At 64.7% G+C, this 56,556-nt stretch carries 54 protein-coding genes and 2 pseudogenes (1 of these 56 only partly in view); 19 read left to right on the plus strand and 37 right to left on the minus strand.

What is annotated here, in order from left to right; all coding sequences use genetic code 11:
* From AC1DT6_RS20110 to AC1DT6_RS20145, 8 genes are all read right to left on the minus strand, one after another.
* Nucleotides 1-241 (minus strand): ATP-binding cassette domain-containing protein (locus AC1DT6_RS20110; protein WP_441628975.1); only part of this gene is annotated, 241 nt, incomplete at its 3' end.
* 50 nt (nt 242-291) lie between these two features.
* On the minus strand, nt 292-981 hold the full coding sequence (locus AC1DT6_RS20115; RefSeq protein WP_441628977.1) for a DUF2848 domain-containing protein: 690 nt from the start codon (nt 979-981) through the stop codon (nt 292-294).
* A gap of 27 nt (nt 982-1,008) precedes the next feature.
* Nucleotides 1,009-2,211 carry an ABC transporter substrate-binding protein gene (locus AC1DT6_RS20120; protein ID WP_477114836.1) on the minus strand — a complete coding sequence of 401 codons (1,203 nt, stop codon included), beginning with the start codon at nt 2,209-2,211 and terminating at the stop codon, nt 1,009-1,011.
* Between the two features lie 81 nt (nt 2,212-2,292).
* Nucleotides 2,293-3,639, minus strand: coding sequence for an amidase (locus AC1DT6_RS20125; RefSeq protein ID WP_441628979.1), 1,347 nt, complete (start codon nt 3,637-3,639; stop codon nt 2,293-2,295).
* Nucleotides 3,640-3,641: 2 nt separating this feature from the next.
* Nucleotides 3,642-4,022 (minus strand): cupin domain-containing protein, encoded by a 381-nt coding sequence (locus tag AC1DT6_RS20130; protein WP_441628981.1) that lies wholly within the window; start codon nt 4,020-4,022, stop codon nt 3,642-3,644.
* Between the two features lie 46 nt (nt 4,023-4,068).
* Nucleotides 4,069-5,550 carry a 4-hydroxyphenylacetate 3-hydroxylase family protein gene (locus tag AC1DT6_RS20135; RefSeq protein ID WP_441628983.1) on the minus strand — a complete coding sequence of 494 codons (1,482 nt, stop codon included), beginning with the start codon at nt 5,548-5,550 and terminating at the stop codon, nt 4,069-4,071.
* Nucleotides 5,551-5,583: 33 nt separating this feature from the next.
* A complete protein-coding gene (locus AC1DT6_RS20140) occupies nt 5,584-6,111 on the minus strand; it encodes a flavin reductase family protein (RefSeq protein WP_045241263.1) in 528 nt (175 codons plus the stop codon).
* A gap of 154 nt (nt 6,112-6,265) precedes the next feature.
* Nucleotides 6,266-6,754, minus strand: coding sequence for a lecithin retinol acyltransferase family protein (locus AC1DT6_RS20145; protein WP_441628985.1), 489 nt, complete (start codon nt 6,752-6,754; stop codon nt 6,266-6,268).
* A 380-nt stretch (nt 6,755-7,134) separates the two neighbouring features.
* Here AC1DT6_RS20145 and AC1DT6_RS20150 point away from each other — a divergent pair, with 380 nt between their 5' ends.
* On the plus strand, nt 7,135-8,358 hold the full coding sequence (locus tag AC1DT6_RS20150; protein WP_441628987.1) for an IscS subfamily cysteine desulfurase: 1,224 nt from the start codon (nt 7,135-7,137) through the stop codon (nt 8,356-8,358).
* 32 nt (nt 8,359-8,390) lie between these two features.
* Here AC1DT6_RS20150 and AC1DT6_RS20155 read toward each other — a convergent pair whose 3' ends face one another.
* Nucleotides 8,391-8,933, minus strand: a complete 543-nt coding sequence (locus tag AC1DT6_RS20155) for a MarR family winged helix-turn-helix transcriptional regulator (RefSeq protein WP_035864451.1) — start codon at nt 8,931-8,933, stop codon at nt 8,391-8,393.
* A 529-nt stretch (nt 8,934-9,462) separates the two neighbouring features.
* On the opposite strand from AC1DT6_RS20155, the gene AC1DT6_RS20160 reads away from it, so the two are divergent.
* Nucleotides 9,463-10,356, plus strand: a complete 894-nt coding sequence (locus AC1DT6_RS20160; RefSeq protein WP_477114826.1) for a MipA/OmpV family protein — start codon at nt 9,463-9,465, stop codon at nt 10,354-10,356.
* A 182-nt stretch (nt 10,357-10,538) separates the two neighbouring features.
* On the opposite strand, the gene AC1DT6_RS20165 is transcribed toward AC1DT6_RS20160, so the two are convergent.
* The 6 genes from AC1DT6_RS20165 to AC1DT6_RS20190 all read right to left on the minus strand — a co-directional run bounded on the left by AC1DT6_RS20165 (nt 10,539) and on the right by AC1DT6_RS20190 (nt 15,783).
* Complete coding sequence (locus tag AC1DT6_RS20165) at nt 10,539-11,087, minus strand: lipid-binding SYLF domain-containing protein (RefSeq protein WP_441628991.1); 549 nt, start codon at nt 11,085-11,087, stop codon at nt 10,539-10,541.
* Nucleotides 11,088-11,153: 66 nt separating this feature from the next.
* The gene (locus tag AC1DT6_RS20170) at nt 11,154-11,489 is read right to left on the minus strand and encodes a hypothetical protein (RefSeq protein WP_441628993.1); all 336 of its coding nucleotides are present in this window, start codon (nt 11,487-11,489) and stop codon (nt 11,154-11,156) included.
* A gap of 1,533 nt (nt 11,490-13,022) precedes the next feature.
* Nucleotides 13,023-13,370, minus strand: coding sequence for a YkgJ family cysteine cluster protein (locus tag AC1DT6_RS20175; RefSeq protein WP_477112005.1), 348 nt, complete (start codon nt 13,368-13,370; stop codon nt 13,023-13,025).
* Between the two features lie 100 nt (nt 13,371-13,470).
* Complete coding sequence (locus AC1DT6_RS20180; protein ID WP_441628997.1) at nt 13,471-14,616, minus strand: DUF1275 domain-containing transporter; 1,146 nt, start codon at nt 14,614-14,616, stop codon at nt 13,471-13,473.
* A 65-nt stretch (nt 14,617-14,681) separates the two neighbouring features.
* Entirely contained in the window at nt 14,682-15,497 is an 816-nt protein-coding gene (locus AC1DT6_RS20185; RefSeq protein WP_477103020.1) for a fused MFS/spermidine synthase, read from the minus strand.
* Between the two features lie 34 nt (nt 15,498-15,531).
* Entirely contained in the window at nt 15,532-15,783 is a 252-nt protein-coding gene (locus AC1DT6_RS20190; RefSeq protein WP_441629001.1) for an HPr family phosphocarrier protein, read from the minus strand.
* 156 nt (nt 15,784-15,939) lie between these two features.
* Between AC1DT6_RS20190 and AC1DT6_RS20195 the strand changes: the two genes are divergently transcribed.
* The 9 genes and pseudogenes from AC1DT6_RS20195 to AC1DT6_RS20235 all read left to right on the plus strand — a co-directional run bounded on the left by AC1DT6_RS20195 (nt 15,940) and on the right by AC1DT6_RS20235 (nt 24,491).
* Nucleotides 15,940-16,143 carry a CopG family transcriptional regulator gene (locus tag AC1DT6_RS20195; protein ID WP_035864406.1) on the plus strand — a complete coding sequence of 68 codons (204 nt, stop codon included), beginning with the start codon at nt 15,940-15,942 and terminating at the stop codon, nt 16,141-16,143.
* Between the two features lie 189 nt (nt 16,144-16,332).
* Nucleotides 16,333-16,671 carry a hypothetical protein gene (locus AC1DT6_RS20200; RefSeq protein ID WP_441629003.1) on the plus strand — a complete coding sequence of 113 codons (339 nt, stop codon included), beginning with the start codon at nt 16,333-16,335 and terminating at the stop codon, nt 16,669-16,671.
* A 383-nt stretch (nt 16,672-17,054) separates the two neighbouring features.
* Nucleotides 17,055-17,204, plus strand: a pseudogene (locus tag AC1DT6_RS20205) (ribbon-helix-helix protein, CopG family); the annotation flags it as partial.
* Between the two features lie 123 nt (nt 17,205-17,327).
* Nucleotides 17,328-19,352: a hydrogenase 4 subunit B gene (hyfB, locus tag AC1DT6_RS20210; protein WP_441629005.1), complete on the plus strand. Its 2,025-nt coding sequence runs from the start codon at nt 17,328-17,330 to the stop codon at nt 19,350-19,352.
* Between the two features lie 7 nt (nt 19,353-19,359).
* Nucleotides 19,360-20,307 carry a respiratory chain complex I subunit 1 family protein gene (locus AC1DT6_RS20215; RefSeq protein ID WP_441629007.1) on the plus strand — a complete coding sequence of 316 codons (948 nt, stop codon included), beginning with the start codon at nt 19,360-19,362 and terminating at the stop codon, nt 20,305-20,307.
* A gap of 1 nt (nt 20,308) precedes the next feature.
* Nucleotides 20,309-20,968, plus strand: coding sequence for a formate hydrogenlyase (locus tag AC1DT6_RS20220; protein WP_477103023.1), 660 nt, complete (start codon nt 20,309-20,311; stop codon nt 20,966-20,968).
* A 1-nt stretch (nt 20,969) separates the two neighbouring features.
* The gene (locus AC1DT6_RS20225; protein ID WP_441629011.1) at nt 20,970-22,424 is read left to right on the plus strand and encodes a hydrogenase 4 subunit F; all 1,455 of its coding nucleotides are present in this window, start codon (nt 20,970-20,972) and stop codon (nt 22,422-22,424) included.
* Between the two features lie 4 nt (nt 22,425-22,428).
* Complete coding sequence (locus AC1DT6_RS20230) at nt 22,429-23,976, plus strand: hydrogenase large subunit (protein ID WP_441629013.1); 1,548 nt, start codon at nt 22,429-22,431, stop codon at nt 23,974-23,976.
* Nucleotides 23,976-24,491, plus strand: a complete 516-nt coding sequence (locus AC1DT6_RS20235; RefSeq protein ID WP_441629015.1) for an NADH-quinone oxidoreductase subunit B family protein — start codon at nt 23,976-23,978, stop codon at nt 24,489-24,491. Before AC1DT6_RS20230 ends, AC1DT6_RS20235 begins: the two co-directional genes overlap by 1 nt.
* A 197-nt stretch (nt 24,492-24,688) precedes the next feature.
* Here the strand turns inward: AC1DT6_RS20235 and AC1DT6_RS20240 are convergent, their stop codons facing one another.
* From AC1DT6_RS20240 to AC1DT6_RS20250, 3 genes are all read right to left on the minus strand, one after another.
* A complete protein-coding gene (locus AC1DT6_RS20240) occupies nt 24,689-25,678 on the minus strand; it encodes a tripartite tricarboxylate transporter substrate binding protein (protein ID WP_441629017.1) in 990 nt (329 codons plus the stop codon).
* Between the two features lie 69 nt (nt 25,679-25,747).
* The gene (locus AC1DT6_RS20245) at nt 25,748-26,902 is read right to left on the minus strand and encodes a CaiB/BaiF CoA transferase family protein (protein ID WP_477114827.1); all 1,155 of its coding nucleotides are present in this window, start codon (nt 26,900-26,902) and stop codon (nt 25,748-25,750) included.
* A gap of 11 nt (nt 26,903-26,913) precedes the next feature.
* Nucleotides 26,914-27,879, minus strand: coding sequence for a hydroxymethylglutaryl-CoA lyase (locus tag AC1DT6_RS20250; protein WP_441629021.1), 966 nt, complete (start codon nt 27,877-27,879; stop codon nt 26,914-26,916).
* Nucleotides 27,880-28,118: 239 nt separating this feature from the next.
* Between AC1DT6_RS20250 and AC1DT6_RS20255 the strand changes: the two genes are divergently transcribed.
* From AC1DT6_RS20255 to AC1DT6_RS20265, 3 genes are all read left to right on the plus strand, one after another.
* Entirely contained in the window at nt 28,119-29,021 is a 903-nt protein-coding gene (locus tag AC1DT6_RS20255) for a LysR family transcriptional regulator (RefSeq protein WP_441629023.1), read from the plus strand.
* 152 nt (nt 29,022-29,173) lie between these two features.
* Complete coding sequence (locus AC1DT6_RS20260; protein ID WP_441629025.1) at nt 29,174-29,407, plus strand: DUF2188 domain-containing protein; 234 nt, start codon at nt 29,174-29,176, stop codon at nt 29,405-29,407.
* 137 nt (nt 29,408-29,544) lie between these two features.
* On the plus strand, nt 29,545-30,966 hold the full coding sequence (locus AC1DT6_RS20265) for an MFS transporter (RefSeq protein WP_477111680.1): 1,422 nt from the start codon (nt 29,545-29,547) through the stop codon (nt 30,964-30,966).
* A 218-nt stretch (nt 30,967-31,184) separates the two neighbouring features.
* On the opposite strand, the gene AC1DT6_RS20270 is transcribed toward AC1DT6_RS20265, so the two are convergent.
* The 3 genes from AC1DT6_RS20270 to AC1DT6_RS20280 all read right to left on the minus strand — a co-directional run bounded on the left by AC1DT6_RS20270 (nt 31,185) and on the right by AC1DT6_RS20280 (nt 36,949).
* Nucleotides 31,185-32,351 (minus strand): DSD1 family PLP-dependent enzyme, encoded by a 1,167-nt coding sequence (locus AC1DT6_RS20270; protein WP_441629029.1) that lies wholly within the window; start codon nt 32,349-32,351, stop codon nt 31,185-31,187.
* The gene (locus tag AC1DT6_RS20275) at nt 32,344-35,388 is read right to left on the minus strand and encodes an FAD-binding and (Fe-S)-binding domain-containing protein (protein WP_441629031.1); all 3,045 of its coding nucleotides are present in this window, start codon (nt 35,386-35,388) and stop codon (nt 32,344-32,346) included. The genes AC1DT6_RS20270 and AC1DT6_RS20275 overlap by 8 nt, the downstream gene beginning before the upstream one ends.
* Before the next feature lie 340 nt (nt 35,389-35,728).
* Nucleotides 35,729-36,949: a pyridoxal-phosphate-dependent aminotransferase family protein gene (locus AC1DT6_RS20280; RefSeq protein WP_477114828.1), complete on the minus strand. Its 1,221-nt coding sequence runs from the start codon at nt 36,947-36,949 to the stop codon at nt 35,729-35,731.
* Between the two features lie 171 nt (nt 36,950-37,120).
* On the opposite strand from AC1DT6_RS20280, the gene AC1DT6_RS20285 reads away from it, so the two are divergent.
* From AC1DT6_RS20285 to AC1DT6_RS20295, 3 genes are all read left to right on the plus strand, one after another.
* Nucleotides 37,121-37,846 carry a GntR family transcriptional regulator gene (locus AC1DT6_RS20285; RefSeq protein ID WP_035864360.1) on the plus strand — a complete coding sequence of 242 codons (726 nt, stop codon included), beginning with the start codon at nt 37,121-37,123 and terminating at the stop codon, nt 37,844-37,846.
* A gap of 191 nt (nt 37,847-38,037) precedes the next feature.
* On the plus strand, nt 38,038-38,262 hold the full coding sequence (locus tag AC1DT6_RS20290) for a DUF2188 domain-containing protein (protein WP_035864358.1): 225 nt from the start codon (nt 38,038-38,040) through the stop codon (nt 38,260-38,262).
* 219 nt (nt 38,263-38,481) lie between these two features.
* Nucleotides 38,482-38,670, plus strand: coding sequence for a DUF3008 family protein (locus tag AC1DT6_RS20295; protein ID WP_441629036.1), 189 nt, complete (start codon nt 38,482-38,484; stop codon nt 38,668-38,670).
* A gap of 79 nt (nt 38,671-38,749) precedes the next feature.
* On the opposite strand, the pseudogene AC1DT6_RS20300 reads toward AC1DT6_RS20295, so the two are convergent.
* Both AC1DT6_RS20300 and AC1DT6_RS20305 read right to left on the minus strand, forming a co-directional pair.
* Nucleotides 38,750-39,282 (minus strand): annotated as a pseudogene (locus AC1DT6_RS20300) (MFS transporter); the annotation flags it as partial.
* Between the two features lie 90 nt (nt 39,283-39,372).
* Nucleotides 39,373-40,356, minus strand: a complete 984-nt coding sequence (locus AC1DT6_RS20305; protein WP_441629038.1) for an aldo/keto reductase — start codon at nt 40,354-40,356, stop codon at nt 39,373-39,375.
* A 211-nt stretch (nt 40,357-40,567) separates the two neighbouring features.
* Here AC1DT6_RS20305 and AC1DT6_RS20310 point away from each other — a divergent pair, with 211 nt between their 5' ends.
* A complete protein-coding gene (locus AC1DT6_RS20310) occupies nt 40,568-41,476 on the plus strand; it encodes a LysR family transcriptional regulator (RefSeq protein WP_441629098.1) in 909 nt (302 codons plus the stop codon).
* 112 nt (nt 41,477-41,588) lie between these two features.
* On the opposite strand, the gene AC1DT6_RS20315 is transcribed toward AC1DT6_RS20310, so the two are convergent.
* Nucleotides 41,589-42,323, minus strand: coding sequence for a hypothetical protein (locus AC1DT6_RS20315; protein WP_441629040.1), 735 nt, complete (start codon nt 42,321-42,323; stop codon nt 41,589-41,591).
* 334 nt (nt 42,324-42,657) lie between these two features.
* Here AC1DT6_RS20315 and AC1DT6_RS20320 point away from each other — a divergent pair, with 334 nt between their 5' ends.
* Nucleotides 42,658-42,969, plus strand: a complete 312-nt coding sequence (locus AC1DT6_RS20320) for a high-potential iron-sulfur protein (protein WP_441629042.1) — start codon at nt 42,658-42,660, stop codon at nt 42,967-42,969.
* A gap of 24 nt (nt 42,970-42,993) precedes the next feature.
* On the opposite strand, the gene AC1DT6_RS20325 is transcribed toward AC1DT6_RS20320, so the two are convergent.
* The 13 genes from AC1DT6_RS20325 to gtdA form a co-directional block, all read right to left on the minus strand.
* Nucleotides 42,994-43,398: a Na+/H+ antiporter subunit G gene (locus AC1DT6_RS20325; protein WP_441629100.1), complete on the minus strand. Its 405-nt coding sequence runs from the start codon at nt 43,396-43,398 to the stop codon at nt 42,994-42,996.
* Between the two features lie 52 nt (nt 43,399-43,450).
* A complete protein-coding gene (locus AC1DT6_RS20330; protein WP_276286515.1) occupies nt 43,451-43,726 on the minus strand; it encodes a K+/H+ antiporter subunit F in 276 nt (91 codons plus the stop codon).
* Nucleotides 43,711-44,214: a Na+/H+ antiporter subunit E gene (locus AC1DT6_RS20335; protein WP_441629045.1), complete on the minus strand. Its 504-nt coding sequence runs from the start codon at nt 44,212-44,214 to the stop codon at nt 43,711-43,713. Before AC1DT6_RS20335 ends, AC1DT6_RS20330 begins: the two co-directional genes overlap by 16 nt.
* A gap of 4 nt (nt 44,215-44,218) precedes the next feature.
* A complete protein-coding gene (locus tag AC1DT6_RS20340) occupies nt 44,219-45,751 on the minus strand; it encodes a monovalent cation/H+ antiporter subunit D (RefSeq protein WP_441629047.1) in 1,533 nt (510 codons plus the stop codon).
* Nucleotides 45,748-46,119 carry a Na+/H+ antiporter subunit C gene (locus AC1DT6_RS20345; RefSeq protein ID WP_441629049.1) on the minus strand — a complete coding sequence of 124 codons (372 nt, stop codon included), beginning with the start codon at nt 46,117-46,119 and terminating at the stop codon, nt 45,748-45,750. Before AC1DT6_RS20345 ends, AC1DT6_RS20340 begins: the two co-directional genes overlap by 4 nt.
* Complete coding sequence (locus tag AC1DT6_RS20350) at nt 46,119-48,914, minus strand: monovalent cation/H+ antiporter subunit A (protein WP_441629050.1); 2,796 nt, start codon at nt 48,912-48,914, stop codon at nt 46,119-46,121. Before AC1DT6_RS20350 ends, AC1DT6_RS20345 begins: the two co-directional genes overlap by 1 nt.
* Nucleotides 48,915-49,043: 129 nt before the next feature.
* Entirely contained in the window at nt 49,044-49,250 is a 207-nt protein-coding gene (locus tag AC1DT6_RS20355; protein ID WP_441629052.1) for a universal stress protein, read from the minus strand.
* Between the two features lie 382 nt (nt 49,251-49,632).
* Nucleotides 49,633-51,495 carry an OPT/YSL family transporter gene (locus AC1DT6_RS20360; RefSeq protein ID WP_441629054.1) on the minus strand — a complete coding sequence of 621 codons (1,863 nt, stop codon included), beginning with the start codon at nt 51,493-51,495 and terminating at the stop codon, nt 49,633-49,635.
* Nucleotides 51,496-51,834: 339 nt separating this feature from the next.
* Nucleotides 51,835-53,178, minus strand: a complete 1,344-nt coding sequence (locus AC1DT6_RS20365; protein ID WP_477114829.1) for an MFS transporter — start codon at nt 53,176-53,178, stop codon at nt 51,835-51,837.
* A gap of 103 nt (nt 53,179-53,281) precedes the next feature.
* Entirely contained in the window at nt 53,282-54,490 is a 1,209-nt protein-coding gene (locus tag AC1DT6_RS20370) for a 3-hydroxybenzoate 6-monooxygenase (protein WP_441629058.1), read from the minus strand.
* Nucleotides 54,491-54,547: 57 nt separating this feature from the next.
* Nucleotides 54,548-55,192, minus strand: a complete 645-nt coding sequence (maiA, locus tag AC1DT6_RS20375; protein WP_441629060.1) for a maleylacetoacetate isomerase — start codon at nt 55,190-55,192, stop codon at nt 54,548-54,550.
* A 23-nt stretch (nt 55,193-55,215) separates the two neighbouring features.
* A complete protein-coding gene (locus AC1DT6_RS20380; RefSeq protein ID WP_441629062.1) occupies nt 55,216-55,914 on the minus strand; it encodes a fumarylacetoacetate hydrolase family protein in 699 nt (232 codons plus the stop codon).
* A 79-nt stretch (nt 55,915-55,993) separates the two neighbouring features.
* Nucleotides 55,994-56,556: the 3' portion of a gentisate 1,2-dioxygenase gene (gene gtdA / locus AC1DT6_RS20385; protein WP_441629064.1), read on the minus strand. It continues 484 nt past the right edge of the window; only the last 563 of its 1,047 coding nucleotides appear in the window; the start codon falls outside the window, past its right edge; the stop codon is at nt 55,994-55,996.

Genomic DNA, 56,556 nt, shown 5'->3' on the forward strand with positions numbered 1-56,556 from the left:
GGGCGATCTGCGCCGGTTTCTCGCGCGTGATGTCGATGCCGTTGAACAGGATCGTGCCGGTCGTCGGCTCTAGGAACTTGGTGAGCAGGTTGAAGCACGTGGTCTTGCCGGCGCCGTTGGGGCCGATCAAGGCATGGATGGACCCGCGGTTCACCCGCAGGTTGACGTCGCTCACAGCGGTGAAGCCGCGGAACGACTTGGTCAGGCCGCGCGTTTCTAATATGGAATCTTCGTGGGGCATCGTTTGTTCGCCTCTGGCATGCATCGGGAATGCGGATCTGGCCGGCGGCCTTATCCGTGGACGGGCAGCGCCTCGACGGCGTAGGCATGGTGCAGCGAGCGAGCCAGCACCGGATCCTCCAGTTCGATCTCGAAGCGATCCGCCGGCCGGATGCCACCGATCGCGGCCAGCGTGCCGCACAGCATGGCGGTGCCATCGTCGAAACTGCCGCCCTGCTCCGCAAACCTGTCGAGCAAGTCCTGGGGCGAACGCATCGCCGTGACCGGCCCCTGCTGGTACAGGACCCGCTCGCCGCCGATGGTCGCGTAGGCACGCAGGACAAGCTGGTCCCAGTGCTTGCCGATGTCCGCCAGACGCCAGAGCACCTGCGCGCATGGCTTGTCGCACATCTGCTTGGACACCGTGATGCCGTAGGTCTCCACCTCCCGGTCCGTGTGGTCCGAGGCGATGCCGACGAAAATTTCACCCTGGTGCTTGATCAGCAGGAACTCCACTTCGCCGCTGCTGGCGCCTCCGCTGACCTGGATCGCGGGCTGCGATTGCAGCCGGTCCGCCGCAACCCGGTAGAACACCGGGGTGGCCGATGGCCGCCTTACGCCCAACGCCTCCAGCTCGCGGATGTGCTTCTCCATCGCGTCGGCATCTCTCCCCGTCCAGCCCGCGATGACAAGCTGCCTGATGTCCACAACGCGCTGCCACCTGCCAGTGCGTGTCTCAATATCGAATGTCAGCATGTTCATGTCTCCGTAGTTGCTAGTTGCTAACCGTCACTTCCTGATCAGCGCGCATTTGCTTGCCGAAATCGGCCGGAATGCTTCGCTGGCTGGAATGACCTGCTTGATCTTGTAGTAGTCCCATGGTTTCCTGGACTCCTGCGGCGTCTTGACCTCGGCGAGATACATGTCATGCACCATCAGCCCGTCGGCGCGGATCTTTCCATTGGCCGCAAAGAAGTCGTTGACGGGGCTGGACTTCATCTTCGACACCACCGCGTCGGTCTCGTCGGTGCCCGCGGCCTGGACGGCCTTCAGGTAGTGCATCGTCGACGAGTACACACCGGCTTGCACGAGCGTGGGCATCTTCCTGGTCTTGTCGAAGAACCGCTGCGACCAGGCACGCGTGGCATCGTCTCGGTCCCAATAGAAGGAAGTGGTCAGCATCATCCCTTGTGCCGCTTGCAGGCCGAGACTGTGGATGTCGCTGATAAACATGTGCAGTCCCGCCAGCTTCTGCTTTCCCGCGCCGCCAATGCCGAAGTCCCGGGCGGTCTTCAATGCGTTGACGGTATCGCTGCCGGCGTTGGCCAGGCCGATCACCTTGGCGCCCGATGCCTGGGCTTGCAGCAGATAGGACGAAAGGTCCGGGGAATTGATGGGATGCTTTGCCTTCCCGATCACCTTCCCCCCTACCGAGGTCAATGCATCGACCGCGTCTTTCTCAAGGGACGCTCCCAACGCGTAGTCGACCGTCAGGAAGTACCAGCTGTTGTCGCCGCCCTTTGACAGGGCTTTGACGGTGTTGGCTGCAAAGGCATAGGTGTCATAGGAATACTGGATGGTGTAGGGCGAGCAATCCTCGTTGGWCAGCCTGGTCGTGCCGGCGCCGCTGGCAATCACCAGCTTGTGCTTCTCCCTGCCGAGATTGGACACCGCGAGCGCCACCGAGGACGGCAATACGTCCTGGATGACGTCCACCTTCTGGTTGTCGAACCAGTCGCGCGCGATGGTCCCGGCCACATCGGTCTTGTTCTGATGGTCGGCGCTGACCACCTTGATGTCCGATCCCAGCACCTTCCCGCCGAAATCGTCCACCGCCATCTGGGCGGCCACCAGTGACCCTTTTCCACCAATATCGGAAAATATCGACGACATATCCGTCAAAACACCGATCTTCACCACGCCGTCGCTGATCTTGCCCGGCTGGGCCGCGGCGAGCGCCGAAGCGCCCAGCATCGTGCCGGCCAGGAACATCGGCTTGAACCGAAAATGAAACATGATCTCTCCTCCTCGTTGTCAGAAGCCGACACAAAGCCTTGCCGGCGGATAAGGCGTCTACTCCTCGTGGCTACGCAGGATGCACTCCATGCCCATGCCGATGGCGAGTAGTCGCCGGTCCGCCATCGGCTGGCCGAACAGCATCAGCCCGACCGGTGCCTCGCCCGTTTCATGGCACGGCATGGTCAGTGCGCACAGGTCGAGCACATTGGCGATGGCGGGATTGCGCAGCAATAGCCGGTTGGCACTAAAGAACGCGGCGTCATCGGCCAGGTCGGCAATCCGCGGTGCCGCGATCGGCACGGTCGGCAGCACCACTGCGTCGAACCATTGCAACTCCCCTTGTGCCTCCCGGCATAGCGCTTCGCGCCGGGCGCGCATCCGCAGGTAATCCGCCGCGCTCTGCTGCTCGCCCATCCGGATGCGCGACAGGACTCGCGGGTCGTACCGATCCGCCTGGGCGGCGACCCGCCCGGCATGCCACGCGCTCGCCTCCGCCGCCACCAGGCCCCCGTTGATGTTCAGTTCCGGCAACTGGTTCCAGCTATTGAAGGCAACCTCACGCAGCAAGGCGCCGGCGGCAGCCAGCCGGCCAAGAGCCCGCTCATAGGCACTGGCGACTTCGCCGGAAAGCCCGTCGAGCACCACGTTCCGTGCCACGGCCAGCCGAAGGCCACGTACCGGCCTTGCTGTCAACGGCACCTCCGGTTCCCCCGCCATGACCCCGTCGAGCGCGGCGCAGCAGGCAACCGTCTGCGCCAGGCAACCGATCGAGTCATAGCTGGGCGACAGCGGCACCGTGCCCTGCAGCGGCACCCGGCGCGCGGTGGGCTTGAACCCCGCGATGCCGCAGAGCGCCGCAGGAACCCGGCACGAGCCGCCCGTATCCGAGCCGATCGCGGCCACGGCCATGCCGTCCGTCACCGACACCGCCGCCCCGGACGAGGAACCGCCGGGAATGCGGCCAACCGCGCGCTCGAACGGATTGCGGGGCGTGCCGTAGTGCGGATTGGTGCCAACCCCGGAGTACGCGAACTCGGTCATATTGGTGCGGCCGACGAAGACCGCGCCGGCCGCGCGCAACCGTGCAATCGCGACCGCGTCAACCGTGGCAGCCTGCTCGGGCAGCACGCGGGCGCCGGCCCGCGTGACGTCGCCCTGCACATCGAACAGATCCTTGACCGAAATCGGCAAGCCAGAGAGCCGCCCGACAACGCCTTGTCTGCGCAATATGTCGCTGGCCGTGGCTTGCTTCGACGCGGCCATGCTCACGCCGTGCGGATACACGCGAGCCCCCTCCCCGCCGGGATTGCAGGCGCGCTCCACGCAATCCGCCAGCAGCGACGCCGCATCGGCGGTGCCCGCCGAGAGCTGGCCCATCACGGAATCTATGGTCGCCACCATGATCAGGCCGGGTCGAAGTAATGGATTTCCAGCAGCATGCAACCCGCGTTCGACTTGAAGGGACCGTGATAAGCACCCGGCGGACGGCATGCATAGGTGTTCGGATCGAAAGCCCGCCCGCCCTCGCCGCGCTCGTCGTTACCGACGGTCAGGTCGCCGCTGAGCAGATACACTTCCTCCCAGTAGCGATGGACGAACGGCGCGGTGGTGAAGACGCCGGGCTGGAATCGCAGCAGGCGCGTGCGGCTGCCGCGGCCGCCGCCTTCGTCAAGGGAGCCGGAGAGTATCTTTTGCTGGATGCCCGAAGGATAGCCGGGAGGCACCTCCCAGCCGCTCTCCATATCAATGGTGTGAAACTCATCGTGAAGCTTGTTGATCGCCATGGTTATCTCCGTGGGTGTCAGCGAATCTCAAAAAGCGGCTGCCTGCTCAGGCAGCGCGCGCCACCTGGCCCAGCTCCGCGCCCAGCGAATAGCTGCCCAAGATGTTGTCGACCAGGTCGGTGGCCTTCTTCCAGTCGTAGGATCGATAGGCGTGCCCCTTGGTGACGAAGCCCGCGCCTGCATAGAACATCTCGTATTGGTTATGGCGCGATGCAAACTCGGACCCGACGGCGTCCCAGGCAAGCTTGAAGAACTTGACGCGCTCTTCCGGACTGCAGGCCGGCGACTTCTGCGTCTTGTCGATAATCGAGGCCAGTGCCGGGTTCTCGAAGTCGCGGATGCTCGACGGCAGCATGATCATTCCGCCACCCGCCAGTTCGCGCAGGGCGTTGAGGACCTTGGCGTAGAGCTGCTGGGTGATGACCTGCGATCCGTACAGCAGGTTACGGTCGGGCACGAAGTAGCCCTTCTCCATATGACCCTTGGATTCCATGCCATAGACCCAGGCCTCCACCATGGCCGCCTCGGCGGCGAGCTGGCCCAGCATCTCCCGCACCTGCGGGAAGGCATTGGTGCCGTTGACCTCGGTAATGCGCTGCGCGATGCCCACCAGGAAGCGCAGCTTCACCATCAGCCGGACCTGGCACTGGTAGTTCTGGTAGCTATGCGCCGGCGTGGCATGAAACTGCTTTGCGCACATGCCGACATCGCCCGCGATAAAGACGCGCTCCCATGGCACCTTGACGTCGTCGAAGTAAAGGACCGCGTCGTTCTCGTCGTAGCGGCTCGACAGCGGGTTGTCGAAAACCGAAGTCGCGTTGCCCTCGTACGATTTGCGCGACATGACTTTCAAGCCCTTGATGTTCATGGGCACGGCGAACGAAAGCGCATACATCTCATCGCCCTCGCGCAAGGGCTGGATGCAGCTGCAAAATACCTCGTTGGCCATGATGCCGCTGGTTGCCAGCATCTTTGCGCCGCGCACCGTGATGCCTTCGGCATCCTGGTCGACGATGCCCACCGCCAGGTACTTGTCTTCCTGCTCGTGCGCCGCCTTGGACTGGTTTGCCTGAGGATTGACGATGACGTAGGTGAGGAAGAGATCGTTGTCCCGGGCGTACTTGTAGTACTCGCGCAGGGCGCCGGCCCGGGCCCGGTCGTATTGCTCGAAGACGTCGATCCCCATGTACATGCCGGAAATGCAGGATGCGACATGGTCGGGCGAGCGGCCCATGAAGCCGTAGTGCAGTTCCGTCCAGGCCTCTAAGGCCATCCGGCGCTCGACCAGATCGTCGTAGCTCTCGGGCAGTTGCCAGATCCGGCTTACGCGCTCGCCGGTGTCCGGCGACTCGAAGGTCATCTTCTCGATGTTCTCCGGGCTGGCCTGGAAGTCGTAGAGGTTCGCGTAGCTGCGGATCGAGTTCCGGAATGCGGGGTCGGTCGTTACATCCGCGACCCGCTTGCCATCCAGATAGACCTCGCGGCCGTCGCGCAGCATGTCGATATGCCGGCTACCTGTCTTGACCATGTCTTCTCTCCTAAATACGTATCTGTCGTTGAATCAAGCGGCGGCGGGCGTCTCGTCGAGAACGCGATACCTGCCTCCGAAAAAAACCAGTGGCCTGCCATCCGGCCGGGCCCGGTGGCGAACGACGCGTCCAATAAAGATCACGTGGTCGCCGCCGTCATGGCGCGCATACGGCTCGCATTCGAAGGTGGCGAGCGCGTCGGGCAGGAGCACCGCCTGGCCGCTCCCCTCCGGGGCAATACCGATGCCGTCCCACTTGCCGGAGTTCGCCCTGGCAAAGCGGTTTGAAAGGTCTTGCTGGCTCGCCTCGAGCACGTTGACGGCATAGCGTGGCGTCGCGCAAAGATCGTCCAGGCTCAGGCAACGCCGGTCCACCGAGAACAGGATCAGCGGGGGATCGAGCGAGACTGAGTTGAACGACGCCACCGTGATGCCCACCGGTGCGCCTTGGGCGCGGGGCGCGGTGATCACCGCCACGCCCGTGGCGAACATCGCGAGCGTGCTGCGAAAGCGACGCTGCTCGTCGGCATCGGCGTCGCGCTGTGCATGGGTTTCGGCCATCATCCCTCCTGTATGGAAACCGTGGCGCGGATCGCATTCCGATCCGCTGCTTCACTTGTCGTTTTTTGCTTCGTTTATTAGCTTTATAACTTAGGTAGTATTGAATGCCAATCCATGCCGCCATTCAAGCTGGTGAAAACCCTTGGTTGTGGGGTCAGGCTTCGCGCAACGACGGACCCAGCGCCGCAAAAATGGCCCGGAGCAGGCTTGCGATCAGGGGAATCGATGTCCAGGGATGGTGCAGGCAGGCTTCCACCTGCTCGCTGCGGCTTTCGCCGGACACGCACCACGAACAGAAATGCTCGCAGTTGTTGGTGAGCAGACGGTAGTTTTCCTCGCCAAGCCGAGAGCGGGCACGGCGCATGGCCTCCTCGCCACTGTATTTGGCGTGCACGTGCGCCCGCATGCTGACTTCGCGGCCGCCGGAGAAGCGGTCTAGCGTGGTCTCCTCCACCGGGCCGCGATGCCATGCCGCGCAAAATCCGGCGTAGTGCACCACCCGGTTGCCGCCAACATAGATGCCATGATGGAAGTAGCCGCGGCGCGCCGTGACCAGATGCGCACCAAGCGGGAGCTCGCGCCCCGCCGCATCGCTGCCTGCGGGGGAGCCGAGGAGAACCTGCGTCTCGTCATCGTGGTTCATGGGCACCCCTTAACCGGGTTGGCGCAGTCCGGTCCCGCGGCGCCATTTAGCTTTATAACTTAGCTATTAATAAACGCTACTATTCATCGGTATGCAAATTGGTAAAAACCCTTGATGCAGTACTCATCGTTGGCACGCATGAAATCCGTCACGAACGCTGAAACCCTTTGCCGGCATGACTTTCCGGGCAATTGTCCGCGCGGCTTTCAACCGGATCCGGTTGATTCGGCGTTGCGGACAAGCCGACGAGCAACCCTACCGGCGGCATGGTGCCAACGTGTTTTTTCCCCGGCCGGCGGTAGACTCCCGGCAAGCTCTCGCCGCCGGCCCGCGCATCACGCGGACCAAAGGCGCATCAACCGCATCAGGAGAACCAAGGAATGCAGGACGCAGCCACCGCACGCCCGATCTACATGGACTACAGCGCCACGACGCCGGTCGACCCCAGGGTCGTCGACAAGATGGTGCCGTACCTGTACCAGCACTTTGGCAACCCGGCCTCGCGCAGCCACAGCTATGGCTGGGAAGCCGAGCAAGCCGTGGAGACCGCGCGCGCGCACGTAGCCGCACTGCTGAACGCGGATCCTCGCGAGATCGTCTGGACCTCGGGCGCGACAGAGGGGAACAACCTGGCGCTGAAAGGCGCGGCCCACTTCTACGGCGGCAAGGGAAAACACATCGTCACGGTCAAGACCGAGCACAAGGCCGTGCTTGACACCTGCCGGGAACTGGAGCGGCAGGGCTTTGATGTCACGTATCTCGACGTCGAGGAAGATGGCCTGCTTGACCTTGGCAAGCTGCGCGCCGCGCTTCGCCCGGACACCATCCTGGTGTCGGTCATGATGGTCAACAACGAGATTGGCGTGATCCATCCGGTTGCGGCCATCGGGAACCTGTGCCGGGAACACGGCATCCTGTTCCATTGCGACGCGGTGCAGGCGGCCGGAAAGATCCCGATCGATCTCCAGGCGCTGAAAATCGACCTGCTGACCGTGACCGCGCATAAGGTGTACGGTCCAAAAGGCATTGGCGCGCTCTACGTCCGGCGCAAGCCGCGGGTTCGCATCGAGGCGCGAATGCACGGCGGCGGGCACGAACGGGGCATGCGTTCCGGCACGCTGGCGACGCACCAGATCGTGGGCATGGGCGAGGCATTCCGTCTCGCCAGGCTCGAACTAGCCGAGGAATCGCGCCGCGTTGGCGCATTGCGGGACAAGCTGCTGGCCGGGCTCGAACAACTCGACGAGGTCTACGTCAACGGCAGCACGTCGCACCGGATCCCGCACAACCTCAACGTCAGCTTCAATTTTGTCGAGGGTGAGTCACTGATCATGGGGATCAAGGGCGTTGCCGTTTCATCCGGATCCGCGTGCACATCGGCATCGCTGGAGCCCTCTTTTGTCCTCCGCGCGCTGGGGCGCAGCGATGAACTGGCGCACAGCTCGATTCGCTTTACGCTTGGGAGGTACTCCACGGAGGCGGAAGTGGATCAGGTGATACGGCAGGTACGGGACACGGTAAGCAAGCTGCGCGAGCTCAGCCCGCTATGGGATATGCATCAGGAAGGCATTGACATCAGCACGATCCAGTGGGCGGCGCACTGAAGCCACTGCGTGGACAGCCGCGTGAGCGAACATCACGCTTTTTGCTGCCGCGCAAGAAGGTGCGCCAGGTCGAGCGAGGCGCGATCGCCATTCGCCACAAGGCGATCCACCACCGAGCACAGGACCTTGAACTCGGTGCGGTTGACGCCTTCGAAGAGGACGTCATTGATACGTTGCTGCACCGGCGTCAGCTCGCTCAGCAAGCGGGTGCCCGCCGCTGCCACCGTAAGCAGCATCTTGCGCTTGTCCTCGGGGTGGGCCTTCTTGTCGATCAGGCCGAGCTTCTTGAGTTTCCCGGTTTCGATGGTAACGAACGGACCGCTCAAATGCAGATGCTCGGCCAACTGGTTCACCGTCACTTCGCCTTGCGCGGAGAGATGCGCGATTGAACGGATCAGCGAATACTGGACGCCGGTCAGGCCGATCAGGCTGCCGAAACCATCGCGCACGGACAGCAGGCGGGCGGCGAACGGCAGCAGGCCGTTGACCAGGTGCCGGAACTCGCTATCCGAGCCATCGACCAGGCATGCGGGATTGGTAATCGTCAGCGCCTTGACCTTGGTGTTCGTTGCCATACCTCACGCACTCCTTTAGCTAACTAAATTATCTTTTCCAAAAATAATACCAAAAAATTGGCAATGCACGTGCTACCCCTCTGTTGAGGAGGCGGGTCGGCGGGGATTCGCAGAACATCCGCCACATCCCTGACGACCCGTTGATTTGTCGAGGGAATCCAGCCTTTCCGGCACACGGATGCCCGAATAGCGCCTGGAGCAGCATATCCCCGTAAATGCCGGTCGAAGGGGCGAAGCGGTTTTGGCAGGGAGTAGACCTTGGCGGCCGCTCGCCGGGCCGATCTCCGCGACATCCGCCCACGCCTTTGCGTCGAAGCAGAACTTCGCGATGGCGCACCGACTACGACTCTCCGCAAGCCATATCCCGCGCAGTGCTCCAACGTAAAAATGTGCACGAATTCGTCGGATTTGGCGCGCGCATGGTGAAAACAGCGCGCATGCATGGCTTTCGCGCACTACCCTACTTGTAAGATGGCAGCCAGGGTCTCTACAGAAATCAGGTCGCCCCAACATGTGAAACGGAGGTGGTGTGTCGAACCGTCACACGAAGCGGATAGGTCGGGCGAGCGGCCATGGAAGCAGGCTGGCGCACCATCTTCTCGCCGCGCTGCTGGCCACCTTCGCCGGTTTCATCGCCCMGGCCCGGGCACAAACACCATCACCTGCCGCCGAATGGCAATACTCGGCCGGTGTGCCACTGATAAAGCTGTTCGAGCGGAGTATTCCCGAATGGGAAGTCCGGCTGGGTCTCGGCACCAGCCTGCGGCCGAGGTATGACGGCGCCCAGCAATATCATTGGCTGGTCGGCCCAAGCATCGATATCCGTTACGGCGACCTGTTCTTTGCCTCTACTGGCGAAGGCATTGGCATCAATTTGCTGCGCGCGACGCACTGGCGTGGCGGCGCCGCCATTACCTATAACCTGGGGCGACGGGCAGCCGACGATCCCGGGCATCTGAACGGCATGGGCAATATCAACGTTGCCCCGGAAGCCAAACTGTTTCTGGAATATGCCGTATCGAAAGAATTTCCGCTGGTGGTCCGCGCCGATCTCCGGCGCAGCATGGGTGGTACCGACGGATGGATAGGCGATCTGGGTGTCTATTTGCCGCTGCCGGGCAGTTCGGAGAGGTTCTACTGGTTCGCTGGTCCCACGATAACTTTTGCTGACGCCCGCTATATGAATGCGTGGTTCGGTGTCAGCCAACTCCAGGCGGCGCGTTCTGGCTACCCCCAATACAATCCCGGCCCGGGACTTGTGTCGTACGGTGCCGCCATCACTACGGTCTGGTACTTCCGCAAGCACTGGTTGCTGACCGCCGACACCGCAATAGGGCAACTGGCTAGCAGCGCGGCGCACAGCCCGATCACGCAGCGGGCAACCAACTTTGTCCTCGATCTATCCATCAATTACGAATTCTGAATGCCCCATCGACTCTGGCATCCCGCGATGCGGGCTCTCCAAGGGAGTCAGTAGACAATAGGCTCTGCCCCGCAAACATGGAAGAAAAGCCACTGCGCGTTGGCAATATCCGCTCCGATGTCGTAGCGCGCCTAAATTCCGGGCAATTCTCCATCCCGCTCCTTAAGCCGGAGCGGCCAGGCTCAGTTCAAATCGTCGTCCTTGTAGTACTTGGTCCCTTTAGCGGTGAGTTCGATCGCCAAGCCTTTATCGGTAAGCTGGTAGAGCCAGACGCCAGGCCCCACGGCTATCGCCCCCTGGTACGCGCTGCCCTTGTCGCCGGCTTTCGCCGCGGCGGTTGCTTGCCCACCGAACGTCCACCCGGACGTGATGAAATCGTTCAGCGCGGTCTCGTTCTCGAATACCCAGACCAGCTGGAATTTCTTCACGCCCATGCCGAGGCCGGCCTGGACCTCCGCCATCTTCATATAGGTCATGGCCTTGGTCTTGTTATTGACCGCGACGCCCTCGCCCGACCCTCCGCCAGCGAGGAGGATCTTCATGCCGAAGTTGCTGAACGCCGCATAGCCTGCCTCAGACTCCACAGCCTTGCGCGCCGACGGTTGCACCCTGTAGAGGGCAGCCAAAGAATCCTGTGCCGCTTTGCGTACTTTCCCCTGCTTTTCCTCCTTGCTAGCGCCAAGCGCGATAGCCGGCATGACCGATAAGCAAGCCAGCGCCAGAATTACCATGCGACGATTCATACCCCCCCGATAAGCGTTGCTGCGTTTGCGCGGGAGTAACAGCGGCTCCCAGGCCTACGGGCACTGGCTGATGGCGCTAGCCGCATTGCTGTCGGTGCCGCGGAAACCCACCGATGAACCGGACCCACTCGCGCCTTGGCGTACGATGGCGGCCGAGCCGCTTGGTGGTTGCTGGCCTGGAACGTAGACATCGAATGCCTGGTCGTTAGCGAGCATGTACTGCATGTAGACCACCTGGCCAGAGCTGTTCGCCCATTTAGACCCGATGCATTGAGCGGCCGCTTTGGGGGCAAGCTGACTTTGGCCGACGGGACGAACGTCTGACGGTGGTGGCGGTGGGGTGGCGCACCCGGAGACCGCAATGGCCAACGCGATTAAGGGATATTTCATGTTAGCGACTCCATATCAAATCGCACAAAGCACGGACGTCGGTACGAGAGTCATCCGGTGCAAGGGGTTTCCATGCCGCGCAGCATGCCGACGAAACCCTGGCTCGAATGGCAGTTCCGCTGCCCCCAAGTTAGCGCGTCCGCATCACAGGTTTGCACTACTCCTATTCCTAGACTGCAAGTACATAGTGTCACACCGACACTATGATTCAATTGGACCTTGGTCCTACACAGCGCGTACGGGAACGGTCCTTCCGATCACTCCGGCTCGTCAAGCCCCTTTGCACATGTATACCTAACGCAGCACGGCGGACCGCGCGAGGATAAATAAGCGTAGCGCCTGGCCAGAGGTTAAAGGCGAACTTATCGAGTCGGCGGCGGGCGTCTACGGCCTTTTGATTTACATGCTTCCCACCCATGAACGCTCCGTAGGTTGAAGATGTAGCGGATGTCGATCTGGTCCTTGATGACGTCTTCGCCTATGATCAATTTACGGAAAAATATGAAAAATCTCTGGAAATTTTCCTGAAACCATCCTTTTTGGCTCCCTTCTTTTCACTGTCGACCATAATCCTGTTATAGGATATTCACATCATGAAAAGATATTATCCTCTACTTTTCTTCTGCGCTGCGATATCATTTACCTCGACAGGATGCGTGAATCGCCCATCTTTTTCCGGAGAAAATAGTGTTAGCACAGCAGGAAGAATAGTAGATTATGCCGGAAACAAATATATAGATTCTTGTGGCGGGATGGCACCAAATGTCTCGGCCACAACCCAGACCATTATCATTTGGGCTAGGCCAAGGAATCCCCCAGGCAGTGTTAGTTACGTGACCCAACCGAGTCAGGGTTTGAACGTGCCTCAACAATCTGTCGTGTGCAAGGTTAACTACAAGATTCTTGAGAACAATAGCGCCGCTCAAGCGGGCTTCTGGGTCCAGGATGGGAAAACGAGATATAGCGCAGTTGCCTGCGGCGGATTATGGGAGGTACTCACCGGGATTAAAGTCATGATTTGCCCTTACATAACAAGTAGGGATGCGGCAAATCAGCCAAACTCCGGTTGCACTCCGCTCGACAATCTGTATATTGGCTCCGATGCACCCCATGAGCTTATTTGCAATTAGATATTTCGATAATTATGAATAATGTACGATTCGACTTTGCGCGTTCTTCGGGCCGCCTGCCTCACGTCGATTTTCGAAAAACAGTATTTCAGCAGCCTGCCAACCTTACTGTTTGATCGGCCTGTCGCCTCGCGATGTCACCGGGCGGATCGGAAGCGCCGATGAAGCGCGAGCCGCGTTCGTCCCCGCCGTGCGGCCATTGACGAATTGACACGGCGTGAACACGCACGAACTCGGGTCGCTTTGACGGCTGCCGGCATGACGTCCCACGAGAGTGGGGTACGGCATCGCTCGCCAATGCCGTTTACACCCAAGCTAATATGTCGAAATCGCGCGTGCTCCTCGATGTTTCTGGAAACCGCGAAAGGGATCGAGCAAGGAACGTCGCTCGTCAAGACCTCCCTCAGACTAATACATGACGTGTTTCAACGAAGAAGCGTTGAATCCGGCGATCTATATCAGGATCGACCATCAACTCCGGCCGGTTTCCATTCGGGCAGGCCAGCCGGGGCGTCGTGCCAAACAGACGGCAGATCAACGGGCGCTCGGCATAAACCTGGCAACCCTTGCTGCCAAGATGGGGGCAACTTAGGTTTTCAAGCGCAGCTTCGTGCTCGGCATCGCTTTTTACGGGAAGCCTCGACATCTCCTCCGTCGACGCCATCACTGGCCCACAACAGTCATGGCAGCCAGGTGTGCATTCGAATGAGGGAATCCGTGATCGAAAAAATCTGATTTTTTGACTGGTCATTTCAGTCACTCGAGTCATTTGAGCGTCCCCCATTTGAGCGTCCCGCTTCATTGGCCTGCCCACCTGCCTGCGATTGACCTGGTGGCCGGCGGCGCACGCATCAAATGCGCAGCCGCGCCAGCCAGGCCACTGCCACCGCAGCCGCGGAAAGCCAGAGCGCAACAATCACGGCGACCGCAATGCGGCTGCCGGGACGCTCCGCAGCGAGCGCGGCGGCGGCCCGATGCTCTTCCATCACTTCAAGCGGGATCATCCGGACCACCAGCAACACGCCGAGGGGCACCAGCACCACATCGTCCAGATAGCCAAGAATCGGGATGAAGTCCGGAATCAGGTCGATCGGAGACAACGCATAGGCGGCGACCAGCATGGCCAGCGCTTTCGCATACCAGGGCGTGCGGGGATCGCGCGCAGCGAGCCACACCGCGTGGACGTCGCGCTTCACCTCCCGTGCCCATGCGCGCGCGCGGGCGGCCAGCCGCGGAAGGAAGTCCGAGCGCAACATGTGGCTTCGCACGTCATCCATGACAGGTACGGCACCAAGTGCGAGCAGCAATGTGGCCAATGGCAGGGTGACACTGAACCCAACATGCCTGAACCCTACCGCCCCGACTACACCGCCGGCAAAGAACAGCGCGACCAGCGTAACGAGCACCCGCAGCTTTCTCCGGTCGGCCAGCACCGTTGGCTTGGCGGAATTGGCCCTGGCCAGGTTCCAGTAGAACAGCTTACCCAGTTCAATGCCGATGTCGGTGACCATACCCGTTATGTGCGTGGTGCGGATCTCGGCCTTCGAGAGCTTTGTGATCATGGCATTCTGCAACCCCATGATGAAGCAAAGCACCATGACCGTCGCCGGCACGAACAGCCATTCGTGACGCTCGAGATTGCTGCCCAGCAGACCGAAACACACCAGCAACACGGATTCAAGCATCAACGGCAGCGCGAATTCGCTGTGCAGGCGCTCGCGCCGCCCCCAGTTGATCAAAATCGCAGAGCAGGCCGCACCCGCCAGAAACGATAACAAGGCACCCAGGCCGTCCAGGATGAGCCCGATGCTGCCGAGCGCCAGATTGTCGGCCATGGCGGACACTATGCCCGACATATGGGAGGTGTATTGCTGCACCGCCAGGAATCCGCCTGCGTTGGTGGCGCCTGCCACAAACGCAAGATAGCGTGCCAGTTGCCGGTCGGCCTCCGGACTGCGTTCCCTCCCGGTCAATCTGCGCAAGTATGGAATCGGCATGGTCACATCGGTGAGCGTTACCTTCAGTTCAGACCGCGTCTATTCGGCATCGGCCGGCGAACGCGTCAGCCCGCGAGCTTTTGCCAGAAGTTGTGATCCGCCGCCAGCCGTTTGCCCTGTTTCAAGCGACGCGCGGCCGAGCGCAGATTCAGCGGATGCGTGGTTTCCAGAGCGCGCGCACGCATCAGCAATTCGTCCAGCGAGGGAAGTGCCTGCGCGCCCTTCCAGGCGAACAGCGCGTAGTTGCAACTGTCCTCAGAGGGAGAAATGGAAAAGGAGTCGCCGAACACCGAACGAATTTCTTCCATATAGAACGGAATATCGGCATCGCTGTCGATGAAGTTGGCGACCAATACTCCATCGTCGGCGAGCCTAGCGTGGCACGCCGCGTAGAAGTCCGCGCTGCCCAATTGTGTTGGCATGCCATGGGCGAGAAAGCCATCCACCAGGATGACCTCCGGCCGCGCGCCCTGACTCTTGACATATTCGGCGCCATCCGCGCAAACCACCTCGAGCCGTTCGTCGTCGGGCGGAATGTGAAACGTATCGCGCAGGGCAATCACCGCCGGATCGATTTCGATGGCGACAACCTTGGCATCCGGCAGATGCCGATAGCAGTACTTGAGCAATGATCCCCCGCCGAGGCCGATCATCGAAATCCTGGCGGGCGCCGGCTGCAACAGTAAAAACGCCATCATCGTCCGTGTGTAGCCAAGAACAAGCTTGTCGGGATCACGCCGCGACATGACGCTTTGCGTTGCCAGCGCGTCGAAATGCAGTGAAAGCGCAAGCGAGGTTTCCAACACCGTCGGCGTGCCGTCGTTGGGCGCTTCGGACAGAAACTTCAAGTAGGCTTCAAAGGACGTGCGCGTGGGGTCCATCTGGGGGGCTCGATCGGGCGTGGTATTCAATTCGTCACTCAGTCAGCAGGGCGGCAATGACTTTCACGGCAGCAACTTCATCCGGTCCGGTGGCCCGAATATGCACCTCGGTCCCCGCCCGTGCCGAGAGCCGCATCACCTCCATCACATTCTTGGCATTCGCTGTGCAGTCATTACTGACAAGCAGGATCTCGGATTCGAACTGAGCGGCGGTAAAGGTTAACCGCGCTGAGCCCCTGCCTTGCAAGCCCATGCGGTTCGTCATTTCAATTGTCGCGTTTACCACATCGCCCTCGGATAAGAAGCGGCCCCTAAGCAACTTGCAAACATCACGTCCTCTGGCTTGCCGCCATAGGCCGGACAAGACCGGCTGGCATGCCGGAACATCGTCAAGTTGTATATAATGATAACGCTATTATCATACAACACTATTCGAGAGCGCATGGAATCCAAGACCGCCCGTTTCACCGTGTTGATCGACCCCGTGAAGAAGAAGGCCTTTGAATCGCTGTGCGCGGCGCAGGATCAGACGCCGTCACAGGTGGTGCGCCAGTTGATCCGCGACTATCTTGAGCAGCATGGCGTGGCTTACGCCACGCGGCCCCAAGTCGGTACCACGCTTCCGGCCAGGAAGGACCGCGAGTGACCAATGTCCGCGTCGCGGACTACCAGCATCAATCCRCAGTTCCACTTCGAGGTCGCATCCGGCAAAGGTCCGCGCAAGGGCACCGAGATGCCTGCCCTCCCTGCGAGGTGCCGACCGGAAGGCAACGCTTCCTGCCGTCACGGAATGCCGCGGCCGCCGTCAGGCCCTTGCAACAATCGGGAGAGATCCATGCACAAGCCGGCGGTTAGTTATCGCGTCACTCCGCGCGCAAAGGCGCTCGTCGACGGCAGTTTCCAGCCGAAGGTGCTGGTGGCCATCTACCGGGGTGATGCCCTGCTTAGAGATGTCACGCTCTACGCGCGCGGTGGCTCTTGTCCGTTACGCGCCACCGCGGCAAGGCTTGCCGAAGCGCTGGCCTTGCGGATTCAGGCGGTACTTCAAGCGGTGCTTGAGGACATACAAGAGACGGATGACGTCGCCACGGCCGCCATTCAGACACTATTGCGCCGTATTGGACTCAGGACGAGCCTGCGATCCGTCACCATGGGCGATGCCGGCGCCAGCTAGCCGGGTTCGGGAAGAGGCATTGGTGGCGCAAGGACGCAGCACCGCATGTCCACGCCCCCTGTCAAGCATCCCAATCCTCCACCTGCTCCACAAGCTGCTCCATGGTTGCTTCGCCAGCCCGTTCGCGCAAATGCCTCACGCGCTTTGATGCCTGCGTGGCTTATGTTAATCACATTAACATAGTGATTACACGTATGGCGCATTGAATTATGGTTCCTGGCATATGAAATCTTCATCCCGTATGCTAGGTTGTAACAAGCAAATGGCGACCGCCGCTGCCGATTCACCGGCAGTGCTCGGTGGCAGTGCCGAGCACCGCCTGGCAGCAGACATTCATGCATGATGTGATGCATCTGACCATCGTACTAGCACGTTGAGGCTCCATGGAGATCAAGACTGCTCGGCTGACGCTGCTCATCGATCCAAACAAGAAGGCCGCTTTCGAGCGCCTTTGCGCGCAACAGGATCTGACGGCATCGCAGGTGGTGCGCCAGCTCATCCGCGAGTACCTCGCTCAACATGGGGTCCAGTACGTGCCCAGCGGATTGAACTCGGACAATGTCGAGCCTGCCGGCGATGAGACAGTGCCACAAGCGCAGGCGCAGTCTGAAGCCCCGCCCGCCAAACGGCGCACCGCACGCCGCAAGGGCTAGGCCATGAGCAGCCTGCCCCCGGCCGCACAATGGCTCCATATCGACTGGGTGCTTATTGTCGTGGGGGCCTGGTTGCTGGTCGGGGCCGCGGGCGTTCTCGCGCTGCAGCGGCTGACCCTGGTGTCTCGCGTTCTCTTCCCTCTCGGTGGATTGCTTGGACTGGCGCTTTCCGGCTTCGCGCTCGCCTCGGTACACGGCACGCCGGAGGTCGCAGTACTGGCCATCGGGCTGCCGTCGCTGCCCTTCCACGTCCGGCTCGACAGCCTCTCCGCTTACTTCTTGATGGTCATCGGCGGCGCGACCGCGGGCATCTCCATGTTCGCGGCCGGGTATTTCCGCAAGGGCGAGGGCACGCCGCCAGGCTTGCTTTGCCTGGAATATCACCTGTTCCTGGCCAGCATGGCCGGTGTCATTCTGGCTGACGATGCCTATTCGTTCATGGTGATGTGGGAGACCATGGCGCTGTCGTCATTCTTCCTGGTGACCGCGAATCACCGCATTCCGGAGGTGCGCAGCGCCGGCTACATCTACATCACGATGGCGCGGATCGGCGCGATCGCAATTCTGCTCTGCTTCGGTGTGCTGCAGGCCAACACCGGTGACTACACCTTCGCCAACATGCGCGGCCAGGCTCTGACGCCCTTCTGGGCATCGATTGCCTTCCTGCTTGCCGTGTTCGGCTTCGGCGCCAAGGCCGGCATACTGCCCTTGCATGTCTGGCTGCCGGAGGCACATCCGGCAGCGCCCTCGCCGGTCTCCGCGATGATGAGCGGCGTCATGCTCAATACAGCCATCTACGGGCTGTTGCGCGTGTCCTTCAATCTGCTGTCCATGCGCCTGTGGTGGTGGGGTGCGCTGCTTCTGGCCATCGGCCTGGCCACCGCCCTGTTCGGCGTGGTCTTCGCCGCGGTGCAGACCGACATGAAGCGCTTGCTGGCCTACTCGTCGATCGAGAACATGGGCCTGCTGTTTGTCGCCATGGGCCTGACCCTGATCTTTTCGGCTTATGACATGAGGCCGATGGCGGCACTAGCCCTGACCGCGACGCTCTATCACGTCGCAAGCCATGCCTTCTTCAAGAGCCTGCTTTTTCTCGGCACGGGCAGCGTGCTGCATGCGACCGCCGAGCGAAGCCTGGGCAAACTGGGCGGATTGATACGGTACATGCCCCGGGTGGGCTGGCTCACATTGCTGGGGGTGCTGGCCAGCGCAGGCCTGCCTCCGCTCGGCGGTTTCGTGTCGGAGTGGCTGCTGCTGCAGAGCTTCCTGTTCACGCCCGGCTTGCCGATGCCACTGCTGACCATGCTGATTCCGGTGGTCGCCGCGCTGATCGCGCTGGTGGCGGCGCTGGCCGGTTATACGATGGTCAAGTTCTTCGGCGTGATCTTTCTCGGCCAGCCGCGCGAGCACAAGCTCACCCACCCGCATGACGCCGGCCCCTGGGAATGCGCGGGCATGGCGTGGCTGGCCCTTGGCTGCGTGGCGCTTGGCCTGTTGCCRACGCAGTTCATTCAGCTGATCGACCCGGTGACGCGACAACTGGTCACCGCCGGCCTGGGTGCCCAGGTAGCGGCAAGCGGATGGCTGCTGGCGCCGACCAACCGGGACCAGGCCAGCTATGGGCCGGTCATCTTCCTGCTCGGCATCCTGGCCAGCTTTGCCCTGGCCTACGTGCTCGTGCGCTGGCTGTACCACGGCCGGTTGCGCCGCGGCCCGCCGTGGGCCTGCGGGTTTCCCTGGGGCACCGCGCGCATGCAGGACACCGCCGAGGGATTCGGCCAGCCTATCCGGCAGATCTTCGAACCCTTTTTCCTGATGGAGCGCGAGCTGCCGACGCCCTTCGACGAACGGCCGCGCTACCGCGTGACCATTGAGGACCGCTTCTGGCGCTGGCTATACCTGCCCGCTGTCGATCTGGCCTCGTATCTGGCGCGGCTGGCCGGCTTGATGCAGCAGGGGCGCATCTCCGTGTATCTGCTGTATAGCTTCCTGACTCTGATTGCCACGCTACTGGCGGTGATGCGATGAGGTCTCCATGACAGTCACCGGCTTGCTGTCACAGTCGATCGAGATCGTGATATCGATCGCCCTGGCGCCGCTTCTGACGGGCTGGGTCAATCAATGCCGTGCCTGGTTGCAGAACAAATCCGCGCCTAGCCTCTGGCAGCCATATCGCACGCTGCACAAACTGTTCAACAAGGAATCGGTGGTGGCACACAACGCATCGCCGCTGTTCCGCGTCACGCCCTATGTGGTGTTCGGCTGCATGGCGCTGGCATGCGCGATCATCCCAACCCTCTCGACGGACCTCCCGCTGGCGCCCGCGGCCGATGCGATCGCGCTGGTCGGCCTGTTTGCGCTGGCACGGGTTTTCATTTCGCTGGCGGCGATGGACATCGGCACCGCCTTCGGCACCCTGGGGGCGCGGCGCGAGATGCTGATCGGGTTTCTTGCCGAGCCGGCATTGCTGATGGTGCTGTTCTCGGCCTCGCTGGTTTCCAAATCGACATCGCTCACTACCATCGTCGAGACACTCGCCCATCGCCAACTGGCGATCTACCCCGGGCTGGCCTTTTCCGGCGTTGCGTTCACCATGGTGTCGCTGGCGGAGAACGCACGCGTGCCGGTCGACAACCCCGCCACGCATCTGGAGCTGACGATGATCCATGAGGCGCTCATCCTGGAATACTCAGGCCGCCACCTCGCACTCATCGAGTGGGCCGCGAGCCTGAAGCTGTTCGCCTACTCGTGTATCGGACTCGCGCTGTTCTTCCCCTGGGGCATCGCCGAGGCCCAGGCGCCATCGTCCATGCTGCTGGCGCTGCCGGCGCTGCTGGCCAAACTCATGGTGGGCGGCATCCTGCTTGCCGCGCTGGAGACGGTGAGCGCCAAGATGCGCATCTTCCGCGTCCCGGAATTCCTGGCTACCGCCTTCTTGCTGGCGGTGATCGGCATGCTGGTGCATTTGCTGCTTGCCCGCTGACATGAGCACCCTGCTGACCCAGTTTGTCAACCTGCTCGGCGCGGTGCTGCTGATCCTGGCCTTCGGGATGATCTCGCAGCGCCGCATCCTGACGCTGATCCACCTGTTCACGCTGCAGGGCGCCACCCTGGCGCTGGCGACGGCCGTGGTCGGCTACGTGACCCGGCAGCCAGACCTGTACCTGTCGGCCGGCGTGACTTTCGCGCTTAAGGTGCTGCTGATCCCCTATCTCCTGCACCGGGTCATCACCCGGCTTGATATCCGCTGGGACGTAGAGACGCTGATCAACATTCCGACCATCATGGTGATCGGCATTCTGGTGGTGATCTTCGCGTTCAACCTGGCCATGCCGATCTCGCGGCTGTCGGTGAAGTTGGCCAGCGGCACGCTCGGCATCGCGCTGGCCTGCATACTGCTTTCGTTCCTGATGATGATCACCCGGTCGAAGGCGATACCGCAGGTCATCGGCTTCCTGGCCATGGAGAATGGATTGTTCTTTGCCGCGACCTCGGCGACCTACGGCATGCCGATGGTGGTCGAGCTAGGCATCGCGCTGGACGTGCTGATCGGCGTGCTGATCCTGGGCGTGTTCATGTTCCAGATCCGCGAGCAGTTCGACAGCCTGGACATCCGCCACCTAGAGAAGCTGAAGGAGGACTGAGTTGATCGCGCTAGCCTTCCTGCTTGCAACCCCGCTCGCCGGCGGGCTGGTGCTGGCGCTGGTCGGTCATCGCGATCATGCGCGCGACGTCAACGTCGTGTTCAGCCTGGGCACCTTCATCGCGGCCTGCCTGCTCACCGGGCGAATTATCGACGACGGTCCCACGCTCGCGTGGGACCGTGCGTTCTACATAGACGCCCTGAACGTGTTTCTCGTTACGCTGACCGCGTTCGTGGGCCTGACCACGTCCATCTTCTCGCGGCCCTACATGCGCGTGGAGCGCGACCACGGCAAGATGACGCCGCCGCGGCTGCGCCTGTACCACAGCATGTACCAGCTATTCACCTTTACGATGCTGCTGGCGCTGACCACCAACAATATGGGCATCGTATGGGTGGCGATGGAAGCCGCCACGCTGACCACGGTGCTGTTGGTCAGCGTGTACCGGACGGCGGCCAGCCTCGAGGCGGCCTGGAAGTACTTCATCCTGTGTGGCGTGGGTATCGCCCAGGCGCTCTTTGGCACGGTGCTGCTCTACATGGCGGCCGAGCAGGTCATTGGCCCCGAGGGCGGCGCGCTGCTGTGGACCAACCTCGATGCGGTCAAGGGCCGGCTGGACCCGAATATCATCACCCTGGCGTTTGCCTTCCTGTTCATCGGCTATGGCACCAAGGTCGGCCTGGTTCCCGTGCACAACTGGCTGCCGGACGCGCATGCCGAGGGGCCAACCCCGGTGTCCGCCGTGCTGTCCGGCCTGCTGCTCAATGTGGCGCTCTACGCCATCCTGCGCTGCAAGGTGTTGACGGACGGCGCGCTGAACAACCATCTCACCGGCCGCCTGATGATGGGCTTCGGCCTGGTTTCCGTAGTGGCGGCGGTCTTGCTCCTCATCCGTCAGCGGGACGTCAAGCGCATGTTCGCCTACTCCTCCATCGAGCATATGGGCATGATGACCTTCGCTTTTGGCATGGGCGGCCCGATCGCCAGCTTCGCCGGACTGCTGCACATGACGGTGCATTCGCTGGTCAAGTCCGCGATCTTCTTCGCCGTCGGCCATGCGGCCCAGCAAGCGGGAACCCAGGCCATGGACGAGATCCGCGGGCTGGTCCGGGTCAGCCCCACGGTCGGTTGGGGCCTGATGCTGGGCGTACTGGCCATTCTGGGCATGCCACCGTTCGGCGTGTTCGCCAGCGAGTTCCTGATCGTGACGACCGCGATGCGGGAACAACCCTGGGCCACGCCCTTCCTGCTGGTCGCGCTCGGCCTGGCCTTTGCGTCAGTGTTCAGCCGCGTGCAACCGATGGTCTTCGGCGAGACCACCCTGAAACCCCTGCCGCACCCGCCGGCGCTGGTCCCGGTATTCTTGCACCTCATACTCGGCTTGATGCTGGGTCTCTATATCCCGCCGTACCTGGATGCGTGGTACCGCCAGGCGGCCGCCATGCTGGGGGGTTGAGCACATGGCCCTGCCTGAACTCGGACTCGACCTGCATCGCCTCCCGGCACCGCTGCCGGTATGGCACGGGCTCGCCGGTCCCGATGCATGGAGCGCGGCAGCGCGCACGGTCGCGGACACGGGCGGACGACTGATTTCCGTGTGGGGCGCCGATCGCAGCGCTGCGGGCGGGACGTTGGCGGCATGCGCCGCGTATGCCGTACCGGATGGACTGGTCTGGCTCGAACTGCGGCTCGGCGGCCCGGCTCAGGGGGTTCCGGATCTGGCCGGCATCTTCCCGTGTGCCGGGCGGATGCAGCGCGCCATGGCGGACCTCTCGGGCATCCGGGTGCAAGGCAGCCACGACCAGCGCCCGTGGCTCGACCATGGCCTGTGGCCACCCGGGTCATTCCCCCTGCAACATGGGACGCAACCGCTGGCCGCCGCGGGCAGGCTGCCCGCGGACTACGCCTTCGTACGTGTCGATGGCGATGGGGTGCATGAGATAGCCGTCGGCCCGGTGCATGCCGGCATCATCGAACCCGGCCACTTCCGCTTCTCCGTCGTCGGCGAAAAGGTGCTGCGCCTTGAAGCCCTCCTCGGCTACACGCACAAGGGCATCGAACGCCGCTTCACCGAACTGGCGCCGAGTGAGGCTTACCGGCTCGCAGGCCGCATCTCAGGCGACTCGACCGTGGCCTATGCCTGGGCCTACTGTATGGCGCTGGAATCCGCCTCGGGGAGCGAAATACCGGCAAGGGCGGCCTCGCTGCGCGCCCTGATGCTGGAGCGCGAGCGCGTGGCCAACCACCTGGGCGACCTCGGTGCGTTGGGCAACGATGCCGGACTGGCCTTTGGACTGGCTCAGTTCTCGCGGCTGCGCGAGGATTGGCACCGGCTGTCCGGGGAAGCCTTCGGACATCGCTTCATGATGGATGCGGTGGTGCCCGGGGGTGTCGCGATCGATCCGGCGCCGCGCATGATGGACCGGCTGCGCAAGCAGTGCGACGGCATCGAGCGCGAAGTTCGCGCGTTGCGGCGCGTCTATGACCAGCATGCCGGACTGCAGGACCGGTTTCGCGCCACGGGCCGGGTAACGCCACAACTTGCCGCCCAGCTTGGCCTCGCGGGGCTCGCCGGACGCGCCAGCGCGCAAGCGGCGGACCTGCGCTGCGACCACGCATGGCCGCCCTATGACCGGTTAGACGTCACGATGGCCACGCACCGCGATGGCGATGTCGCCGCACGCGTGGCGATGCGCTTTGACGAGACCATTGAATCCCTGCGGCTTGTTCGCGCCATCTGCTCGGAACAGCCCGGCGGCACGATCCATGCCGGCATCCGGGCGCAGGACGCGATCTCCATCGGAGCAGGCTGGGTGGAGGGCTGGCGCGGCGAAATCCTTGTGGCGCTCGAAATCGGCGCTGACGGCAGAATCCTGCGTTGCCACTGCCATGATCCCTCCTGGCAGAACTGGCCGGTGCTTGAGCACGCGGTCATTGGCAACATCGTTCCGGACTTTCCGCTGATCAACAAGTCATTCAACCTCAGCTATTCGGGACACGACCTCTGATGTGGCGCATCCTCAAACAAATCGTCCGCACTGGCATCGTCACGGAGCCGCCCCCGGCCGTCGATGGCGATGGTGGCGCCGCGATGCAACGTATCCACCAGGACATCCTCGACATCCTCGGTCAGGCGCTCACGATCAGGGAGGTCGATGCAGGCTCGTGCAACGGCTGCGAGCTGGAAATCCACGCGCTCAACAACCCCTACTACAACATTGAGGGGCTTGGCATCAAATTCGTTGCCAGCCCGCGCCACGCTGACATGCTGCTGGTGACAGGACCGGTTTCGCGCCACATGGAAGACGCTTTGCGGCGTACCTATGACGCGACGCCAGAGCCGAAACTCGTGGTCGCGGTGGGTGACTGCGGCTGTACAGGAGGCATCTTCGGCGAGAGCTATGCGAGTTGCGGTCGCGTCGCCAACGTCATCCCCGTCGACGTCGCCGTGCCTGGCTGCCCGCCTCCCCCCATCGAGATCCTGCGGGGGATACTGACCGCCGTGCAGCGGCGCAAAAGCTAGATCCTCCACGTGATCCTCATGGAGGATGGCGACGGCATCTTTTAAAGGAAGCGCGGTCAACGCGGCCACGACGGCTCCGGGGGTCGTGCAGACCGGCGTAGTGACCGGCATCAAGCACATTTTCCGACAGGGAGCGAGACAACGGGAAGCGGGGAAAGCCGGCAGGGGTTGCCCCGCCGCGACAGCACACCCCGACCTCACTCCAGGGTCACATTGGCCTTCTTGACCAGTGCCGCATAGCGCGCCGCTTCGCTCTGGAAGAACTTCGCGGCGGCCTCCGGCGTGCCGGGATTGATCGTATTGCCCTGCCTCTTCATCGCTTCCAGGACATCCGGGCTGGTGAATGCCTTGACGAACACGGTGTTGAGGCGCTTGACCTCGGCCGGCGGAAGCCCTGCCGGACCCACCACGGCAAACCAGCCCTCGACCGCGAAGTCTGGCAAACCTTGTTCGGCGATGGTTGGAATCTCCGGCGCGGCGGGCGAGCGCGTGGCGCCGCACAGGCCGATCGCACGCAGGGTGCCGTTCTTCAGGTGCGGCGCCACGGCGTTAAGCGCCACGACCCCCATCTCCACCTGGCCCGCGATCAGGTCGGTCATCATCGGGCCGGTGCCTTTGTAGGGCACGTGCCGGGCTTTGACGTGCGCTTCATCGAGGAACATCTCCGCGGCGAGCTGGATGATGGTACCGTTGCCCGATGACGCATAGTTGAGCGAATCGGGCTTGGCCTTGAGCAAGGCAACGAGTTCCTGCACGTTCTTCGCGGGAACCTTGGGGTTGACCACAAGGACCAGCGGCGTCGAGCCGATCACGCTGATGGGCGTGAAGTCCTTGATCGCGTCGAACGGCATCTTCTTGTACACGCTCGGATTGATGACATGGTTGTTGGAGAACAGGCCCAGCGTCGTGCCATCGGGCGGCGCCTTGGCCACCGCCGCTGCGCCGGTAATGCCGCCGGCGCCGGGGAGATTCTCGATCACCACCGGCTGGCCCAGGCTCTTGCCGAGCGACGGTCCGGCGGCGCGCGCGATAGCATCCACGCCCGAGCCCGCGCTGATAGGCAGGATCAGGCGTACCGGCCGGCCCGAGCCTTGGGCCATGACGGTGCCGGCCGGCAAGGCGACCGCGAGTGCGATGGCCGAAGCGGCCATGCCGAGTACCGCCCGGCGCGAAAGGGGGAATGCCATGTCTGTCTCCGTATGCTTATCGTTCTGATCCGCGTGGCCATCCGATGCCACGCGGCAATGCGGGTAGATTCAATCCGGCGTGCGCGTGCGCAGGCCGGACAGGATTTCGTCGTTGTGCTCGCCGATGCCCGGCAGCGGCATGCGCACGCCGGGCCTGCGTCCGCCCATCAGCAGCGGCAGCAGCACGACGTCCGTGGTGCCGCCATCCTCGGTCTGCATCGGCACGAGGCCACCGCTTGCCTTCAGGTGAGGGTCATCCAGCAGTTGCTCCGGACGCATGATGGGCGCGTAGGGAATGCCCGCGGCTTCGAGCTTCGGCGAGAGTTCTTCCACGCGATGGTCCTTGAGAATCGCACCCAGCCGTTCCAGCAATGCCGGACGTACCGCGACGCGCATGGCGTTGGTCGCGAGCTCCGGATCGGCAGCCAGGTCGGGACGTTGCAGCACGCCGCACAAGATGTTGAACTGCTTGTCGCTGACGGCGCCGATAAACAATTGCTCGCCTCCGGCCAGCGTGAACACGTCGTAGACGCTCCAGGCGGACACGCGCGACGGCATCGGCGGCGGCGGCTCGCCTGTCATCGAGAACTGCTGCATATGCTGGGACGACAGGAACACGCAATTCTCGAACAGCGCGCTCTGCACTTCCTGCCCCCTGCCGGTACGGTCGCGCTCCCGCAGGGCGGCCATCACGCCGATGGCGCCGAACATGCCGCCCATGATGTCGTTCACCGAGGTACCCGCGCGCAGCGGGCGGCCCTTGGGCCCGGTCATGTAGGACAGGCCTCCCATCATCTGCACGACTTCGTCGAGCGCCAGGCGGTTTTCATAAGGGCCGGGCAGGAAGCCCTTGTGCGACACGTAGATCAGCCCGGGGAATCTGGCGGACAACGTGGCGTAGTCCAGCCCGCATTTCTCCATCAGGCCCGGGCGGAAGTTCTCCAGCAACACATCGCACTGGCCAACCAGTTCCGCTGCCGYGGCCTGTCCTTCCGGGGTGGTGATGTCGATGACGACGCTCTTCTTGTTGCGGTTGAACGAGCGGAAGAAGCCGATGCCAAGGCCGGGCAGGTTGCGCGTCTTGTCGCCGCCGGGGGGTTCGACCTTGATGACTTCCGCGCCCAGGTCCGCGAGGATCATGCCGCAGGTCGGGCCCATCACCATATGGGTGAACTCAACCACGCGGACGCCGGCGAGCGGCAAGGAGGCATGTTCAGTGCTCATGATTTTCTCTCTCAGGCGCAGGCGGCGGCAGCATCGGCCACCGATGCGGGAAATGTCTTGGGCAGGCCGGCGCGCCACAGCGTGCCGTGCAGGGTCTCATTGGTCAGCCAGCCGGCCACGCGCTCGCGCAGCGCCAGCAACCGGTCGATATCGATGCCGGTATCGAAGCCCATGCTGCCCAGCAGGTAGGCCAGGTCTTCGGTGGCGACATTGCCGCTGGCGCCGGGCGCGTGCGGGCAACCGCCAATCCCGGCGAGACAGGCATCAAAGCGGGTCACGCCGGCTTGCAGGGCGGCATACACGTTGGCCAGGCCAAGCCCGCGCGTGTCGTGGAAATGGCCGCACCAGAAGCGGTCGCCGGCGATTGCCGTGGCGCGTTCAAACAGGCTGCGCACCATTGCGGGATCGGCATAGCCCACCGTGTCCGCCAGGCTGACGCGATCGGCGCCCGCATCCAGCAGGGCCTGCATCAGGCGGAGCACCTCGTCCGGATCCACATGTCCCTGCAGCGTGCAGCCGAAGGCCGTGCCCACGCCGCCTTCGATCAGCGTCCTGGAGCCGGCCGCGTCGCGGGCGGCGCGGATCCTTGCCACCTCGGCCACCACCTCGTCGGGCGTCTTGCGCAGGTTGGCCAGACTATGGGCATGGCTGGCGGACAGCGGCACCAGCATCAGGTCGGCGCCGCTGGCGATGGCGTTTTCCGCGCCCCGCAGGTTTGGTACCAGGACCGAGACGAACAGCCCCGGCAGCGACCTGGCAAAGTCCACGAGTTCCGCGGTATCGGCGAGTTGCGGCAGCAGCTTCGCCGGGACGAAGGAGCCGACCTCTATTTCCCGCTGGCCTGCCGCATAGGCCGCCTGGATCCACTCGCGCTTGGCGGAGGTCGGCAGGATGGTGGCGATGCTCTGCAGGCCGTCGCGCAGCCCGACCTCCCGAATCACGGCCCGGCGTGGAGCGAATTCAGCGTGTGTTGTCATTCTGTCTGGGTCCCCTCGGATGTTCGTGTTTCGGTCTGGCATGAGCACTCTATGCCATTCCAATCGAAGGCAGAAGCGCTAATCCAGAAGCACTAACATTCCGAATCGGAATGGCTGGCTAGCATCACACCATCCCATGCGCCCCCGGTTTAGAAATTCCTGAGCAACGCAACACCCGCTAAAATTACTACGCTAAATTTCCATATCGGAAATCCTGAACTCAACACCGGAAGCTTCCGATGCGTGACCTGGACCTCACCTCCCTGCGCCTGTTCGTGGCGGTTTGCGAGACGCGCAACATGGCGCGCGCCGGCGAACAGCAACACATCGTGGCTTCGGCCATCAGCAAGCGCCTGGCTCAACTGGAAGACACCGTGGGCGTCACGCTGTTCGAGCGGCGCCGGCGTGGGGTGATACCGACCGCGGCTGGCGAGATCCTCCTAGAGCACGCACGCGCCATGCTGGCCGCGGCTGATCGCGTGGAGCGCGATATGACCGACTACGGCACTGGCATCAAGGGACAAGTCCGCCTGCTGTCCACTGTCTCGTGCATGGCCGAGTCGCTCCCCGACGATATCGCCAGCTTTCTGCAAGTGCCTGACCATCGGGATATCCGCGTCACCGTCGAGGAGAGCATCAGCCGCGAGCTTGTCCGCTCACTGCGGGAAGGCTCCGCGCCGCTGGGCATCTGCTGGGATGCCGCGGATCTCGAAGGACTCCAGACCCGGCCCTATCGCAGCGATACCTTGGCAGCCATCGTGCATTCCTCGCATCCGCTCGCGAGCCAGGCGGAGTGTTCCTTCGAGCAGACGCTTGAATTCGACCATATCGGCCTGCCCGGGCAGACCGCGGTACACACCATGCTGGCGCGCGCGGCGGCCATCATCGGCAAGCCGATGGCGTACCGGGTGGTGGTTTCCTCCTTCGATGCGTCCCTGCGCTGCGTCCGCGCAAACCTCGGTCTTGCCATCGTGCCCCGCGAGGTAGTTGAGCCCCTTTCCGCCAGCTTTGGCGTGCAGATGGTCCCGCTCACGGATAGCTGGGCGCAGCGCCGCTTCGCGATTTGCTTCCGCGACGAGGCGAGCCTCTCGCCGGCGGCGAAGCTGTTGGTGGATTACCTGGTACGCCAGGCGGCATCCTGACAGCCCGCCGGGCACCGTCGGGCCAGAACACCTATGCTTGATTCCTGCGAGGCGCGTGAACCTGCGGGACTGCGCCCCCTGGCGCTACTGTTCCAGCGCGTCACAATACAGAGCAGAGCGTGGCCTCGGGCCACGGATACCGGGAGACCTCCATGGATTCGAAAGCGCAGCGCAACGTACATGTCGTGCCTCACGGCGACGGCTGGGATGTCGTCCATGAAGGCGCCAGGGGCGAGCGAGCCCATTTCCTCAATCAGGAGGAAGCCGTCGAGGCCGCCACGGTGATCGCCAGGCGCGAGAAGGTAGAGTTGCTGGTTCACGGCCAGGATGGCCAGATCCGCATGCGCAACAGCTATGGTCACGACCCTCGCGACGTGCGGGGCTAGACAGTAAGCCGGCGCCATCGGGAGCGACCCGGGATCCGGAAATACCAAGCCATTGCTTGTGTAATTCACGGCACCACCTTATTATCCAAGCATCATTTTGGATAATAAGGTGGCAGCCATCCTGCCGCACGCTCTCAATGCCCCCTGAACAAGCCTTCACCGGCGCCTGGCGCGAACTGCTCCTTGGCAAGAACGGGTTACTTGCCCTCGCCCTTACCGGCGGCGTGGCGCTTCACGCCATCAACGTCCACATTGTCACCACCGTGCTGCCGTCCGTGGTACGGGACATTGGCGGCCTGGACTGGTACGCCTGGAACACCACGCTTTTCGTCGTCGCCTCCATCGTCGGCGCCGCGCTGTCCGTCCGGCTTCTGGCCGCCCTGGGACCGCGCGGTGCCTTCATTGCCGCGCTGGCCGTGTTCGCACTGGGATCGGCGGGCTGCGCGCTGGCGCCGTCCATGCCCTGGATGCTGGCCAGCCGTGGCGTGCAGGGGCTGGGCGGCGGCACGCTGGCAGCGCTTAGCTATGCACTGATCCGGGTTGTGTTCGCGCCGCCGCTATGGCCCCGCGCGGTGGCGCTGGTCTCGGGCATGTGGGGCATCGCCACGCTCTGCGGGCCGGCCGTGGGCGGATTGTTCGCCCAGGTGGGGCATTGGCGCTGGGCGTTCTGGACGCTGCTGCCGGTGTCCATCATGCAGGGCTTGCTGGTGGCGGTGCAATTGCGCCCGGCCGGCGAGCGCGCATCGTCCGCCGCCGCGCCGAGCATTCCCGCCGCGCAGATCGCACTGCTGGCTGCGTCGATCCTGGCTGTCGCCGCCGGCAGCCTGTCGGCGGCGATGGGCTGGCAGGCCGCCGGCGTGGCCGCGGGCCTGGCATTCGGCGCCGCCGCCATTGTGTGGGACCGGCGCGCGCTGGTGCGGTTGCTGCCTAGCGGCGGCACCGAGCCCGGCACGCCGCTGGGCGCGGTCTATGCCAGCGTGGCCCTGCTCCTGATCGGCACCACCACCGAAGTCTTCGTGCCTTATTTCCTGCAGACCTTGCATGGCCACACACCGCTGGCCGCGGGCTATCTCACAGCCGCGATGGCGGGTGGCTGGAGCCTGGGCGCGCTGCTTTCCTCCGGCCACGGCGGTACGGGCGCGGCACGGCTGCTGCGCGCGGGGCCGGTACTGTGCGCCGCCAGCCTGATCGCGCTGGCGATAGTGGTACCGGCGGGGGCAAGCCTGGCGCCGACGGCTCGCACGCTGCTCAGTGGCCTGGCGCTGGCCGGCGCGGGCGCTGGCGTGGGCATCGGCTGGCCGCATTTGCTGACGCGCGTGCTGACGCTGGCGCCGCACGGCGAGGAAGGCACGGCTTCGGCCGCGATCACAACCGTCCAGCTCTACGGCATGGCGATCGGCGCAGCGATCGCGGGGCTGGTGGCGAATGCCGCTGGCCTGATCGTCCCCGGCGGCACCGCGGGCGCGCAGTCGGCTGCCGCCTGGCTGTTCGCCAGCTTTGCCGTGGCGCCCGTGCTGGCAGCGCTGGCCGCGCGCCGGATTACAAGCCTGGCGCATTAGGATTCCGTGGCGTTGCGCCAACTCCGCCGCCACTACCCGCGCCCGGACGCGCTCAGGCATGCGCCGCGCCTTGGCGCGCAAGTCCGCTAGCATCGCCACCGGCGTCAGGTCGCGCCAGCTGAACGGCAGGTTGCTGACCATCGGCACGGTATGGAGCGCGGACGAGGTGACCAGCAACTTGTGGGCCCCCACGGTCGCAAGCGCCACCGGCCGATGCATCAGCGGCTCAGGCCTCGCGCATCGATATCCCACAGGCCGGCTACCCGCCCCTGCCGGAAGCAGACGTAGTGCCGGTGCAGGTTGGCGGTAGGGTCGCAGTGCCCCGGGATCAGCAGCAGCTTGCCGCCCAGCAACTCGTGGCTGTCGCCGTTGAGCACTTCGAGCACGCCGTGCTCGTCGTTGGCGGCGACGTAGCGCAGCGACCCGTTGCCGTCGCGCGACCACAGCCGCGGCAGGCCGGAATCGACCGCCACCGTCTTCAGGCCGACATCGCAAACCACCACGCCGGGGCGAGCCGTGCTCATCACCGTGGCCGCGATGAACAGGCTGTGCGCCGGCCGGAATTGCCCCATCCATTCATTGGCGCCGTAATGTCCGTCCAGGAACAGATAGGACCCCGGCTGGATCTCGGTGTAGACGCCGCTGCCGACGTCGAACTCCGCGGTGCCGGTCCCCCCGCCCGTGACCACCGGGCAGGCGATGCCGCGCGCATCCAGGTGCCGGACATAGGCATGCGCCGCTTCGGCAGCCCGTTGCGCGGCCTGGCGGCGCTGCGCCCAGGCGGCGATATGCTGGGCCGGGCCGTGATACGCCTGGAGGCCGCCGAACCGCAATGCCGGAAACGCTGCGATGGCGTCAGCCAGCGCGCTCAAGGCATCGCGGCTGGCAACGCCACAGCGTCCGTGTCCCACGTCGACCTCCGGCAACACCGTGATCTTCACGCCCGCGGCGGTGGCGGCGGCCCCCACCGCCCTCACCTGCCGCACGTCATCGGCGCAGATGCTCAGCGCCACATGCCCGGCCAGTTCTATCGCCATGGCCACCTTGTCGGCGCCGGCGAACTCGTTGCTGATATGGATGCTGGCGATGCCGGCCGCCGCGAACGGATAGGCTTCGCTCAGCTTCTGGCAGCAGATGCCCGCGGCTCCCTGGGCCATCTGGGCCCGGGCGATGGCGACGGACTTGTGCGCCTTGGCATGCGGGCGCAAGGCCACGCCCGCGGCAGCCGCCAGGTCACGCATCTGCAGCAGGTTCGATTCGAAGGCGTCCAGGTCCACCAGCAGCGCCGGTGAACCCACGTCCTCCAGCGCATCGCCCTTCGCGGCCGGCTCGGGAAGCCGCAAGGGTGGCCGCCTGGCGGCTGCCGGGCCGGTGTGCTCACGCATGATGCAGCTGCCCCTGGTCTTTCCGCTTCAGCGCCATCGCCAGCACGCGCGCCACGTGCACGGCCTCGGTGTCCGCGCCGTCCAGGATCTGGTGGCGGCAACTGGTGCCGTCGGCGACCACCAGGGCGTTGGCCGCGCGCTGGCGCACCGCCGGCAGCAGCGAGAGTTCCGCCATGGCTTTCGATGCCTCATAGTGCTCGGCCTCGTAGCCGAAGCTGCCCGCCATGCCGCAACAGGAGGAATCCACCGGCGACACCTTCAGGCCGGGGATCCAGCCGAGCACGGTCTGCACCGGGGTGAAGGCATCGAAGGCCTTCTGGTGGCAGTGGCCATGTACCAGGGCCTCGCCGGTCTGCAGCGCATCGAGATCGAGGGCCAGGCGTCCCGCCGTCTTCTCCCGCACCAGGAATTCTTCGAACAGGAAGGCCTGGGCGGCCAGCTTCCTGGCCTCGTCGCCGTAGCCGTAATTGAGGAACTCGTCGCGCAGGGACAGAAGGCACGAAGGCTCCAGCCCCACGATCGGGATGTTCCGGTCGACATAGGGCTTGACGGCATCCAGCAGGCGCCGCGCTTCCTCCCTGGCCTGGTCCACCAGCCCCGCCGCAAGGAAGGTACGGCCGCAGCACAGGGGGCGCTCGCCTTCGCGGGTGTTGAAGTGCACCGTGTAGCCGGCGGCTTCCAGCACTTGCTGCGCCGCCCGCGCGTTTTCCGGCTCCATGTAATTGGTGAACGTGTCCACGAAGAGCATGACTTCGCGGCCCGGTGCTGCCTGCCCCCTGGTCCGGGCTTTCGACAGGAACGATGTCTTGAAGCGTGGCAACGAGCGCTGCGGCGCGAATCCCACCGCGCGCTTTATCGCGCCGGAGATGCCGGGAATGCTGCCGGCCAGCGCGAGCAGCGCGGGGAACCGGCTGGCGACCGGCGCATAGCGCGGCATGAAGGCCACCATGCGCTCGCGCAGGGTGATGCCATGGCGCTTGGTCCAGGCATGGCGGGCCTCGATCTTGAACTTCGCCATATCGACGCCCGTCGGGCAGTCGCGCTTGCAGCCCTTGCAGGAGACGCACAGGTCCAGGGCTTCCTTGACTTCCGCGCTGGCAAGGCCCTCATCGCCCAGCTGGCCGGAGATCGCCAGCCGCAGCGTATTGGCACGACCCCGCGTAACGTGCTGCTCATCCTTGGTCACACGATAGCTCGGGCACATGGTGCCCGCGTCGAACTTGCGGCAATGGCCGTTGTTGTTGCACATCTCCACTGCCGCGGCGAGCCCGCCCGCGCGGTCGCTGCCCGTGCCCGGCGCCGTTTCCTCGCCGGTCAGCGGGTTGCGCGTCACGTTCCAGGCGGACCAGTCCAGTGCGGGCGCGAGCGGCAGCGCGGCGTAGCCCGGCGCGAAGCGGAAGTTCTCGCGCGCGTCCATCTTCGGCGGCCGCACGATCTTGTCCGGGTTGAAGCGGTTGTCCGGGTCGAACAGCGCCTTGATCTCGCCAAAGGCGGCATTGATGCGCGGACCRTATTGCCAGGCCACCCACTCACCCCGGCACAGCCCGTCGCCGTGTTCGCCGGAATAGGCGCCCTTGTACTCACGCACCAGCGCGGCCGCTTCCTCCGCGATTTCGCGCATGCGCAGCGCGCCGTCGCGCCGCATGTCCAGGATCGGGCGCACATGCAGCGTGCCCACGCTGGCATGGGCGTACCACGTGCCTTCGGTCTCGTGCTTGTGGAACACGGCGGTGAGCCGGCGCGTGTACTCGGCCAGGTGCTCCAGGGGAACAGCGCAATCCTCGATGAAGGACACCGGCTTGCCGTCGCCCTTCATGCTCATCATGATGTTCAGGCCCGCCTTGCGCACATCCCACAGCGCCTTCTGGGCTTTGGCATCGGGCATCTTGACCACGGAGCCCGGCAGGCCCAGGTCGCTCATCAGCGTCGCGAGATCGTCGAGCCGCGCCAGCAGCGCGCTGTGCTCCTCGCCCGCGAACTCGACCAGCAGGATGGCCTGCGGCTCGCCGGACAGGGCCTGCCCGATCACCGGGCGGAACGCCGGGTTCTCCATCGACAGGTCGATCATGGTGCGGTCCACCAGCTCTACGGCCACGGGCTTGAGCTTGACGATATGCTGCGTCATGTCCATCGCCTGGTAGAACGTGGGAAAGTTCACCACACCCAGTACCTTGTGCTGCGGCAGCGGCGACAGCTTCAGCGTGAGCTGCCGGCTGTAGGCGAGCGTGCCTTCGGATCCCACCAGGATATGCGAGAGATTGGCGTAGCCGTCGTCGGTATAGGCGCGCGGATTCTGGCATTCGAACAGGTCGATGTTGTAGCCCGCCACGCGGCGCAGCACCTTCGGCATGCGCTCGGCGATTTCCTCGCGCTCGCGGGTGGCGATTCGCCGCAGGCCTTGCAGGATGCCCTCCACGCGCCTGTCCGCGACAGCCTCTTTGAGTGAGCCGAAATGGCATTGGCTGCCGTCGGCCAGCACGGCATCGATGCCCAGCACGTTGTGCACCATGTTGCCGTACTCGATGGAGCGTGAGCCGCATGAGTTGTTCCCGGCCATGCCGCCGATGGTGCATTGGGCTCCGGTCGATACATCCACGGGAAACCACAAGCCGTGCGGCTTGAGCCAGGCATTGAGGTGGTCCAGCACGATGCCGGGTTCCACGGTGACGGTGCGGGCGGCGGGATCGAAATCCACGACGTTGTTGAGCCACTTGCTGTTGTCGATCACCAGCGCCTCGCCAACGGTCTGGCCGCACTGGCTGGTGCCCGCGCCGCGCGCCAGCACCGGGGCCTTTTCGTCGCGGGCGATCTCCAGCGCCAGCATCAGGTCGGCCTGGTCGCGCGGCACCACCACGCCGACCGGCATGATCTGGTAGATCGAGGCATCGGTAGAGTAGCGGCCCCGGCTGGCCCGGTCGAAGAGCACATCGCCGCGCAGTTCCTTGCGCAGTCGTGCCGACAGCGGCGAGCTGGCACGGCCTTGCGACGGCACGAGGTGGATCGGCTTGACCAGCAGCGAGGGGGAGGAATCATTCATGGCTTTCTACCAGTGGCTTGTGGGTATCGGTGCCGCATCTGCGCGCGGCTTGTTACGCGAGGATGAGTTCGACCGCAGGCAGGCCGGCGATCCTGCCCAGCGCCGCGCCCGGCTTGTTCCTCTTTTCGTGCCCGCCCGGTCCGGGCCGGGGCAGATTCATCGCCGCCGGCTCTATGGCCGGTTCCCGCTAGTGCACGCAGGCGGCGGGGCGCCAAAAGGCAACACCTCTCCCTGGCCTCACCCCGGGAGGTGAAGCCATGCCTGTCTGCACTTGCGGTGACTCAGGAAGACCGGCGTACGCCTGCCGCGCGGGCAAGCCGCCCGGCCTTCCGGTGCCGGTTCAGGCCGCGGCCTTCAGCGCTGGCGCGTCCGCATGCGCGGCCAGGTACTCCATCGCCGCCACGACCCCGCTCGCCGCCACCGGCACGCCCGCGAGCTTCAGCCCCATCTCGCAACCGGACAACGTGGCCATCAGGGTCAGGTCGTTGCAGTCGCCGAGATGCCCGATACGGAACATCTTGCCGCGCATCTTGCCCAGTGCCTGCCCCAGCGACATGTCGAAGCGTTCATAGATGTGCTTGCGCACCGCGTCGGCGTCCACGCCCTCCGGCATCATCACGCCGGTCAGCACCGGGCTGTACACCGATGCGTCCGCGCACTGGATCTCCAGCCCCCAGGCCCCCACCGCGCGGCGGGCCGCCTCGGCCAGCCGCTGGTGCCGCGCGAAGACGTTGTCCAGGCCCTCGTCCAGGATCATGTCCAGCGCCTCCGACAGGCCATAGAGCAGGTTGGTGTTCGGCGTGTACGGCCAGTAGCCGTTCTTGTTGGCTTCGATGATTTCGTCCCAGCCCCAAAAAGCACGCGGCAGCTTCGCCTGCTTGCTGGCCGCGATCGCCTTCGGCGACAACGCGTTGAAGCTGATCCCCGGCGGCAGCATCAGGCCCTTCTGCGAACCCGACACCGTTACGTCCACGCCCCACTCGTCGTGCMGGTAGTCCGCCGAGGCCAGGCCGGAGATGGTGTCCACCAACAGCAGCGCCGGGTGGCCGGCCGCGTCGATAGCGCGGCGCACGGCGGCAATATTCGAGGTAACGCCGGTCGAAGTCTCGTTGTGCACCACGCATACGGCCTTGATGGCGTGCGCGCTGTCGGCACGCAGGCGGGCTTCGATCATGTCCGGCTGCACGCCGCGGCGCCAGCCCTCGATGCCCGGCAGGCCCAGGAATTCCGGCTTCAGTCCCAGTGCCTCCGCCATTTTCTTCCACAGCGTGGCGAAGTGACCCGTCTCGAACATCAGCACGTTGTCGCCGGGGCTCAGCGTATTGGTCAGYGCGGCTTCCCAGGCACCCGTCCCGGAGGCCGGATAGATGATCACCGGCTGCGCGGTCTTGAAGATCTTCTTGATATCGGCCAGGACCTTGCGGCCCAGCGCGCCAAACTCCGGACCGCGGTGGTCGATGGTCGGATAGCTCATCGCACGCAGGATGCGGTCGGGCACGGGGCTCGGACCGGGGATCTGAAGGAAGTGGCGGCCAGCGGGGTGGAAGTCGAGTTTGATCATGGATTGGTCCCTCCTTTGTGGATTATGAATTTTGCATTCAAAATACTTTAGCAGACGAAAGGACCGCCTTCCAAGCGCTGAATGACTGTAAACACTGGGTGTTTACCCCGAAGCTGCGCGTCTGGTGAGAGATGCAGTAAAATGCGGAAAACGCAAAGATAAGGACTTTGTATGCAGAATCCAGTTGGCGGCGACCTCTCCCGCCCTGCGCCGGTCCTCCCCAAGGTTGAACGGCAACGGCTTCACGACACAGTAGTCGAGCACCTGCGCAAATTCATCGTGGAAGGCGTGCTATCGCCAGGCATGAAGCTCAATGAACGCGAATTGTGCGAAACCCTCGGGATCTCGCGCACGCCGCTGCGCGAGGCGTTCAAGGTGCTGGCGGCGGAAGGCCTGATCGAGATTTCTCCCAACCGAGGCGCCAGCGTCTCGCGCATGACGGAATCGGAAGTGTGGGAAACCTTCGAGCTGATGAGCGGCCTCGAAGCTTTTTCGGGCGAGCTGGCATGCGAGCGCATCACGCCGGCCGAGCTGGCGGAGATCAAGGCGCTGCATTATTCGATGCTGGCCTGCCGCGTGCAGAACGACCTGCCGGGCTACTACAGCCGCAACCAGGAAATCCACGACCGGATCAACGAAGCGGCGCGCAATGCCACGCTGCGCCAGACCTACCAGAGCATCAACCGGCGCCTGAAGGCGCTGCGTTTCCGCTCGAATCACGAGACCGACAAGTGGGACCGCGCCGTGCACGATCACGAAGACATGATCAAGGCACTGGAAGCGCGCGACGGCAAGCTGCTCGGCTCGATTCTCAAGCGGCACCTGCTGGAAAAGCGCGACGCCATCATGCGGATCCATCCGGATCCCGTCGGCGACCCGCCCACGGCTAACGCGTAGGCGCGCCGGAAAGCACGGCATATTTCTTGCGGCGATGTCCTGACGAGTAAAGCGCTACCGCCACACCTGCACTGAAACGGCGCCGTCTCCCCGTTGCGCCTTTGTCAGACACTCCCCGATGGTCATGCGTCACGGCGGGTCCAGAATGGAAATATTCACACGTCCAAACACGTCCCAAACAGGAGATCGCCATGACAGCCAGGAATATCCACGTTTTGCCGCACGGAACCGGCTGGGACGTGATCCAGGAGGGGGCGAGGTATGCCAACTCGCATCACACGTCCCAGGAAGACGCCGTGGAAGCCGGTACCCGGGACGCCCAGCGCGAGCACGTCGAACTTCTGATTCACGGCCTGGACGGACAGATCCGTGCGCGCAACAGCTTTGGCCATGATCCTCGTTCGGTGCACGGCTGAGCGCCGCGTCGTGAAGACTTTCCTACCGGCGTTGCACTATTCGCCGCCACTGCCACGCGGCAGCGGCGCCAAACCCGAGCGGCCCAACCCACGAGGAGGCGTATCCCGCCGGCAGGCAAGCGTGGCGTTGCGCGGGCACGTGCTTTGCTCCAAGCGCATACCCCGCCGCCATCCGGTGGCGGCTTTGGTCACGCATTGCATACGCGAAGGAGGATCTCCATGCACGCGAAGTCAAAGGCACAACAAATGGCCGCTGGCGCGGCGCTTTCCGCGAAGCGCGGCGACCGGAAGGCAAGTAGCCTGAAAGGCGCCTCGAAATCCATGTTCAGGTCGATGAGCGAAGCCGAGCTGCACGAGATGGCCGCCACGAGGCAAAAGGGCAAGCCGAGCCATACGAGCAAGTCATAAGGCCATAAGGCCATAAGGCGTTCCGCCAGACTCGCCCAGACAAGGACGACACCGCTCCGGGCGAGTCCGGGCCGCTTCACTAATCTGTTGAAACCCGAGCCGGCCTGATAACGCTGGGCGCAACGGCGGGAGATTGCACGAGAAACAGCGCGCAGAGCAGACTGCCGATGCTCAGGAGGGCGATGACGACACCCATCCGCCAGGGTGTACCGTCCGTGCCGACGCCGACCAGAGCCGAGCCGACGATGCCGGCGCCGTACTGGATGGCGCCGGTCAGCGCCGACACGGCACCGGCGCGTCCGGGAAACGTGCTGAGCGCACCGGCAATCGAATTGGCGACGATAAGGCCGGTTGCGGAGACGAGCAGGAAAAGCGGTATCACCAGACCCGCCAGCCCGCCCCAGCCAGTCCGGGCGGCGACTGCCAGCAGAATGCCCGCGATTGCCGCGCCGATGGTACCGGCCCGCATCAGGCGATCGCTGCCAAGCCGGGTCACCAGCCTTGAATTGACCAGGTGGTGATCATGATGCCGGCGATGCCCGCACCAAACAGCACGCCGTAGGCCTGCGGCGATACGTGGTGGCAGGTGATGTACGCGAAAGGCGTGCCGGCGTCAGTGACATGGTTCGATATCCTGCTGCGCACGGCAAACGCGCCGGTACCCGGAAGGCCGGACACCGGCGCGTTGCCGCCACAGGCAAGTCAGCGATCGACTCGCTGCTGGAGATGGGCCGGGTAACGATCACCCGCGACGGTGATCCGTTGCAGTGCCGCCTCGATGACGGACAAATCCTCGGCCGACAGTTCGACGGCGGCCGCGCGGACGTTCTCATTCAGCCGGTGCAGCTTCGTGGTACCCGGAATCGGTGCGATCCACGGCTTTTGCGCCAGCAGCCAGGCGATCGCAATCTGTGCCCGCGTGGCGCCCTTGCCGTCCGCAATCCGGCCAAGTACCTCGACGAGGCCCGCATTGGCCTTGCGGTTTTCCTCGGAGAAGCGTGGCACAACGTTGCGGAAGTCAGTCTTGTCGAACGTGGTGCCCGCGTCGATGGCCCCTGTCAGGAAGCCCTTGCCTAGCGGGCTGAACGGCACAAAGCCGATGCCGAGCTCCTCGAGGGTCGGCAGCACCTTCTCCTCCGGCTCGCGCCACCACAGCGAATACTCGCTCTGCAGCGCCGCCACCGGCTGCACGGCGTGCGCCCGGCGGATCGACTGCGCGCCAGCCTCGCACATGCCGAAGTGCTTGACCTTGCCCTCCCGGATCAGCTCCCCGACGGTGCCCGCCACGTCCTCGACCGGCACGGCCGGGTCGACACGATGCTGGTAGAACAGGTCGATGCGATCCGTCTTCAGACGCTTCAGCGATGCCTCCGCGACGGCGCGGATACGCTCGGGCCGGCTGTCGAGGCCCTTTGTCGAATCGCCGTCCTTGAAGCCGAATTTGGTGGCGATCGCCACCTGGTCGCGAAATGGCGCCAAGGCCTCGCCGACCAGTTCCTCGTTGACGAACGGGCCATAGGCCTCGGCCGTGTCAAAGAATGTGATGCCTTGCTCGAATGCGGCCCGGATCAACTTGATGCCTTCGGACTTTTCAGTGGCCGGGCCGTATCCGAAGCTCAAGCCCATGCAGCCAAGGCCGAGTTCCGAAACATCAAGACCGCTGTTACCAAGTGTGCGCTTTTGCATAATTTCTCTTTTCCAAATGTCGCAGCGGATCGTTGCCGTTGATCGGGCGCTACTGTCACGGCCTTTGCAGGGAGGCCGTAGCTGCGCGGGCAACGCCCGACACGTGTCAGTCGCTATTTGCTGTGGTGGATTGCTGTGGTGGATTCTAGGTTGCTGTACTTCATTCAACAATCCGCTTACCATTTCACAGGGAGTTGAGAGAAATTCATCAATGATGCGCGCTGGCCTGTCCGAACTGACTGCTTTCATGACCATTGCCGAGCAGCGAAGCTTTCGCGCGGCCGCGCGCACGCTGGGCGTTTCGCCGTCGGCGCTAAGTCACGCAATGCGGAATCTCGAAGCGAAGCTGGATGTGCGATTGTTTAACCGGACGACCCGGTCGGTCGCGCTGACCGAAGCGGGTGAACAGCTTCTGCGGCGCGTCAGGCCGGCTATCGCCGATATCGAGGATGCGGTAAACGAAGTCGCGTCAGCAAGCGACCGGCCGTCGGGCTCGATCCGTATCAGCGCATCCGAGTCCGCGGCAAGGCCGCTTGTGCGCCATGTGCTGCCGGACTTCCTGGCGGCTTACCCCGGCATACACGTCGAGTTCATCGTGGACACACGACTCGTGGATATCGTGGCCGACGGTTTCGACGCCGGCATACGGGTTCTGGACGATGTGCCGCGCGATATGATCGCCGTCCGCTTCGGACCTGACATGCGGTTCGCAGCAGTGGCATCCCCGGAATACCTCTCGCGTCATGAGCCGCCGAAAGCGCCACACGACCTGGGGCAGCACCGATGCGTCCGCTTCCGGTTCGAGAGTGGCGCGCTCTACCGCTGGGATCTCGAGCATCGCGGCAAAAGCGCCAGCATCGATGTCGACGGGCCGCTGACGCTTGGCAACCTGAATCTGATGGTCGAAGCAGCGCTGGCAGGTATCGGCATCGCCTGGGTCCCGGAAGATCAGGTTGCGGAGCACCTGGCCTCGGGCCGGCTGATCCACCTGCTGCCGGGATGGAGCCCTTCCTTTCCCGGCTTGTGCCTCTATTACCCGGCTAACCGGCACCCGCCTACCGCGCTGAGGCTGTTTGCGCAGGCGGTGCGCGAGTGGGCCAGCCGTCGGCCGGCGTTGTGACGATCAGTAATGACGATCAACGCGGCCTGGCGCCGGAGATCGTTCACTTCATCGCCCGCTTTTCCGGAACGCGGCAAAGCAGCGGAGGCAACGAGCGTTGCCTCCCCCTTCCTCAATCCGCTGAACTGGCGGGAAGCACCGAAACGCGGACGCTGGTAATGCCCAACGGCTCGCGCCCGGCGGCGCCACGCGCGGCGGAGGGATCGGTCCAGCCTTGCAGCGTGTTGGCCAGCGACCGCAACAGCGCCGTGCCTGCCACGGACGCCTGCTCAAGCCCCAGCAACACTTCGAACGACGCGCTGCGCTCGCCCGCGGCCTGCAGCCGCGCGTCCAGGTCAGCCAGCAGGTTGTAGACGGCATTGCCCATCTGCAGCACGAAGCCGCTCTCCAGCCCGAGCTGCCGGTATTGCGGCCGAACCCACGACTCGACCAGGGTCACGAAGATCACACCGGTTTCGTCGGCATTGATTTCGAATGCGCAATAGCCGACCGGATGCAGGTCCCGCGCGAGGATCAGCCGGTAGAAGAGGACCTGGCCGCAGACCTCGTCGCTATCCATGTCCATCTCGAAGGCCTGGCCGGGCTCCCAGTCCTCGCTGTCAAGGACTTCGCCGGATACAGGCGCGTCGCCGCCGGGCAACGGTACGCCGGCTTCCGCTTCAAGCTGGGCACGCAGGGTTGCCAGCACTTCGTCGCGTCCGGGCGCTTCCGGCGGTTCGGTATAGATGGCAAAACGCTCGCCCTCGGCCGTCCCGGCGAAGTCCGGGCCCATCAAGGGCGACAGTTGCAACGCTAGCGGTTCCTGCAGCGCCTGGCGGAGGGTATCGGTGTTGGTGCGAGCGGTCATGGGCGTAGTGGTGGATGGCGTGTGGTTGGCGTGGCGGCGGTGAACCCGCCTGCGGCAAAAAAGGCAGCGCCGAGTTTGCCATAGGCCAGCCAGCGGAGCCACGATTATCCCGATTCACCCTGGCTTGTCCATTCCGCGGAGAATCCGGTGGCGGCAAACCGCACATGCCGCGCCAGGCGACGGCCGCTGTGCCACAATCCACACCAGCCGCACGCCGGAACTCCCCCACAGAATATCGGCCTTCACACCAGTCAGCCAGGCGCCGCGCGCGGTCCGCTACCGGTGATGTCGTCGAGTCCGGCAGTCTTCAATCCCCACAGAAAAAGGAAGCCGCATGTCGACCCGCCGTCAATTCCTGAAGACACTGCCGATAGCCGTGGCCACAAGCCTCGCGGCCGTTGCGGCGCCGTCCGGCGCCGGCGCGGCCACGCTCGACGAGAAGGATCCGCAGGCCGTCAAGCTGGACTACAAGGCGGACACCCGCAAGGTGGATCAGGCGAAATTCCCCAGGCATGCGGCCAGCCAGACCTGCGCCAACTGCCAGCTGTTCCAGGAAGGCGCCAGTCCGTCGACGGGCAGCTGCGTGCTGTTCGGCGACAAGCAGGTAGCCGCCGCCGGCTGGTGCAGCGCGTGGGAGCAGGGCTGAAGACTGGACGCCATGCCGGCGCCGTCAGCTCTCGGGAACCTTCCCCGCCGATGATGGATCCGCGGCCTGCCCGCGCGGCTCGCTGCGCTCCCGGTCCTCCGCCTCCCATGTGCGCCCCCGTGTGCGCGGGTCGACGGGCAGGCGCTGCTGCATCGCCGCCTTGGCCAGCATATGGGCGCTGATTGGCGCGGTCAGGAACAGGAAGGCGGTGATCAGCAGTTCATGCAGGCTCAGGCCGTTGCCCTGGTTGCTGAAAAACACGACCGAAGCCACCACGACGCCACCGACACCCAGCGTGGTGGATTTGGTCGGCCCGTGCAGGCGCATGAAAAAGTCCGGCAGCCGGAGCAGCCCGATGGCGCCGACGAGCGTAAACACGCTGCCGATCAGCAGCAGCACGCAGGTGGCGAATTCCGCGATTGGGCTCATATTGTCCATTGGGCCTCCCGTCATGGTTAGCGGACCAGTCCGATCCGTCCGGTCACTTGAGTTCGATGATGTCGCCGCGCTGCAGGTACTTGGTCAGGGCGACGGTGCCGATAAAGCCCATGACCGCGATCAGCAAGGCAACCTCGAAGAACAATTCCGAGCGCAGCCAGATGCCGAATACCACGATCAGCGCGATGGCATTGATATTGAGCGTGTCGAGCGCGACGATGCGGTCGGGCAGGCCCGGCCCGCGCACCAGGCGGATAAAGGCGAGCAGGAAGGCGACCCCGAGGATTCCCAGCGAGAGCGGTATTACGACGGCAAGCATTCAAATATCTCCCGTAGCGGCGCCTCATAGCGCGACTTGACCAGCGCGATCAGCTTGGCTTCATTGTCCAGATCGAGTACGTGGACCAGCAGCCGGCGGCGGTCATCGCTGAGTTCGGCGCATAAGGTGCCCGGGCTGAGCGACACGATGCTGATCAGCGCGGACAGCGCCAGTTCATGCTCGACATCGATCGGCACCTGGATAAAAGCCGGGCGCATCCGCGACACCGGCCCCAGCACCAGCAAGGCCACCTCCACATTGGCCACCACGATGTCGATCAGCACGTGCGCCGCCAGGCGCAGCATCAGATCGGGCCGGCCCACGCGCATCGGACGCAGCCAGAGTCCCTTGCCGATCAGGAGCGAGATCGCCCAGCCGAGAAGTGCGCCCAGCGCCCAGTCGGCAGGCGACACCCTGTTTACCAGCAACAGCCATGTCGCCAGAAGCGCCAGGCTGAGCCACGGATGCGGAAACAAGCGTTTGACCATGACCTTAGCTCCCCGCGGCCGGCAGCACCGCGCGCAAGTAGGCCGCGCGGTCGAACAATTGGGCGGCGGTGTCCGCCAGGTACTGGCTCAGCGGCTGCGCGAACAGGACCAGCGCGACGCTGCAGGCCAGCAGGAAGGCGCAACAACCCAGCTTCCAGCCATCCGGCGCGACCCGATGGTAAGCACCGTGGCGCTCGGGATCGTGTTCCTGGGGCAGGCGCCAGAGCAGGCGCGTGCCGGTGCGGCTCACGGCAATCAGCAGCGCCAGGCTGGATAGCAGGACGCCCGGCCACAACACGGCCGCGGCCGGCAACGGCGCGCTGCGCATCACCATGACCTTGCCGATGAAACCCGACAGCGGCGGCAGGCCGATCGCCGCCAGCGCCGCAACCAGGAACAGCGCGCCCGCCAGCCGCGAGCCGTGGACAACCGGGACAGGCTGCCCCACCGAGCCCGCCGGCGGCGCCGGCTCAAGCGCATCCGTCAGCAGGAACAGTGCCGCCGTGCACAACGTGGTACTGAGCAGGTAATACAGCGCCCCCGCCCAGCTTTGTCCGGTCTGCATCGATACGCTGGCCGCCAGCAGCCCGACCGATGCCAGCACGAGGTAGCAGGTCAGCGTCTTCAGGTTGGGGGCGGCAAGCGCCCCGAGCGCGCCAAACCCCATGGTGGCGAGCGCCATCCACCAGACCCAGTCATGCAGGAACGCCGCCAGCATGCCGCCGGGCGCGCCGAAGATCAGCGCGGCGCAACGCAGGATGGCGTAGATGCCCACCTTCGTCATGATGGCGAATAGCGCGGCGGCCGAGCCCGTAGCGCTGGCGTAGGCCTTGGGCAACCAGAAGAGCATGGGGAACAGCGCCGCCTTGAGCCCGAAGACAAGCATCAGCATGGCCCCCGCGGCCGTGGCCAGCGGCACGTCGGCAGGCGGCAACCCGGCCAGCCGGAGGCCCATGTGCGCCATGTTCAGGGTGCCGCTCAGCCCGTACAGCACGCCGATGGCGATCAGGAAAAAGGCCGAGCCCGCCAGGTTCAGCAAGACGTAGTGCATCCCGGCGCCGATCCGCGCGCGCCCGCCGCCATGCACCAGCAAGGCATAGGAGGCGATCAGCAGGATCTCGAAGAAGACAAAGAGGTTGAAGAGGTCGCCCGCCAGGAAGGCGCCATTGAGGCCCATCAACTGGAACTGGAACAGGGCGTGGAAATGCCGCCCCATCCGCGCGTCTCCCCTGCCCGCGGCCACCACGGCAGCCGCGCCCAGCACGGCGGTCAGCAGCAGCATCAGCGCGCCAAGCCGGTCGAGCTGGAGCACGATGCCGAACGGCGCCGGCCAGTTGCCGACGTGATAGACCGGGATGGCGCCGGTGGCTGCCTCCAGGACCATGCAGGCAGCCACCGGCAACAGCAGCAGCGCGGCGGCCGTACTCAGCGTGCGCTGGACCCGGAGCCAGCGCAGCGGCATCGCCACCAGTAAACCGCCGGCGAACATCGGCAGCAGGATGGGCAGGAGGATCGAAAAAGGCAGGCTATGGGTCATGGGCCGTCCGCCTCGTTCCTGCCAGCGCCGCCGGCCTCCTCTTGGCCCGCTTCCTTGCCATCCACATGGTCACTGCCTGTGATGCCAAGCGAGCGCAGCGCCAGCACCACCGCGAATGCGGTCATGGCAAAACCGATGACAATGGCCGTCAGCACCAGTGCCTGCGGCAGCGGGTCGGCATACCGCGCCCCGCTGGCGATGACCGGCGGGCGGCCGCTGGACAGGCGGCCCATGCCCAGCAGGAACAGGCTCACTGCGTACGAGATCAGCGCCAGTCCCAGCACCACCGGGAATGTGCGCGCGCGCAGCAGCAGGTAGATGCCGCAGGCCATCAGGATGCCGACCGTGCCGGCGTAGACGGCTTCCATCAGGCACCCTCCCGCGCGTGGATGCGCTTGTCGCGCACGCCGAGGTGCGACACGATCAGCAAGGTCGTGCCCACCACCGTGAAATAGACGCCGAGGTCGAACAGCATGGCGGTGGCCAGTTCGATTTCGCCCAGCACCGGCAAGTGGAAGTGCCCGAAGGCCGTTGTCAGGAACGGGAAGCCGAACGCCCAGCTACCCAGCCCGGTCAGCCCGGCCACCAGGATGCCGCTGCCCGCCAGCGCGCGGTAATTCAGCGCGATGCGCGCCTCGGTCCACAGCACGCCACTGGCCACATACTGCAGCAGCAAGACCACCGCCGTGATCAGCGCGGCGATAAAGCCTCCGCCCGGCAGGTTGTGCCCGCGCAGCAGCATGAAGACCGCGACCAGCATGGTCAGCGGCAGCATCAGCCGGGCCAGGATGGCCAGCAGCAACGGGTGGCTCTGGCTCGACCACGGCAGCCCGTTGGGCCCCGCCTGCGGCGCCGCCAGGCGCATGCCCTTGAGCAAGGCCTGTACCGCAAGGCCGGCGACCAGCAGCACGCAGATCTCGCCCAGCGTATCGAAGCCGCGGAAATCCACCAGGATCACATTGACCACATTGTGGCCACCGCCACCTTCAACGCTGTTGGCCAGGAAAAAGGCGGAAATCGAATCATAGGGCCGGGTCATCACGGCATATGCCAGGACGGCTAGCAAGCCGCCGCTGCCTAGGGCAAGGCAGGCATCGCGGACACGCCGGGACACCGGCGAGGCGTCCGGCCGGTCGATGGGAAGAAAGAACAAGGCCAGCACCAGCAGCAGGATTGTGACGACTTCGACCGAAACCTGCGTCAGCGCCAGGTCGGGAGCCGAAAACCACGTAAACGCCAGCGCCACCAGCAGCCCGCACGCGCCCAGCAGGATCAGCGCGCTCAGCCGTTGCCTGTGAGCGAGCACCACGCCGATCGCCGTGAGCCCCAGCAGCGCCATGCCTGTCACGGTCATCGCGTCGAGCGGGCCGGGGGGCACCGGGCCGGCCAGCGTGTCCAGATCCGCCAGGAAAGTGGCCGGAATCAGCAGCATGGCGGCCACCATCCACGCCAGGTAGCCTTGCAGCGAGCCGTTCTCGAACGCCCCGGTCATGCGGCCGGCCAGCCGCTCCAGCCAGCCGATGGCCGCCTCGAAGGCATCGCGGGCGTTCAGGTGGAGCATGCGTGCGTGATGGCGATGGAAGGCATCACGCCGGAAGAAGAAAAACACCGAACCGCAGACCATCGAGATCAGGCTCATCAACAAAGGCAGGTTGACGCCATGCCACAGGCTCAGGCTGTACTCCGGCAACGGCCCGCCCAGCGTGGCCAGGGCCGCGGAGGCCAGCAAGGGCCCCACCGTGTACGCGGGGAACAGCCCGACCACGAGGCAGATGGCAACCAGCACCTCCACCGGGATCCTCATGGAACGGGGTGGCTCGTGCGGCGGGTAGTTCGGCAGGTCGACCGGCTTGCCGTCGAAGAACACGCCGTAGATAAAACGCAGCGAGTACGCCACCGTCAGTGCCCCTGCGAAGGTCGCCGCCGCCGGGATGATCCAGTTGAACTCACCGAGCAGGCCTTGCGCCAGGGTCTCGCCAAAGAACATCTCCTTGCTCAGGAAGCCGTTGAACAGCGGCACGCCCGCCATCGACAACGAGGCCACGATGGCCAGCAGCGCGGTATGCGGCATGTAGCTGCGCAAGCCCCGCAGCCGTTGCAGGTCGCGCGTGCCGGTCTCATGGTCGATGATGCCCGCCGCCATGAAGAGCGACGCCTTGAACACGGCATGGTTGAGGATGTGGAACAGCGCAGCCACCGTGCTCAGTTGCGTGTCCAGCCCGAACAGCAGCGTGATCAGGCCGAGATGGCTGATGGTGGAATACGCCAGCAAGCCCTTCAGGTCGCGCTGCAACAATGCCATGCCGGCGCCAACCACCAGCGTGGCCAGGCCGGTGAGGCTGACCATGTAGAACCACCAGTTGGTGCCATCCAGCACCGGATAAAGCCGGGCCAGCAGGAAGACGCCAGCCTTGACCATGGTGGCGGAATGCAGATACGCCGAGACCGGCGTGGGTGCCGCCATGGCGTGCGGCAGCCAGAAACTGAAAGGAAACTGCGCGGACTTGGTGAACGCCGCCAGCAGGATCAGCGACAGCATCAGCGGATAGAGCGGGTGCCGTTGCACCGTGCCTGCCTGCGCCAGCACATCGGACAATTCCATGCTGCCGCAAATGTGGCCGAGCAGCAGCACGCCGGCCAGCAAGGCCAGCCCGCCCCCGCCGGTCACCGTCAGGGCCATGCGAGCGCCCTTGCGCGCGTCCGAGCGATAGGACCAGAAGCCGATCAGCAGGAACGACACGATGCTGGTCATCTCCCAGAACACCGCCAGCAGCAGCAGGTTGCCGGACAGCACGACACCGAGCATCGCCGCCATGAACAGCAGCAACAGGGAGAAAAAACGTACGGTGGATTCGCTGCGCGGCAGGTAATAGCGCGCATAGAGAATGACCAGCAGCCCGATGCCCAGCACCAGCAGCACGAACACATACGCCAGTCCGTCCAGCCGCAGGCTCAGGCTCAGCCCGATATCCTCGATCCAGGGCTGCCGCCAGACGATGGCGCCGCCATCGGCCACCCGGCCCCGCGCGCTGAGCAGCAGGCCCAGGCCCGCTAGCGGCGTGGCCACCACGATGGGCGCGGCCAGGCCACGGGCCAGACGCCGGGCCAGCGGCATCAGCACCGCGGCGAAAAGCGGGAGCGCAATCAGCCAGACCATCAACATCGGCCACCTCCGGGCGCCGGGCCAGCGATGCGGCTGGACAAGCTGTTCGCGGCGAGCACCACCATGGTCATCACTCCCTCCTGTGTGGCCGGCACCGGTGGGGTGCGGGCTGTTGAACGGGAAAGCGCTTCAGGTACCGGTCGTTGCCTCGCCCCGGCTGACGACAACCACCGGCACTTGCGATTTGCCGAGGATCGTCGTCGCGACGGAACCGAGAATGGCATTGGCCAGCGCACCGCGCCGCTTGGAGCCCACCACGATCGCGTCGGCATCCAGTTCGGCCGCCAGCCGCATGATCTCATGCGCGGGGTCGCCAGTGACCCAATGTCGATTCATCGTGCTATCACCTCTCATCCAATGCACGCGGCCACGATCCGCGCATGCGAACCGGTCGTCCGGCGCCAGCCGGCTGGCGCTCGCGCCGCCGGCAATCATTTTGCGCTACAACCGCCCGCCCTCGCCCGCGCGCGGCTGGCAGGCACAAAGARTTCAGATCTGTCTCAAAAATATTCAAAACGGCGCGCTACCTGAGCGTGGCCACGTTTCGCGGCCTGTCCGCAAGGTGCTGCCGGGCGACGGTAGTCCTGATCGCGCATGGGCGCAATGAATCACCCTTCTTACAATAACGCCCGTGTCTTCCTGCCGTCCCGATCACATTGGCCGGCCCCGCCGGAACTCAAATAGGAAAACGAGGGTTGAATGCACAAGTCAAAGCGKGCTAGCCCATGGCCGTAAAAACCAGGCCCGCTATGCCGAGCCCCACCGCCGCCAGCGCATCGCCCGCGATCAGCCCGCCGCCCACCAGCGACGTCGTGCTCATGTCCTCGGGCAAGGGGTCAGGCGTGCCCTTCGACCCCGGCAGGCTATTGAGCACGCTGGCCACTACCCCGCCCAACGCGAACCACGCGGAGGTGGGGAGGTTGACGAATCCGCCAAAGGAGGACGCATAGGGCGACGGCAACACCACGGTATCGAGCAGGAAGTCCGCAATGCGTCCAACCCTGCCGGCCTGGATGAAGCGCTGATAGCGCGCCCCCGATCTGACCAGCAAGCGCAGCAGCGCCGTGGCAAAGCCCAGGGCGATGCCGAGTGCCACCGCCGTGCGCTGGTGCGGCAGGTCATCGGTCAGGCCACGCAAGGCGCCTACGATCTTGTACGTCATGGCCGATGCCCAGCGATGCGGCTGATCGCTGGCGGCAAGCGCGGTCTGGTCCAGCGCCAACTCGGGATAGGCACCCATGAACAGCCTGGCGAACAGCACCGCCAGCACCGCGCCAGCGACAATCCCCGCCACCTGGAAGCGAAACTGCAAGGTGCGATTGGTTCCGAGCCGCCAGCCGGTGGAGCGGTCCTGCTGCATATCGCACGCCTCGCTGGTCGATACCAGCAACACCGTCGCCGCGATCAGCCCCACGTGCGGGTCGCGCAAGCCAAACGCGGCCATCAGGATCACGGAAAGCACGAAGGCCGAGGAAATCGGGTTCTGATCGACCATGCCGACCGAGATGCCATTCACCATCGCGAACACAAACACCAGCAGCACCGCCAGCACCAGATAGCCCGCGGGCTGGTGGAGCAGCCCCGCACCAACCGCCACGATGGCGGCGCCCCAGAACAGCACCCACGCCGCCAGCCGCCACTGGCTGCCCCGCGATGGCCCTACCGGCCCGGGCATGCCGCTGCCACGCAGGCGCCGGTGCTGCCGGTACGCCTTGAACAGGATCAGCGCGATATCGACCAGCGCCGCGCCCATGATCATCCCGAGCGCGATCAGGAAGGTAATCTTGCGAAACGGCTCGCCTGGCGCCAGCCAGCCGATCGAGACGAAGAACGGAATCAGCGCCCAGCCCGCCAGCCCGGCCACCAGCGCGGCAAGGCCGATGCGCGCGCCGACGATCATGCCGGCGCCGAAGGTGGACGCCGACAGGTCGATGGCGGCAAGCCGATCGATCCGGACCGCGCCGATACCGCCGACAATGCCCAGCACCGTGCCGCCGGCCAGGCGGGACAACGACCGCCGGAGCAGCACCGGATCGGTCAACGCGCGCAGGATATTGGCCACCGCCAGGCCGGACGGAAAGGTGAGTTGCAGGCGGTCGACCAGGATCGGGGTGTACAGCATGCCCACGCCCACCCCGAACATGCCGACGCAAAGCATGTACAGCATCAGTTGCCACAGCGGCGGCTCGGGCATGCCCATCCAGGTCATCGCCTGGATCACAACGGCCATGCCGCTCATGCCGGCCACCGACGACGCAATGGTCTGGATATAGTTCGCCCCGTGGCGCCCTTCGGTGCCGTAGCCAAAGGTCACCGTGGAGCCGAGAATCCCCGCCAGGACCTGCCCGCCCACGAAGAAGCCGAGCGAGAAGTTCATATAGGCCGCGGCAATCCCGCCGAGCGGGCCGAGCACAAAAACCCCGACGGCGCCGAGCAGCGCGTAGTACCGCCATCCGCCCTGCTCCGGCAGCCAGGCCCAGCGCCGGCCAGTGCCGTCGCCGCCGTAAGCTGGCGGCAAGGGTGCCGGCTCGGCATGAGCGCGCGATGCGGCGTCTTGCGGTGGCCTGCGGGCTGCCGTCATTGGCTCCCCCATGCGCGCCTGGCGCATCAGTGGCTGCTTGGCGCGAAGGAAACAAAAAGTGCCGTGAGGCAGAGGCGGCCTGCTGGAGAGACAACCGCGCCTGGGCTGGGGAGATGCTACCGCAACCGGGGTAGCGCGAGGCGTGCGTTCGTGCGCAAGGGCACCTTATGCCGGCCCTACCAGGCTACACAAGGCGGCCCGCAAAAAAGACCGGACACGAGACGTGTCCGGGAACCCATTTGCTGACTCAGATCGTGTCACTAATCCGAGAATCTCAAATGATACGCATTATCATTTAAAAGTTCAAGAATAAGCCAGCTTACCCGCCCGGCTCAGCCCTCAGGCGGCCACAGCCATGTGCCGCGCCTGGCCCGCGCGATGGCGCCCGAACCGGAGCATGGTGGCGCCCGCGATCACGGCCGGGATCCCCACCAGGAGGAACAGCGCCGGCATCGTCAGGCCCAGCGACAGCATGGTGCCACCACCCACCGATCCCACCACCGAGCCCATCCGGCCGACCCCATTGGCCCAGGCCACCCCGGTGGCGCGGCAATCGGTGGGATAGTAGGCTGCGGACAGCGCGTTGGCACCGACCTGCGAACCGGAAACGCAGAACCCGGCGGCGAACACCGCCAGGCCCGCCAGCCAGGGCGCGGCGGTCAGGCTGCCAATGGCCGCCACAAAGATGCCCGCCAGCGTATAGCTTGCCGCCAGCACGTAGTGCGGGTTGGCGCGATCCATCAGCCAGCCCAGCACGATGGCGCCGAGGGTGCCGCCCACCTGGAACATCGTGGTGACCAGCGCCGCGGTCTTGAGCGAGACGCCGGTCGTACGCAGCAGCGTGGGCAGCCAGCTGGAAAGCAGATAGATCACCAGCAGGCTCATGAAGAAAGTGAGCCACAACAGCAGGGTGCCCCGCACCAGCTCGGGCTTGAACAGGTGGGCGGCCGGCGAGCCGGGCATGCGCTTGTCCGTGACCACGATGCTGCCGGGCGCAATCGGCTCGCCCGGCGCGATCCGTTGCAGCGTAGCGGCAACCCGCTCCGGCTGCTTGCCGCTCATCACCAGGTACCGGACCGACTCGGGCAGTTTCCACAGCAGGAATGGCAACAGCAACAAGGGCAGCACGCCGCCCAGCAGCAGCACCGAGCGCCAGCCGTGTTCCTCGATCAGGCTCGCCGAGGCCAGGCCGCCCAGCGCCGAGCCGATGGTGAAGCCGCAGAACATGGTCGTCACCAGGAAGGAGCGCCGCTTGGCCGGGCAATACTCCGAGGTCAGCGTGATCGCGTTGGGCATGGCGCCGCCAAGGCCGAGGCCGGTCAGGAAGCGCAGCGCCACCAGGCCCCACAGCGAGCCGGAGAAGGCGGATGCCAGGCTGGCGATGCCGAAGAACAGCACGCAGAAAACAAGGATGGTCTTGCGCCCGAAGCGGTCGGCCAGCGGGCCGAACAGGAAGGCGCCCGCCATCAGGCCGGTCAGCCCGGCGCCAAACAGCGGCGCRAGGTGSSCGGGCGWGAGCTGCCAKTCGGCRCGGATYGCCGGCGCGATAAAGCCGATGGCGGCSGTATCGAASCCGTCGATGGCGACGATCAGRAAGCAGAGYACGACGATGCCGACCTGAAACGCCGACAAGGGCTGGCGGTCGATGAACTCGGTGATACCGATGGATGGTTGGGTGGGCACGGCTGTCTCCTTCATTGTCTTTCGAGGCGGCCGATCTGCTGTCGGCTCGCCCTTGGTGGCCTTCCCGGCCTTCTCTGGCTTTCTCCGGCTTTCGTAGCCGGCTCTACCGCGCCCCTCGCAGGCAGTCCTCGGCACGCCAGCCGTGCAGCCATTGCAGCGCGTCGTAGAACTGCTCCTGCGTCCGTCCCACCCACAGCGAATTGCGAACCAGCCGCTCCACGCCCTTGGCGTGGTAGAGCCGGCCCATCTCGCGGGCGGAGTACAGCACCCGTGCCGTGCGCGGGATGCGCACCTTCTCGTACAGCGCGAAGGCCGCCTCGAAGTCGCCGTCGCTGGCCTCGATGGCCGCGCCCAGCGTGACGGCATCCTCCAGCGCCTGGCAGGCGCCCTGCGCGAGGTACTGCGTCATCGGGTGCGCGGCATCGCCCAGGATGGTGGCGCGGCCAAAGCTCCAGCGCTCGACCGGATCGCGGTCCGCGGTGGCCCAGCGCCGCCAAGAGCTCGGCCGGTCCAGCATCTGGTGCGGACGGGCATGGATCCCTTCGAAGTACGACAGCACTTCTTCCTTGCTGCCATCGCGCACGCCCCACACTTCCTGCTCGCGGCTATGGAAGGTGACCACGAGGTTGTACTGCTCGCCCCCGCGTAGCGGGTAATGCACGAGATGGCAGTTGGGGCCGGCCCATACCACCGGCGCGTTGATCCGCAGGTCGGCAGGCATGTCGGCCACGTCGACCACGGCGCGGTACACCACGTGCCCGGTCACGCGCGGCTCGTCGCCCAGCAAAGCCTGGCGCACCGCCGATTTCACGCCGTCGCAGCCAATCACCGCGTCGGCCTGGTGCCGCTCGCCGTGCTGGTCGATCACGGTGACGCCGCGCTCGTCCTGCTCCAGCGCGCACACCGTGGTCGCGGTGCGGAACTGGATCAGCGGGTGATCCTGCACGGCTTCCAGTATCGACAGGTGGATGTCGGCGCGATGGATCACGGCATAGGGATTGCCGAAGCGCTCGCGGTAACGCGCGCCCACGTCCACCTTGGCCACTTCGGTGGCATCGATGGCGTCCATCATCATCAGGTAGTCGGTAAAGACCGAGCGCTTGCGCGCGGCTTCGCCCACGCCCAGCGCATCGAGCGCGGCAAAGGCGTTGGCGCCGAGCTGGATGCCGGCGCCGATCTCGCCGATTTTCTCCGCCTGCTCCAGCAATTCGACGCCGATGCCCTGCCGGGCCAGCGCCAGCGCGGCGGCCAGGCCGCCTATGCCGCCGCCCACGACGATCACCTTGCGGTCCGTGCTGCGAATGGTATTCATGATGGTCTCCTTGGGTGCGCGCGTCGGGACAAAAACGCCCTGGGGCACCCCATTCGGTTAGCGCGCCGTGTAGTCCGGCTGCCGCTGAGGTTCTGCCTGCCGGAAGGCCCGGTGCTCGCTGGCATGGCGGTACACCGCCATGGCCCGCTCGAAGCCGCTGGTATCGCAGCCCATGCGCTGCGCGTTGGCGATCTGCGGCACCAGGCAGCAGTCGGCCAGCGTGGGCGCCGCCCCGAAGCACCACGGGCCGCGCCCGTGCTGCGCGAGCAGCCGCTCCACCGCGCCCATCCCTTCATCGACCCAGTGCCGGTACCAGGCGTCTTTCTGCTCCGGCGATACCCCGAGCGTGTCTTGCAGGTAACGCAGGATGCGCATGTTGTTCACCGGATGGATGTCGCAGGCGATCACGTTGGCCAGTTCCAGCACCCGGGCGCGCAGTTCAGGCTCTCGCGGGATGAGTCGCGGCTCCGGGTGGTGGGCATCGAGATAGTCGATGATCGCCATCGACTGGCCGAGGTGGAAATCGCCGTCGACCAGCGCCGGCACCACGGCAGACGGGTTGATCGCGGCCACGTAGTCCGCGGCGCGATGCTCGCCGACGCGAATATTGACCGGGTGGTAGTCGTAAGGCAGGCCCTTCAGGGCCAGCGCGATGCGCACGCGGTACGAAGTGGAACTGTTGAAGAAGCTATAGATCTGCACGGCGCAGCCCTCGCAAAGATGAATCAGGCCACCCGCACCGACAATTCGCCAAGGCGCTCCACACCGGCGACCATCAGGTCGCCCGGCTTGACGGCCCCGACTCCCTCGGGCGTGCCGGTGTAGATCAGGTCGCCCGGTTCCAGGCGGAAGTACTTCGACAGATCGGCAACGGTCTCGGCCACCGACCAGATCAGGTGCGTTACGTCGCTGCGCTGCTTGTCGGCGCCATTGACAGTCAGCCAGATCGCGCCCTGCGCGAAATGCCCGGCGGCGCTGGCCGGATGGATCGGGCCGATCGGCGCCGAGGCGTCGAAGGCCTTGCCGATTTCCCAGGGGCGGCCCATCTCGCGCATCTTCATCTGCAGGTCGCGGCGGGTCATGTCCAGGCCCACGGCATAGCCCCACACGTGTTCCAGCGCCTGTTCCAGCGGAATATCCGAACCGCCCTTGCCGATGGCGACGACCAGTTCGGCTTCATAGTGGTAGTTGGCGGTCTGCGCCGGATAGGGCAGCGTCAGGGTCTCGCCATAAGCTACCGGAATCACCGCGTCGGCAGGCTTGCAGAAGAAGAACGGCGGCTCGCGATCGGGATCGAAGCCCATCTCGCGGGCATGCGCCGCGTAGTTGCGGCCCACACAGTAGACGCGGCGCACGGGAAACTGGTCGCTGCTGCCCACGACCGGAATGGCCACGGTAGCGGGAGGTGCAATAACGAAAGACATGGGAAACCCTCACACGGAAAGAATGGATGAAGCCTTGCAGGGCGGGCACGCGCCGCGTTCCGCCCCCGGGCAAAAAAGATCAGGTGCGTTCTTCGCGCAGCAGGTTGAGCGCGGACAGCACCGGACGATCGGAATAGCTGAACAGCACCGTGTCCCCGACCGAAGCCAGTTGCACGGGCTGCCAGGACGGCACCACGAAGGTGTCGCGCGGCTCGAACTGGAACTGCGCTTCGCCGATGCGCACGGTGCCGCGCCCCTCCACCACCGAATAGACGGTGGCGTCGGTGCTGCGATAGGTCTTGCCCTGGAAGCCGGCCGGCAGGTACTGCATGAAGGTCGCCATGGTCGGCATCGGCCAGCCGCCGGTTGCCGGGTTCACGTAGCGCAGCTTCACGCCGTCCCAGGCATCGAGTTCGCCATTGCGGTAGAGCTGGTCCAGTGCCTCGCGGCTGCGGGCGTACGGGTAGCTGAAGATTGGCGAAGTGGGATCGGTGACGCGGTGGCGCACCGGCAGCATGTTGTGGCCGAAGCGGGCAAAGCTGTCGCCCTCGGGACGCAGCACCGGCTGCGAGGCTTCGGGATAGTTTTCGGCAAACCCGGCGTCCAGGTGCTGCAGCAGCGGGATATCCAGCCCGTCGAGCC

It is taken from the genome of Cupriavidus sp. 01L45 (genome assembly GCF_056399885.1).

Excerpts from the sequence above, each read along its gene's own strand:
- AC1DT6_RS20115 (WP_441628977.1), bottom strand. The coding sequence starts at position 981 with ATGAACATGCTGACATTCGATATTGAGACACGCACTGGCAGGTGGCAG.
- AC1DT6_RS20125 (WP_441628979.1), bottom strand. The coding sequence starts at position 3,639 with ATGGTGGCGACCATAGATTCCGTGATGGGCCAGCTCTCGGCGGGCACC.
- AC1DT6_RS20130 (WP_441628981.1), bottom strand. The coding sequence starts at position 4,022 with ATGGCGATCAACAAGCTTCACGATGAGTTTCACACCATTGATATGGAG.
- AC1DT6_RS20135 (WP_441628983.1), bottom strand. The coding sequence starts at position 5,550 with ATGGTCAAGACAGGTAGCCGGCATATCGACATGCTGCGCGACGGCCGC.
- AC1DT6_RS20140 (WP_045241263.1), bottom strand. The coding sequence starts at position 6,111 with ATGGCCGAAACCCATGCACAGCGCGACGCCGATGCCGACGAGCAGCGT.
- AC1DT6_RS20145 (WP_441628985.1), bottom strand. The coding sequence starts at position 6,754 with ATGAACCACGATGACGAGACGCAGGTTCTCCTCGGCTCCCCCGCAGGC.
- AC1DT6_RS20150 (WP_441628987.1), top strand. The coding sequence starts at position 7,135 with ATGCAGGACGCAGCCACCGCACGCCCGATCTACATGGACTACAGCGCC.
- AC1DT6_RS20155 (WP_035864451.1), bottom strand. The coding sequence starts at position 8,933 with ATGGCAACGAACACCAAGGTCAAGGCGCTGACGATTACCAATCCCGCA.
- AC1DT6_RS20165 (WP_441628991.1), bottom strand. The coding sequence starts at position 11,087 with ATGGTAATTCTGGCGCTGGCTTGCTTATCGGTCATGCCGGCTATCGCG.
- AC1DT6_RS20170 (WP_441628993.1), bottom strand. The coding sequence starts at position 11,489 with ATGAAATATCCCTTAATCGCGTTGGCCATTGCGGTCTCCGGGTGCGCC.
- AC1DT6_RS20175 (WP_477112005.1), bottom strand. The coding sequence starts at position 13,370 with ATGACCAGTCAAAAAATCAGATTTTTTCGATCACGGATTCCCTCATTC.
- AC1DT6_RS20180 (WP_441628997.1), bottom strand. The coding sequence starts at position 14,616 with ATGCCGATTCCATACTTGCGCAGATTGACCGGGAGGGAACGCAGTCCG.
- AC1DT6_RS20185 (WP_477103020.1), bottom strand. The coding sequence starts at position 15,497 with ATGGACCCCACGCGCACGTCCTTTGAAGCCTACTTGAAGTTTCTGTCC.
- AC1DT6_RS20195 (WP_035864406.1), top strand. The coding sequence starts at position 15,940 with ATGGAATCCAAGACCGCCCGTTTCACCGTGTTGATCGACCCCGTGAAG.
- AC1DT6_RS20200 (WP_441629003.1), top strand. The coding sequence starts at position 16,333 with ATGCACAAGCCGGCGGTTAGTTATCGCGTCACTCCGCGCGCAAAGGCG.
- AC1DT6_RS20215 (WP_441629007.1), top strand. The coding sequence starts at position 19,360 with ATGACAGTCACCGGCTTGCTGTCACAGTCGATCGAGATCGTGATATCG.
- AC1DT6_RS20220 (WP_477103023.1), top strand. The coding sequence starts at position 20,309 with ATGAGCACCCTGCTGACCCAGTTTGTCAACCTGCTCGGCGCGGTGCTG.
- AC1DT6_RS20230 (WP_441629013.1), top strand. The coding sequence starts at position 22,429 with ATGGCCCTGCCTGAACTCGGACTCGACCTGCATCGCCTCCCGGCACCG.
- AC1DT6_RS20235 (WP_441629015.1), top strand. The coding sequence starts at position 23,976 with ATGTGGCGCATCCTCAAACAAATCGTCCGCACTGGCATCGTCACGGAG.
- AC1DT6_RS20240 (WP_441629017.1), bottom strand. The coding sequence starts at position 25,678 with ATGGCATTCCCCCTTTCGCGCCGGGCGGTACTCGGCATGGCCGCTTCG.
- AC1DT6_RS20250 (WP_441629021.1), bottom strand. The coding sequence starts at position 27,879 with ATGACAACACACGCTGAATTCGCTCCACGCCGGGCCGTGATTCGGGAG.
- AC1DT6_RS20255 (WP_441629023.1), top strand. The coding sequence starts at position 28,119 with ATGCGTGACCTGGACCTCACCTCCCTGCGCCTGTTCGTGGCGGTTTGC.
- AC1DT6_RS20260 (WP_441629025.1), top strand. The coding sequence starts at position 29,174 with ATGGATTCGAAAGCGCAGCGCAACGTACATGTCGTGCCTCACGGCGAC.
- AC1DT6_RS20265 (WP_477111680.1), top strand. The coding sequence starts at position 29,545 with ATGCCCCCTGAACAAGCCTTCACCGGCGCCTGGCGCGAACTGCTCCTT.
- AC1DT6_RS20270 (WP_441629029.1), bottom strand. The coding sequence starts at position 32,351 with ATGCGTGAGCACACCGGCCCGGCAGCCGCCAGGCGGCCACCCTTGCGG.
- AC1DT6_RS20285 (WP_035864360.1), top strand. The coding sequence starts at position 37,121 with ATGCAGAATCCAGTTGGCGGCGACCTCTCCCGCCCTGCGCCGGTCCTC.
- AC1DT6_RS20290 (WP_035864358.1), top strand. The coding sequence starts at position 38,038 with ATGACAGCCAGGAATATCCACGTTTTGCCGCACGGAACCGGCTGGGAC.
- AC1DT6_RS20295 (WP_441629036.1), top strand. The coding sequence starts at position 38,482 with ATGCACGCGAAGTCAAAGGCACAACAAATGGCCGCTGGCGCGGCGCTT.
- AC1DT6_RS20305 (WP_441629038.1), bottom strand. The coding sequence starts at position 40,356 with ATGCAAAAGCGCACACTTGGTAACAGCGGTCTTGATGTTTCGGAACTC.
- AC1DT6_RS20310 (WP_441629098.1), top strand. The coding sequence starts at position 40,568 with ATGATGCGCGCTGGCCTGTCCGAACTGACTGCTTTCATGACCATTGCC.
- AC1DT6_RS20315 (WP_441629040.1), bottom strand. The coding sequence starts at position 42,323 with ATGACCGCTCGCACCAACACCGATACCCTCCGCCAGGCGCTGCAGGAA.
- AC1DT6_RS20320 (WP_441629042.1), top strand. The coding sequence starts at position 42,658 with ATGTCGACCCGCCGTCAATTCCTGAAGACACTGCCGATAGCCGTGGCC.
- AC1DT6_RS20325 (WP_441629100.1), bottom strand. The coding sequence starts at position 43,398 with ATGAGCCCAATCGCGGAATTCGCCACCTGCGTGCTGCTGCTGATCGGC.
- AC1DT6_RS20330 (WP_276286515.1), bottom strand. The coding sequence starts at position 43,726 with ATGCTTGCCGTCGTAATACCGCTCTCGCTGGGAATCCTCGGGGTCGCC.
- AC1DT6_RS20335 (WP_441629045.1), bottom strand. The coding sequence starts at position 44,214 with ATGGTCAAACGCTTGTTTCCGCATCCGTGGCTCAGCCTGGCGCTTCTG.
- AC1DT6_RS20340 (WP_441629047.1), bottom strand. The coding sequence starts at position 45,751 with ATGACCCATAGCCTGCCTTTTTCGATCCTCCTGCCCATCCTGCTGCCG.
- AC1DT6_RS20345 (WP_441629049.1), bottom strand. The coding sequence starts at position 46,119 with ATGGAAGCCGTCTACGCCGGCACGGTCGGCATCCTGATGGCCTGCGGC.
- AC1DT6_RS20350 (WP_441629050.1), bottom strand. The coding sequence starts at position 48,914 with ATGTTGATGGTCTGGCTGATTGCGCTCCCGCTTTTCGCCGCGGTGCTG.
- AC1DT6_RS20355 (WP_441629052.1), bottom strand. The coding sequence starts at position 49,250 with ATGAATCGACATTGGGTCACTGGCGACCCCGCGCATGAGATCATGCGG.
- AC1DT6_RS20360 (WP_441629054.1), bottom strand. The coding sequence starts at position 51,495 with ATGACGGCAGCCCGCAGGCCACCGCAAGACGCCGCATCGCGCGCTCAT.
- AC1DT6_RS20370 (WP_441629058.1), bottom strand. The coding sequence starts at position 54,490 with ATGAATACCATTCGCAGCACGGACCGCAAGGTGATCGTCGTGGGCGGC.
- AC1DT6_RS20380 (WP_441629062.1), bottom strand. The coding sequence starts at position 55,914 with ATGTCTTTCGTTATTGCACCTCCCGCTACCGTGGCCATTCCGGTCGTG.